Here is a 57,054-nt window from a genome sequence, read left to right on the forward strand (position 1 = left end):
TCATTTTAATTTTCAGGAGCTTTCATGACTGAGGAACATGTCGTTTTATTGGATGAGCAGGATAAGCCTTCCGGCACACTGGAAAAGTATGCGGCTCATACGCTTAATACGCCTTTGCATCTGGCTTTCTCCTGCTGGCTATTTAACGAAGATGGTCAGTTGCTGGTAACACGACGGTCGCTGAGCAAGAAAGCCTGGCCAGGCGTGTGGACGAATTCGGTTTGCGGTCATCCGCAACAAGGCGAAACCACCGAAGAGGCGATCATCCGCCGTTGTCGGTTCGAACTCGGCGTGGAAATTACCGATCTCACCCCCGTCTATCCGCACTTCAGCTATCGGGCGACAGATCCAAACGGTATTGTGGAAAATGAAGTCTGTCCGGTATTTGCCGCGCGGGCAACCAGTGTGTTACAGGTTAACAGCGAAGAGGTGATGGACTATCAGTGGAGCGAATTTAAAAGCGTATGGAAAAGCCTTCTCGCTACGCCGTGGGCATTTAGCCCGTGGATGGTCATGCAAGCGTCAGACGAACAAGCGCGTGAACGACTGCTCAATTACTGCCAGCGTTAAAGATTGCCTGATGGCGCTACGCCTGAACAAAGAGATGCCGGATGGCGGCTAATGCCCCATCCGGCAATTTACATCTTATTTCACCGGACGCATCGCCGGGAACAGAATAACGTCGCGAATCGTGTGGCTGTTAGTAAACAGCATCACCATACGGTCGATACCAATTCCCAGACCCGCTGTCGGCGGTAAACCGTGTTCCAGCGCCGTCACGTAGTCTTCGTCGTAGAACATGGCTTCGTCGTCGCCCGCCGCTTTTGCATTAACCTGATCCAGGAAACGCTGCGCCTGGTCTTCCGCATCGTTCAACTCGCTAAAGCCATTGCCGATTTCACGACCGCCGATAAAGAACTCGAAGCGGTCAGTGATTTCCGGGTTCACATCATTACGACGCGCCAGTGGAGACACTTCAGCCGGATATTCGGTGATGAAGGTCGGCTGAATCAGATGCGCTTCAGCGACTTCGTCAAAGATCTCGGTGACGATACGGCCCAGACCCCAGCTCTTCTCGACGTGAATGCCGATGCTTTCAGCAATCGCCTTCGCGGAATCGAAGTTGTCCAGATCAGCCATATCTGTTTCCGGACGATATTTCTTGATCGCTTCACGCATGGTCAGTTTTTCGAACGGCTTACCGAAGTCAAACACTTCATCACCGTACGGAACCTGGGTGGTGCCCAGAACATCCTGCGCCAGCGTACGGAACAGAGACTCAGTCAGCTCGATCAGGTCTTTGTAGTCCGCATACGCCATATAGAGTTCCATCATGGTGAACTCAGGATTATGGCGCACGGAGATGCCTTCGTTACGGAAGTTACGGTTAATTTCGAATACGCGTTCGAAGCCGCCAACCACCAGACGCTTGAGGTACAGTTCCGGCGCGATACGCAGGTACATGTCCAGATCCAGCGCGTTGTGATGGGTGATAAACGGACGGGCAGACGCGCCGCCTGGGATCACCTGCATCATCGGCGTTTCGACTTCCATAAAGCCGCGAGCAACCATAAACTGGCGAATACCAGCCAGGATCTTCGAACGGGTTTTGAAGGTGTTACGGGATTCATCGTTAGAGATGAGATCCAGATAACGCTGGCGATAGCGCGCTTCCTGGTCCTGCAGGCCGTGGAATTTATCCGGCAACGGACGCAGCGCTTTCGTCAGCAGGCGCAGTTCGGTGCAGTGGATAGACAGCTCGCCGGTTTTGGTTTTGAACAGCTTACCTTTCGCGCCGAGGATATCGCCAAGATCCCACTTCTTGAACTGCTCGTTGTAAACGCCTTCCGGCAGATCATCGCGCGCCACATACAGCTGAATGCGGCCGCCTACGTCTTGCAGGGTAACAAAAGAGGCTTTACCCATAATACGGCGAGTCATCATACGGCCCGCGACGGACACTTCAATATTCAGCGCTTCCAGTTCTTCAGCTTCTTTCGCGTCAAACTCTGCGTGCAGTTGGTCTGAGGTACGGTCACGACGGAAATCGTTCGGGAACAGGATACCCTGCTCACGCAGTGCAGCCAGCTTCTCGCGACGTGCCTTCATTTCATTGTTAAGATCGACTACCTCGTCAGCGCCCTGTGCGTTTTGTTCAGACATGTTGATTCCTCATAGCCCTGCTTTCAAACTTGCTTCGATAAATTGATCCAGACTACCGTCCAGTACCGCCTGTGTATTGCGGGTTTCCACCCCAGTACGCAGGTCTTTAATGCGGGAATCGTCCAGGACATAGGAACGAATCTGGCTTCCCCAGCCGATATCGGACTTAGTGTCTTCCATCGCCTGTTTTTCAGCGTTCTTTTTCTGCATCTCCAGTTCATAAAGCTTCGCTTTCATCTGCTTCATGGCCTGGTCTTTGTTTTTGTGCTGCGAACGGTCGTTCTGGCACTGCGTCACGATTCCGGTTGGAATATGGGTGATACGCACGGCGGATTCCGTACGGTTAACGTGCTGACCGCCTGCGCCAGACGCGCGATAGACGTCGATACGCAGATCCGCCGGGTTAATGTCGATATCGATATCGTCGTCCACTTCCGGGTACACAAACGCGGAGCTAAACGAGGTATGACGGCGACCGCCGGAGTCAAACGGGCTTTTACGCACCAGACGATGTACGCCGGTTTCAGTGCGCAGCCAGCCATAGGCATATTCGCCGGAGATTTTGATAGTCGCGGACTTAATACCGGCGACTTCCCCTTCCGATTCTTCAATGACTTCCGTCTTGAAGCCGCGCGCTTCCGCCCAACGCAGATACATACGCAGCAACATGCTGGCCCAGTCCTGCGCTTCAGTACCACCGGAACCGGCCTGAATATCGAGATAGCAATCGGCGCTATCGTACTCGCCGGAGAACATCCGGCGGAATTCCAACTGCGCCAGCTTCTCTTCCAGCGTATTCAGTTCCGCGACGGCTTCGTTAAACGTCTCTTCGTCGTCAGCTTCTACCGCCAGTTCCAGCAGCCCGGAAACGTCGTCCAGCCCCTGAGTCATTTGATCAAGCGTATCGACGATCGCTTCGAGCGATGAACGCTCTTTTCCCAGCGCCTGCGCGCGCTCAGGTTCGTTCCAGACATCCGGCTGTTCCAGCTCGGCGTTTACTTCTTCCAGACGCTCTTTCTTAGCATCGTAGTCAAAGATACCCCCTAAGAACGTTGGTGCGTTCCGTGAGGTCCTGAATGCGGTTATTCACCGGGTTAATTTCAAACATGGTCTGATTTCTTTTATTTGACTTGTCAAAATGCGGTTATAAGGGCGAAATATTAGCGGATTTCGCCCCTTAATTACAGCGAAAGTGTTGTTAAATCGCCCCGATCATAGCGGCCAAATATCATCGATAATAATCTGTAAACTACGGTTGCCGCGAAACTCGTTAATGTCCAGTTTATAAGCCAGTTCTACCTCCCGCACGCCGTTATCCGGCCAACAGGTCGTATCAATATTAAATGCGATGCCATCCAACAGCGGGCCGCCGCCGACAGGCTCCACCATCACCTTGAGGTGACGCTCGCCCACCAGACGCTGCTGTAGCAGACGGAAACGACCATCGAATAACGGTTCCGGGAACATTTGCCCCCACGGTCCGGCATCCCGCAACAGTTGCGCCACTTCCATAGACATCTCCGCCGCGCTTAATGGACCATCGGAGATCACCTCGCCTTGCAACAGGGCAGGATCGAGCCATTCCGTCACCAGCTCGCCAAACCGTTGCTGAAACTGCTCGAATTTATGCTCTTCCAGCGACAATCCCGCCGCCATCGCATGGCCGCCGAACTTGATCATCAGATCAGGGTAAAGGGTATCCAGCCGTTCCAGCGCATCGCGCATATGCAGCCCCTGAATCGATCGGCCTGAGCCTTTTAGCGTGCCATCGCCCGCAGGCGCAAAGGCGATCACCGGGCGGTGAAAACGCTCTTTAATGCGCGACGCCAGAATTCCGACCACGCCCTGGTGCCATTCAGGATGATACATCGCCAGACCGCCCGGAAGCGTTTCACTACTGCGCTCAAGCTTTTCGCACAGGATAAGCGCTTCCGCCTGCATCCCCTGCTCTATTTCTTTGCGCGTCTGGTTAAGCGCATCCAGCTCGCTGGCCAGAACACGCGCTTCGCCGAGGTTGTCGCACAACAGTAACGCCACGCCAACGGACATATCATCCAGCCTGCCGGCGGCATTCAGGCGAGGCCCCAACGCGAAGCCTAAATCACTGGCGGCAAGCTGCTGCGGATCGCGATTCGATATCTCCAGCAACGCTTTAATTCCCGGACGGCATTTCCCGGCACGAATACGACTTAGCCCTTGCCAGGTCAGAATACGGTTGTTAGCGTCCAGCGGCACAACGTCTGCTACCGTACCCAACGCCACTAAATCCAGCAGCTCCGCCAGATTCGGCGGCGCGATGTTGCGCTCGTCGAACCATCCTTTGTCGCGCAAAAATGTTCGCAACGCCAGCATCAGGTAAAACGCCACGCCGACGCCCGCCAGCGACTTAGACGGGAATTCGCAGTCGCGCAGATTGGGATTAATAATCGCTTCGGCATCCGGCAACGTGTCGCCTGGCAGGTGGTGATCGGTCACGATCACCGGAATCCCCAACGTCTTTGCATGCGCTACGCCGGCATGGGATGAAATGCCGTTGTCTACGGTGACGATAAGCTGCGCGCCGCGCGCCTTCGCCTGATCGACCACTTCCGGGCTTAAACCGTAGCCGTCTTCAAAGCGATTAGGCACCAGATAACTGATGTTGTCACATCCCAACGCACGCATTCCCAATACGCTTAGCGCAGTACTGGTCGCGCCGTCGGCGTCAAAATCGCCAACAACAATAATGCGGGTACCTTCGCGAAAGGCGTTGTAGAGGATCTCCACCGCGTTATCTATGCCGCTAAGCTGTTGCCAGGGCAGCATTCCTTTCACGCTGCGCTCCAGTTCGCGGGCGCTACGAACGCCCCGGCAGGCATATAGACGTCGTAGTAATGGAGGAAGATCGGCGGGGAGTTCCGCCGTCTCATCAGCCTCGCGCCGACGAAGTTGTCTCTGTTGTTTCACGCGTATTATTTACCACTGGTCTGTTTTTGATGCTCATCAAGAAACGCTTTCATCTCTTTCGGTCCCTGATAGCCAGGCACCACATAGCCGTTACTCAATACAATGGCTGGCGTACCGCTAACGCCCAACTGCACGCCCAACGCATAATGATCAGCAATGTTCACGTCACAGCTTGCCGGTTTCACGCCCTTACCTGCCATGGCGTCATCAAACGCTTTGTTTTTGTCTTTGGCGCACCAGATAGATTTCATATCCTGCTCCGCCTGGCTTTCCAGCCCCTGGCGCGGGAAGGCCAGATAACGAACCGTGATCCCCAGCGCGTTATAATCTTTCATCTCTTCATGTAGCTTATGACAATAGCCGCAGGTGATATCGGTAAAAACAGTAATGACATGTTTCTCATCCGGCGCTTTATAGACGATCATCTCTTTTTCCAGCGCATTTAGCTGGCTCATCAGCAGTTTGTTCGTCACGTTTACCGGATGCGCGCCGCTCACGTCATACATCGGCCCTTGAATAATATGTTTGCCGTCATCAGTGACGTACAGTACGCCGCTGTGAGTGAGGACGGTTTTCATCCCTGCCACTGGCGAGGCCTGAATTTCCGTACTCTGAACGCCCAGCTTAGCCAGCGACTGACGGATAGCCGCATCATCCGCATGGGCCACGCCTGAAAACGCCGCCGCCAGTAAAGTGAACATCATAAAACGCTTTTTCATAAACTATCCTTTCCTGTCAGCACTCATGCCCGCGGATGGTGCTGTTGATGAAGTTGACGCAAACGCTCCGTTGCGACATGCGTATAAATTTGTGTCGTCGAAAGATCGCTATGCCCAAGTAGCATTTGTACAACGCGCAAGTCGGCGCCGTGATTCAGCAAATGCGTGGCGAAAGCGTGACGTAAAACATGCGGCGATAGTTTTTCGCTATCGATTCCAGCCAGTACCGCATAATGTTTAATACGGTGCCAGAAGGTCTGCCGCGTCATCTGCTGCGCACGCTGACTGGGGAATAATACGTCAATCGATACGCCATTGAGTAACCAAGGACGCCCATGCTCCAGATACGTTTCCAGCCAATATACCGCCTCTTCGCCTAACGGCACCAACCGCTCTTTATTGCCTTTACCGATAACCCGCACCACGCCCTGCCGCAGACTGATATCGCTCATTGTCAGCCCCACCAGTTCCGACACGCGCAAACCGGTGGCATACAGCACTTCCAACATAGCTTTATCGCGCAACTCCAAAGGTTGATCAATAAGCGGCGCCTGCAAGAGCCGTTCAACCTGCGCCTCGCTAAGGTCTTTCGGTAAACGCTGCGGAAGCTTAGGCGAGGCCAACTGCGCGCTCGGATCATCCTCACGATACTTTTCACGGTACAGATGCTGGAAAAAGCGCCGCATAGCGCTTAACAGGCGTGCGGAACTGGTCGCTTTGTATCCGCCCTCCACCCGTTCAGCCAGCAGCGTTTGTAAATCATCAGCCTGCGCCGTCGCAAGCGTTTTTCCGCGATGATGCAACCACGCAACGACCATCGATAAGTCGCGACGATACGCGCTTAATGTATTTTCCGCCAGATTTCGTTCCAGCCACAGGGCATCCAGAAACTGCTCAATACGCGCTAAATCCTGTTCCATTCGCGCTCCCTACTTCACGCTGACTTTTGGTGCATTATGCCTCATTGTGCCGTGAATGCAGTGATTCTGTTACACTACCCGCAACGCTATAGCAGAATCGAGATGTAACGTAATGAACATGGGTCTTTTTTACGGTTCCAGCACGTGCTACACCGAGATGGCCGCAGAGAAAATTCGCGATATCCTCGGCCCGGAGCTGGTGACATTACATAACCTCAAGGATGACGCCCCCGCCTTAATGGAGCAGTACGACGTGCTCATTTTAGGCATCCCCACCTGGGATTTTGGCGAAATTCAGGAGGACTGGGAAGCCGTCTGGGAGCAACTGGACGATCTCAATCTGGAAGGCAAAATCGTTGCGCTTTACGGTATGGGCGACCAGCTCGGCTACGGCGAGTGGTTCCTGGATGCGCTGGGTATGTTGCATGACAAACTTGCCCTCAAAGGCGTTAAATTTGTCGGCTACTGGCCCACAGAAGGCTACGAATTTACCAGCAATAAACCGGTCATTGCGGATGGGCAACTGTTTGTCGGCCTGGCGCTGGATGAAACGAACCAGTACGATCTCAGCGATGAGCGTATACAGACCTGGTGTGAACAAATTCTCGGCGAAATGGCCGAACACTACGCCTGAAGCCTTACTCGCTGTATTTCCCTCTCGACGGAACCGCGTTTACGCCGTTCCGTTAGTGTTGGCCTGATATCGGCTGCTGTAACAGTATCCGACGCAACTCACGCCATTCCGCTTCTTCCATGCTATCCGCCGCCAGCCATAAATGCTGATGACGTCCAGACTCTGCGCGTAAACGCAACACCATCCCGCTCTTCAGTAACCAGGGCGGACGCAAGAGCGTCCAGTCCTGCCCCTGCCAGCGTAAGCGCCCGTCCATGAGTAGCTTGATCTCTCCCTGGCAGGTATTAATCCTGCGCTGGCTACGTACACAGTCAAACACGACCAGCGACAGTAGTATCATCCATAACGGGGTATAACTCAGCGGCCAGGGCATCAATAAAATCACCGCAGAAACCAGCCCATGAATGAGCAATGAGATCCACTGAGCGCGCCATGAGACGCGTAAATCAGATTGCCACAGGACCACGTTCCCGATTCCGTGTCTGAATGAGTCGGACCATCTGTTCCAGTTCAGCGTCAGCCGGTTTACCGTGATTCATTAACCAGTTAAATAAATCCGGGTCATCACTCTGCAACAAACGGACAAAAATACGCTTTTCTTCATCACTTAAACTATCGTACTCATGTTCAAAAAACGGCATGATGGAAATATCAAGTTCGCGCATACCGCGACGACATGCCCAGTGAATACGTGCTTTATTGTGAATATCCATGTTCTTCCTGCCTCGCGAAAATGAAGTACCGGGCTATTGTAACGTGTTTTTGGCGTTGTTTTACGGGAATCTCAGTAATCTGGAACGCGATCGCGAAATAAAAGGCTGGGAATCAATATGTTCATCCATTTTGGATACCGCCTCGCAAAACGATCAATCCGCTCTCAATGGGCTATTTAAAGCACTTGCAATGACCGATGGCTCTTTTACCATTAACCATTATTGTTGCAGCTAACCAGGACATTATTTATGGCTTTTATCTCCTTTCCACCGCGTCATCCTTCATCGTCAGCCCGCCTGCCGCTGACGCTGATCGCGCTTGACGACTGGGCGCTGTCGACCATTACCGGCGTAGACAGTGAAAAGTATATTCAGGGCCAGGTCACCGCTGACGTAAGCCAGATGACTGAGCAGCAACACCTTCTCGCCGCCCACTGCGATGCTAAAGGTAAGATGTGGAGCACTCTGCGCCTGTTCCGTGAGCGCGACGGTTTCGCCTGGATTGAACGCCGTAGCGTGCGTGAAGCACAATTAACGGAGCTGAAAAAGTACGCCGTATTTTCCAAAGTGGTCATCGCGCCGGATGACGAACGCGTATTGCTTGGCGTGGCCGGTTTTCAGGCCCGCGCGGCGCTGGCTAAAGTCTTTAGCGAACTGCCCAATAGCGAAAATCAGGTGGTCAGAGACGGCGCCTCCACGCTGCTATGGTTTGAACATCCTGCGGAACGATTCCTGCTTGTCACCGATGTCGCGACGGCCAACATGTTAACAGAGAAGTTGCATGGCGAAGCCGAACTGAATAACAGCCAACAGTGGCTGGCGTTGGATATTGAAGCAGGCATTCCGGTGATTGACGCGGCGAACAGCGGTCAGTTTATCCCCCAGGCGACTAACCTACAGGCGCTGGGCGGCATCAGCTTCAAGAAAGGCTGCTACACCGGACAGGAGATGGTCGCACGGGCAAAATTCCGCGGCGCCAATAAACGCGCGCTTTGGTTGCTGGCGGGCAAAGCCAGCCGGGTACCGGAAGCAGGAGAAGATCTGGAGCTACAGATGGGCGAGAACTGGCGTCGTACCGGCGCTATTCTGGCGGCGACGCAGTTGGACGATGGTCAGTTACTGGTTCAGGCCGTCATGAATAACGATTTAGAAGCCGAAAGCGTCTTCCGTGTTCGCGACGATGCCAACACCCTGCATATCGTCCCGCTGCCTTACTCGCTGGAAGAGTGATATCACGTTAAAAGCCGGATAGCCTGATAGCGCAACGCCATCAGGCTCGCACGTGCTGCTCTCGTAGGCCGGATAAGGTACGACAGCGCCGCCATCCGGCACGGGCATCCGGGAATTACGCCTGTCCCACATACAAATAGATAGCCAGGAAGTGGCACACGCTGCCGCCCAGCACAAAGCCATGCCAGATGGCGTGGTTATAAGGTATGCGTTTGCAAACATAGAAAATTACGCCCAGCGAGTAAACGACGCCACCTACCGCCAGCAGCGTCACGCCGCCTATCGCCAGCTTAATCGCCAACTGATAAACCACTATCAGCGACAGCCAGCCCATTGCCAGATACGTAACCAGTGAAAGCACTTTAAATCGGTGCGCAATCGTCAACTTGAAGAGGATACCGAATAGCGCCAGGCTCCAGATCACAATCATTAGTCCGCGCGCCAGCGGCGAATCCAGACCTACCAGCAGAAATGGCGTATAGGTTCCGGCAATGAGCAGATAGATAGCGCAGTGATCAAATTTCTTTAACCAGATTTTTGCCTGCTGATGAGGAATGGCATGATAAAGCGTTGAGGCAAGAAAAAGCAGGATCATGCTCCCGCCATATAAACTGTAGCTGGCGATAGCCGTCATACCCGCATTCGCCTCTACCGCCTGAACCAACAACAGCACCAGGCCGACAATACCAAATACCAATCCAATGCCGTGGCTAATACTGTTGGCGATTTCCTCAGCCAGCGAATATCCCTGCGTCATTAATGGTTTTTGCACCATAACTTACTCCGGAGAAACGTTCATAACGATGAACTGCGCCTCTAGCGTAACTGAGAATGGTTCCAGTGAACACATGTTAGCTAAAATAAATTTGCAAAATTAAATTTTGCTTATTATTCAATAAGTTAATTACAAAAACTCAACTAACACGCGTTCATATTTATCAAAGGCATTTAAAATCAATCACATAAAATTGCGTCTGGTTGGGATAGATTTCAGCAATGACCCGTTTCAGCTCATCAAGCGACATATTTTCCTGTTGCGCATGTTTTTCGTTCAGCGTATCCAGCGTCACAGTTGACGTTCCTGTCACTTCGATTGTGCAAAAATAGCCATCATCTTCGAACCGTCCCACGCGTAGCACATCGCCTGCTTTAAAGTGGGACTCGGAGGCATCACGAATAGTGATGGTTTTACGCCCTGCCAGAATGTCATTCTGGAAACGTTGAAAGAAAGTAATGTCGTTTGGCTGCATGTGGTTATCCCCTGAATATGGCCCCTTGAAGTGGATGTTACGATCTGAATGTGTTCTTGTCCCGACACGCGAGCATCCTGGAATTTTGCGTACGCTTTACATGCCATTTGGTGCAGAATGAATGATAACAGACTAAATAAATTGAGATTATGCAACAATGAGAAAACTCACCCTGCCAAAAGATTTTTTATGGGGCAGCGCGGTTGCTGCACACCAGGTTGAAGGCGGCTGGAATAAAGACGGTAAAGGCCCCAGCATCTGCGACGTGCTAACCGGCGGCGCACACGGCGTGCCACGCGAAATCACCCAGAATGTCGTTGCTGGCAAATACTATCCGAACCACGAGGCGGTGGATTTTTACGGACATTACAAAGAAGACATCCGTCTTTTCGCCGAAATGGGGTTCAAATGCTTCCGTACCTCTATTGCCTGGACGCGTATCTTCCCGAATGGCGACGAATCCCAGCCAAACGAGGCCGGTCTGAAATTCTACGACGACATGTTTGATGAGTTACTCAAATACAACATCGAACCGGTCATTACCCTTTCTCACTTTGAAATGCCATTACATCTGGTACAGCACTACGGCGGCTGGACCAATCGTAAGGTCGTTGATTTCTTTGTCCGTTTTGCTGAAGTCGTGTTTGAACGCTACAAACATAAGGTCAAATACTGGATGACCTTCAATGAAATCAACAATCAGCGAAACTGGCGCGCGCCGCTGTTTGGCTACTGCTGTTCCGGCGTGGTGTATACCGAGCATGAGAATCCAGAAGAAACCATGTATCAGGTCTTACATCATCAGTTTGTCGCCAGCGCGCTGGCGGTAAAAGCGGCACGTCGTATTAATCCACAGATGAAAGTGGGTTGTATGCTGGCGATGGTCGCGCTGTATCCTTTCTCCTGTAAACCAGAAGATGTGATGTTTGCTCAGGAATCGATGCGTGAACGCTACGTCTTTACCGATGTGCAGCTGCGCGGCTATTACCCGTCCTATGTGTTGAACGAGTGGGAGCGCCGCGGATTTAACATCAAAATGGAAGATGGCGATCTTGAAGTGCTGCGCGAAGGCACCTGCGATTATCTTGGTTTCAGTTATTACATGACCAACGCGGTCAAAGCCGAAGGCGGTAGCGGCGATGCGATTTCCGGTTTTGAAGGCAGCGTACCGAACCCCTATGTTAAAGCATCTGACTGGGGCTGGCAGATTGACCCGGTGGGCCTGCGTTATTCATTGTGTGAACTGTACGAACGCTATCAAAAGCCGCTGTTTATTGTCGAAAACGGTTTTGGTGCTTACGACAAAGTAGAAGAAGATGGCAGCATCAACGACGACTACCGAATTGACTACCTGCGCGCCCATATTGAAGAGATGAAAAAAGCGGTGACTTACGATGGTGTCGACCTGATGGGCTACACGCCGTGGGGCTGCATCGACTGCGTGTCGTTCACCACCGGTCAGTACAGCAAGCGCTACGGCTTCATCTACGTGAACAAGCACGATGACGGTACGGGCGATATGTCGCGTTCGCGTAAGAAAAGCTTCAACTGGTACAAAGAGGTGATTGCCAGCAACGGCGAGAAGCTTTAACCCCTGCACGTTACCCGCCAGTCGGCGGGTAACACTTTGAACGAGTCTTACCAGGTCTTACCTATTTTAAATTCCCAGCGTACATCTTCCATTTTGGTTGGCGACTTCGCTTCCTGCATTACCGGGAAGAAGGCTCCGGCACCAAACCATAATTTCAGTGAATCGACGGCAATATTAAATGACGGACCAACAACCCATTCGGTAGTTCCAGAATGGTTATTAATTACGCTGCCATTAGACAGTTTTTTCGTTCCAGAGGCATTATTGCTGTAGGCACTTTCCAGACCAAGATCCAGCGGTAAATCGCTAAACATATACCGCACCTGGGTATTCCACTGGAATTCGTTACCTCGTTTCACGTCCTGGTTACCGCGCTCAAATGGTCCCTGATAGACAAAACCCATATCCCCTTTAATGTTAGGAGTAAATAATTTTGTTAAAGTGAGTGTTACTCTTCCTCCCCAGGCGCTATTCCCAGGCAAATGATTATCTCCATCTTGCCCGGTGGGTAGTAATACTGCCCCACCTACCGTAACCCAAAACGGATCACCTCTTCGCTGGCTCATTAAAGCATAATTGACCCCCACCGATTGGTCGCCCATTCCCTCTATGTGCTCAGGAGACAGATTGTCTCGTTTGTTATTGATATAGGAACCCACAGTTGATAATTCTAGTCTGTCGGTCAAACCGTAACGAATCTTCAATAACCATATCTGGGAGTAAACATCCGGACTTCCGTGCCCCTCGATTTGATGATCTTTATCGCGAAATGAGCTATTCACGGCGGTTAATAACTTTCCTTCCGGCAATACTGAACCACCAGAAATAGCGGTATTAACTGGTGCACCTAATAGATTACTGGGATTATTTTCTCCGTTAGCTGCCATTGCATTCATTAATAGAAAATATGTCATTAATGGCAGAAATATAAATCGTTTCATTATTCCCTCCAGGTATAAAAAACAAAGCGCTAAGTTAATAAATATTTACGTTATTTATGTTTATTTTTAATTTATAATTTAAATTAATAACTTGATGAATTTAATATACGGAAATTTTTGTAACTATATTGAGAGGTAAATAACGATTCCGGAGAGAAACTATTTGTAACTACATGTAAATATACTGTGTTGTTTTGATTAAATAACAGCAAGGTAAAAATGACGCACAATGAATCATTAGGCTCTAAAAAAGCGGTAATTTAATTCTGGCTAATACACTGATACAAACGCCAGGTTGCCTGACAGGAGCCAACGATTTAGTGTAATATATTGAATTAGTAACACTTTGTAGCCTGAATAAGGCACTCACACTGCATCCGACATAAACAAAGCGCACTTTATTAACAAGCTGAAAAGGCGCCGAAGCGCCTTTAGAAAACAGTCGAATCAGTAAATTACTGGTAGTCGCTAATCGGTACGCAGGAGCAGAACAGGTTACGGTCGCCATAAACATCATCCAGACGTTTCACCGTCGGCCAGTATTTGTCTGCCACGCCTGCCGGGAATACGGCAACTTCACGGCTGTACGGATGCGCCCACTCGGCGACCAGCTCGCTCTGAATGTGCGGCGCGTTCACCAGCGGGTTATCTTCCAGCGGCCAGACACCCGCTTTCACCTGGTCAATCTCTGCGCGAATAGCCAGCATCGCATCGATAAAGCGATCCAGCTCAGCCTTACCTTCAGATTCCGTCGGCTCTACCATCAGCGTGCCCGCCACCGGGAACGACATGGTCGGCGCATGGAAACCGTAGTCGATCAGACGCTTGGCAATATCCAGCTCGCTGATGCCGGTTTCTTCTTTCAATGGGCGAATATCAAGAATACATTCGTGCGCCACACGGCCATCGCGACCAGTATACAGTACCGGATAGGCATCTTTCAGACGGCTGGCAATGTAGTTAGCGTTAAGAATCGCGACCTGACTTGCCTGCTTCAGGCCTTCTGCGCCCATCATGCGGATGTACATCCAGCTGATTGGCAGGATAGAGGCACTACCGAACGGCGCCGCAGAAACCGCGCCCTGACGGGTTAACATGCCTTCGATTTGCACCACGCTATGGCCCGGTACGAACGGTGCCAGATGCGCTTTCACGCCGATCGGTCCCATGCCTGGGCCACCGCCGCCGTGCGGAATGCAGAAAGTTTTATGCAGGTTAAGATGCGAAACGTCCGCGCCAATAAAGCCCGGTGAGGTAATGCCGACCTGAGCGTTCATGTTCGCGCCGTCAAGGTAAACCTGACCGCCGAACTGGTGCACAACTTCACACACCTCACGGATCGTTTCTTCATACACGCCGTGGGTGGACGGATAGGTCACCATGATGCAAGAAAGGTTCGCAGCATGTTGTTCTGCTTTTGCCCGCAGATCGTCCAGGTCGATGTTGCCGTTCTTATCACAGGCGACTACCACCACCTGCATTCCTGCCATATGTGCAGAAGCAGGGTTAGTGCCGTGAGCAGAGGCCGGAATCAGGCAGATATCGCGATGCCCTTCGTTGCGGCTTTCGTGATAGTGACGAATCGTCAGCAGCCCCGCGTATTCCCCCTGTGCGCCGGAGTTAGGCTGCATACAGACGGCGTCGTACCCGGTGAGTTTCACCAGCCAGTCAGAAAGCTGGCTAATCATCTGATGATATCCTTCCGCCTGTTCCGGCGGGCAGAACGGATGCAGTTCAGCGAATTCCGGCCAGGTGATAGGGATCATCTCGGCGGCGGCGTTCAGCTTCATGGTACAGGAACCCAGCGGGATCATCGCCTGATTCAGCGCCAGATCTTTACGCTCCAGCGAGTGCATATAGCGCATCATCTCGGTTTCGCTGTGGTAACGGTTAAATACCGGATGCGTCAGAGTCGCATCGTCACGCAGCATACTTTGCTGAATGGAACGGCTATCAAGCGCCACGTCTTTATCCAGTGTTTCAATGTTCAGACCGTGGCTGTCGCCCAGCAAAACATTGAACAACTGCGCCACATTCTCACGGGTGGTGGTTTCATCAAGGGTAATCCCCACCGCGTTATGAATATCGCTGCGCAGATTGATCTCTGCCGCTTCCGCACGCGCCAGTACCGCAGCTTTATCAGCTACTTCCACACACAGCGTGTCAAAGTAGTGCGCATGACGCAGCTTTAAGCCTTTCTGTTGCAGACCTGCCGCCAGAATATCGGTCAGGCGGTGGATACGATTCGCAATGCGTTTCAGTCCAACCGGTCCATGATAAACGGCATACAGACTGGCGATGTTAGCCAGCAGTACCTGCGAGGTACAAATGTTGGAGTTCGCTTTCTCACGGCGGATATGCTGCTCGCGAGTCTGCATCGCCATGCGCAGTGCGGTATTGCCCGCCGCATCTTTTGAGACGCCGATAATACGGCCTGGCATGGAGCGTTTAAATTCGTCTTTGGCGGCAAAGAACGCCGCATGCGGGCCACCGTACCCCATCGGTACGCCGAAGCGTTGCGCAGAGCCGAAAACAATGTCCGCGCCCTGTTTGCCCGGAGCCATCAGCAGCACCAGCGCCATAAAATCGGCGGCGACGCTGACCACAACTTTACGGGATTTCAGCTCAGTAATCAGTGCGCTGTAGTCGTGAATTTCGCCCGTGGTGCCTACCTGTTGTAACAGCACGCCAAACACATCCTGGTGATCCAGTGCTTTCGCCGCGTCATCCACAATGACGTCAAAGCCAAAGGTTTCGGCGCGAGTACGCACGACGTCCAGAGTTTGCGGATGGACATCAGAGGCGACAAAGAACCGGTTGGCATTTTTCAGTTTGCTGACGCGCTTTGCCATCGCCATCGCTTCAGCGGCGGCGGTCGCTTCATCCAGCAGCGAGGCGGAAGCCATGTCCAGCCCCGTCAGGTCCAGCGTCACCTGTTGGAAGTTGAGCAGCGCTTCCAGACGCCCCTGAGAGACTTCCGGTTGATACGGGGTATAAGCGGTGTACCAGCCTGGATTTTCCAGCATGTTGCGCAGGATAACCGGCGGTAGCTGCACGGCGGTGTAGCCCATGCCAATGTACGACGTGAAGCGCTTGTTACGCCCGGCGATGGCTTTTAATTCCGCCAGTGCGGCATATTCGGTTGCCGCCTCGCCAACCTGCGGCGGAGTCGCGAGCTGAATGTCTTTCGGCACAATCTGACCTGTCAGCGCGTTTAACGACTCGGCGCCAACCGCATTCAGCATCTCTTGTTGCTGTGCGGCGTCCGGTCCGATGTGGCGTTCAATGAAAGCGCCGCGGTTTTCAAGCTGGCTTAACGTCTGTGTCATGGGCGATGGTTCCTGAAACGTGCAGTGAATCGTGATTGTCTCTAACTCAATTGCCCGGTGGCGCTGACGCTTACCGGGCCTACGCGTGCGAAAACGAATACGCAAAATCATTCGCGTTGCAGTGAGTAGGCCGGATGAGCATTAGCGCCATCCGGCACAACATTATTCGTCTTCTAACAATGCCTCATACGCGGTGGCATCCAGCAGCGATTCAAGTTCGCTTTCATCGCTGGCTTTGATTTTAAAGATCCAGCCACCGGCATACGGTTCGCTGTTCACCAGCTCCGGGGAGTCGCTCAGCGCATCGTTTACCGCCACGATCTCGCCGCTTACCGGCGCATAAATGTCGGACGCCGCTTTTACGGACTCCGCCACGGCGCAGTCGTCGCCCGCGCTTACGGTCGCGCCGACTTCCGGCAGATCAACAAAAACCATATCGCCCAACAGCTCCTGAGCGTGTTCAGTAATGCCAACAGTGTAAGTGCCATCCGCTTCTTTACGCAGCCATTCGTGTTCTTTGCTGTATTTCAGTTCTGCGGGTACGTTGCTCATCAATTAATCTCCAAAAAAGGATGAATCACGCGACGGCTTTGCCGTTACGCACAAAAACAGGTTTAGTCACTTTTACCGGCATTTCACGGTTACGAATTTGTACAATCGCCGTCTCGCCGATGCCCGCCGGAACACGCGCCAGCGCAATGCTGTAGCCCAACGTTGGGGAAAACGTCCCGCTGGTGATAATGCCTTCTTGCTGATTGCCCTGCGCATCGGTAAAACGCACCGGCAGTTCATTACGCAATACGCCTTTCTCGGTCATCACCAGACCGACAAGCTGCTCATGGCCTTTTTCACGCTGCATCTCCAGCGCCTCACGGCCAATAAAGTCGCGGTCAGCAGGTTCCCAGGCGATAGTCCATCCCATATTAGCCGCCAGCGGAGAGATACCTTCATCCATCTCCTGACCGTACAGGTTCATGCCAGCTTCCAGACGCAGCGTGTCGCGCGCGCCAAGACCGCACGGCTTCACGCCCGCCTCCACCAGCGCACGCCAGAAATCCGCCGCTTTTTCATTCGGCATGGCGATTTCATAGCCCGCTTCGCCGGTATAACCGGTGGTGGCGATAAACAGATCGCCCGCCTGAACGCCGAAGAACGGCTTCATACCTTCTACTGCATGGCGCTGTTCGTCAGTAAACAGAGTCGCCGCTTTTTCCTGCGCATTCGGCCCCTGTACCGCAATCAGCGACAGGTCGTCACGAACGGTAATGTCGATGGCATAAGGTTCAGCGTGTTGGGTAATCCAGGAGAGGTCTTTTTCGCGGGTGGCGGAGTTAACAACGAGACGGAAGAAATCTTCAGTGAAGTAGTAGACGATAAGGTCATCAATCACGCCGCCCGATGCGTTAAGCATACCGGAGTAGAGGGCTTTACCCGTCTTCGTTAGCTTCGCGACGTCGTTTGCCAGCAGATAACGTAGAAACTCTCGTGTACGGCTACCATGAAGATCGACAATGGTCATATGCGATACATCAAACATCCCGGCATCGGTGCGCACAGCGTGGTGTTCATCAAGCTGAGAGCCGTAATGCAGGGGCATCATCCAGCCATGAAAATCGACCATGCGGGCGCCGCATAGCGTGTGTTGTTCGTACAAAGGCGTCTGTTGGGCCATCTTTTCCTCGTTGAATTAGCGGGGGGCTAACAACCATTTTCATGGGAAATCTTCGCCACGAAACCTGGCATCGACGCCCTTTTTCCTGCGCCGACGCAAACGTTCTCTTGCTCCTGAACTTACCACCGAACCAAGCGCTAAACCATAAGGATGAATTTACCATCACATTAGCTTATGACTAAAAAACGCTAAAATCCCATCAGCACAAAAAACCACTATTACGCTAAATAACCGTCATAAAAAGGAAGCTGATACGATTTATCACAACATAAATTAATATTAAATGCGGAAAAAATGTCGAAAATCGCGTTCGCTAAAAATAATGACATTAGAAAATATAATGCGAAATAGGCGGTGAAATTAGATTATTTCAAACGAGGAAAGCCCCCCGGCGCGATAGCCGGGAAAGCAAAGTGTGACGGGTTTCAAACTCTTGCTGGCGTGCAGTCAGACGCTTAACGAAGCCATTGCGGAAGGTCGTTTAGCCCCATTGCCTGGCGAAGCAGTTGGGGTTTGACGCCGGGGAGCGTATCCGCCAGTTTCAGCCCGATGTCGCGCAGCAATTTTTTTGCCGGATTTTCGCCGGCAAACAGGTCACGAAAACCTTGCATCCCGGCAAGCATCATCGCCGCGCTATGTTTACGGCTACGCTCATAACGACGGAGATAAAGATGTTGGCCAATGTCTTTGCCCTGGCGCTGAAGCCGGCGCAGATCGTCCACCAGTTCGGCCGCGTCCATAAAGCCGAGGTTGACGCCTTGCCCTGCCAGCGGATGGATGGTGTGCGCGGCATCGCCGACTAACGCCAGACGATGCGCGGCAAACTGGCGAGCATAGCGGCCCGTCAGCGGAAAAACCTGCCGTTCGCTTTCCAGGCGGCATAAGCCCAGCCGATTATCGAAGGCGATAGTCAACGCCTGGTTAAACGCCTCGTCGCCGCTCTGTTGCATACGCTCCGCATCCTGCGGAAAAAGCGACCAGACAATGGAACACAGATGCGGATCGCTTAACGGCAAAAACGCCAGAATACCTTCACCATGAAACACCTGGCGAGCAACCGCGCCGTGCGGCTCTTCGGTGCGGATAGTCGCTACCAGCGCATGGTGACGGTAGTCCCAGAAAGTTAAGGGAATATCCGCTTTGTTACGCAGCCAGGAGTTGGCGCCATCCGCGGCAATCACCAGACGCGCGGTTAACATCGCGCCGTCTTTTAAAGTCAGGAAGGCGTCGTTCTCCCCCCAGGCGACCTGCTGTAACTCCGCTGGCGCCATTAAGGTGATATCCGCCGCTTGCTGCGCTTTTTGCCACAATGCATAGTGAATGACGCTGTTTTCAACAATATGCCCCAGATGGCTATATCCCATGCTTGCGTCATCAAACGTAATACGGCCAAAGCTGTCTTTATCCCAGACTTCCATACCGTGGTAGCAACTTGCCCGTCGCGCCACAATGTTTGACCATACGCCAAGACGGGTAAGCAGTTTTTCGCTGGCGGCATTAATCGCCGACACCCGAAGCTGAGGCGGCGCATCGTTCGCCAACGGCTGGGGAACAACGTGATCCAGTACCGCAACGCGCAAACCGCTCCCCTGCAAGCCGCAGGCGACAGCCAGTCCCACCATGCCTCCGCCAACTATTGCTACATCAACACTTTGCACTATTTACTCCTGGAAACCGGAACAATCAAAACCGTAGGCCGGATAAGGCGAAGCCGCCATCCGGCATTTTTACGAACACGATGCCGGATGGCGGCGTAAACGCCTTATCCGGCCTACAGATCTGCTTAACGCGCAACCCAACCTAAGGTCCGCTGTGCCAGCGCATCGCGCGCAGGCGGTAATAATTCCATTGCCATTAAACCGATATTGCGCCCAATAACCAGCGGCGCCCAACGATTTGCAAACAGATGGACCAGACCGTTCGTTACGCCAATCGTCGTATCCCGGTCAACCTGACGCCGCTGCTGATAGCGCGATAACACGTGCCAGGCGCCAATATCTTCGCCCGCGTCCTGTGCCGCGACCAGCGTTTCCGCCAGGCTCATGACATCGCGCAGACCGAGATTAAACCCTTGTCCGGCGATAGGATGCAACGTTTGCGCCGCATTGCCGACCACGACAGTCCGGTGAGTAAACACTTTTGCCGCCGTAGTCAGGGCAAGCGGATACGCGCTGCGCTTACCCGCCTGAGTAATTCGCCCCAGCCGCCAGCCGAACGCGGCCTGCAACGCATGACAAAACTGCGCGTCGGACCAGCTCAGCACCTCATCGCGCTGGTCGAGCAGGTGACACCAAACCAGCGAACATCGGCCATGCGACATCGGCAACATCGCCAGCGGGCCCTTGGGGGTAAAACGTTCAAAGGCGCGTCCCTGATGCGGGATAGCGGTCGCGACATTCGCTATCACCGCTAACTGTTCGTAAGGCTCCTGATGCCAGTCAACGCCGCAGGCTGACGCGAGCGCGGAGTGGGTACCGTTAGCCGCCACCAGCACGCTGCCAGCTATCACATTGCCGTTTTCCAGAGTGACGTTAACTTGCTGTTGGGTACGCGACACGCTGGCTACGCGCTCCGGGCAGTGCAGCGTAACGCCTGGCGCTTTACGCAAGAGCGCAAACAGACGCAGCCCGATATCATGCAGCTCCGCAACGTGCCCCAACGCTGCCAGACTGTAGTCCTGCGCGTCGAGAGTCACAAATCCGGCATGGCCGCGATCGCTGACGTGTACGGTGTTGATTGCCGTTGCGCAATCGGAAATCGCCTGCCAGACGCCAATTCGCGCCAGTTGCTGACAAGTGCCCGCCGCCAGCGCAATCGCTCTGGCGTCAAAGCCGGGATGACCGTCGGCTTCAGGCGCTTTCGCTTCAATCAGGTGTACAGGCAACGTCCCATGACTGAACTGAGAGATGGCCAGCGCCAGCGTCGCGCCTGCCATGCCGCCGCCAACGATAATGACGCTCATTGCTGCCGCGCCGCCGCCATTAATGCCTCAATGTCATCCGCCTTCTTCACAACGCCAGCGGTCAGGTTTTCATTACCGGTTTCGGTAATGACAATGTCATCTTCAATTCGAACGCCAATGCCGCGATACGCTTCCGGCACGTCGGCATCCGGCGCGATATAGAGACCTGGCTCTACGGTCAGCACCATGCCCGGCTCCAGGATGCGGGAGCGATCCGGCCCATAAACGCCGACATCATGAACATCCAGCCCCAGCCAGTGGCTCAAGCCATGCATAAAAAAAGGACGATGCGCATTTTCGGCAATCAGTTGATCAACCTCTCCTTGCAAAATCCCCAGCTTCACCAGCCCGGTTATCATGATGCGCACGACTTCGCCGGTCACCTCCTGAATAGAGGTGCCAGGACGGAACAGTCGCAGGCTGGTCTCCAGCGATTCCAGAACGATGTCATAAATTTCACGCTGAGCTGGCGTGAATTTCCCGTTCACCGGGAAAGTACGCGTGATGTCGCCCGCGTAACCTTTATATTCACAGCCCGCGTCGATAAGCACTAAATCGCCGTCGCGCATTTCACTTTCGTTTTCAGTGTAATGCAGGATACAGCCATTTTCGCCGCTGCCGACAATGGTGTTATAGGAGGGATAGCGCGCGCCGTGGCGATTAAATTCGTGGTGAATTTCCCCCTCCAGCTGATACTCAAACATCCCCGGACGGCATTTTTCCATCGCGCGGATATGCGCCAGCGCGCTAATTTCCCCGGCGCGGCGCAGGACAGCAATCTCTTCCGGCGATTTGAACAGGCGCATCTCATGGACGATCGGTCGCCAGTCAGTCATGGTGGCCGGCGCGGTCAGATTCTGGCGGGAGCCTTTACGCAGCTTCTCCAGCGCAGCCAGAACAATCTCGTCGGCATACGCATATTCGCCCTGCGCGTGGTACACCACATCCAGACCATTAAGCAACTGAAAGAGTTGCTGGTTGATTTCGCTAAACGCCAGCGCCCGGTCAACGCCCAGTTTTTCCGGTGCGGCATCCTGTCCTAAACGGCGACCAAACCAGATTTCCGCAGTCAGGTCGCGAACGCGGTTGAACAAAACGCTGTGGTTGTGGGTGTCATCACTCTTAATCAGTACCAGCACGGCTTCCGGTTCGTTAAAACCGGTGAAATACCAGAAGTCGCTACTCTGGCGATACGGATATTCACTGTCTGCGCTGCGCGTCGCCTCCGGCGCGGCAAAGATCAGCGCGGCGCTGCCGGGCTGCATTTGCGCCAGTAATGCCTGGCGACGGCGTTGGTATTCCTGCTGAGTCATGACATGGCCTCCATTTCGTTTTTTCTTAGTGTAGCGTCGGTTTACGCACTTCCGGCGCGGTCGGCTGTTGGCGCGTGAAAGTGTCATGACATAACAGCGCCGCAACACGGACATATTCGATGATCTCTTCGAGCGACATCTCCAGCTCTTCCTGATCTTCGCTCTCATCATAACCAAGCTGCGCAATATTACGCAGGTCGTCAATCGCTTCACCCGTTTCGCCGGTGACTTTATCAAGTTTAGGCTGCGTTACGCCGAGGCCAAGCAAAAAGTGGTTAACCCACCCGGCTAAGGCATCTGCGCGATCGAATACGCTGACATCGTCGCCTTCAGGCAGATAAAGCTGAAAAAGAAAGCCGTCGTCTTCCAGCGCGTCGCTGGTCGCCGCGTGCATTTTGCGCAGCGCCTGAGCAAGCTCATGCCCGAAGGCCAGACCTTCGTTCGTCAGGTCGTGCAGCAGCGGCTGCCATGAGCTGTCGTTGTTGCCGCCGCAAATCATCCCGCTGATTAAACCATGCATTTCAGCCGGGGTCAGACCGGCCCCTTGTTGATTCAAAAACCGGTTCATTTCGTTGTAACCAGGCATTTCGTTCTGTATAGACATAAGCATTCGTCATCAAAGGGAGGATATTCATGATATGCTACCACTTTGGACCCTGGTGAACCAGAAAAGGGCTTGTATCTTCACACCAGGGTAGCTATAGTGTCGCCCCTTCGCGGACCCTGGGTCTGGAGACGAAGGCAGCGCAGTCAATCAGCAGGAAGGTGGCATGTCTGCACAACCCGTCGATATCCAAATATTTGGCCGTTCACTGCGAGTGAATTGCCCGCCTGACCAAAGGGATGCGTTGAATCAGGCTGCGGACGATCTGAATCAGCGGTTGCAAGATCTGAAAGTTCGCACTAGAGTCACAAATACTGAGCAGTTGGTTTTCATTGCCGCATTGAATATCAGCTATGAGTTAACTCAGGAAAAAGCGAAGACCCGCGATTACGCGGCGAGCATGGAACAACGTATTCGGATGCTACAACAGACCATCGAACAGGCGTTGCTTGATCAAGGTCGCATAACCGAAAAAACGGGCCAAAACTTTGAATAACACTTTTCGCTTTACTATGGTAAAGTGATTGTGAAAACAGAATTTCTCTGAGATGTTTGCAAGCGGGCCAGTCCCCTGAGCCGATATTTCATACCACAAGAATGTGGCGCTCCGCGGTTGGTGAGCATGCTCGGTTCGTCCGAGAAGCCTTAAAACTGTGACGACACATTCACCTTGAACCAAGGGTTCAAGGGTTACAGCCTGCGGCGGCATCTCGGAGATTCCCCTTCTGACTGGCGACAGCCATGACGCAACTTCCCGAACTCTCTTTATCACGACAAGAAATCCGCCGGATGATTCGGCAACGTCGCCGTGCGCTAACGCCAGAGCAGCAACGCCGTTTTGGTCAACAGGCCGCCGCCCGAATGCTCAGCTTTCCTCCCGTCGTGATGGCGCACACTGTCGCCGTGTTTCTCTCCTTTGATGGCGAACTCGACACCCAGCCGCTGATTGAACAGCTATGGCGAGCGGGCAAGCGCGTCTACCTTCCGGTTCTTCATCCCTTCAGCCCTGGCAACCTCCTGTTCCTGCACTATTATCCGCAGAGTGTGCTGGTGACCAACCGCTTAAAGATTCAGGAGCCACGGCTTGATGTCCGCGACGTATTGCCGCTGGCAAAGCTGGATGTGCTGGTAACGCCGTTAGTCGCGTTTGACGAAGACGGGCAGCGCCTGGGGATGGGCGGCGGATTTTATGACCGTACGTTGCAAAACTGGCAGCAGCATAAGATCCTACCTGTGGGCTACGCGCATGATTGCCAGTTAGTGGAAAAGTTGCCGGTTAAAGAGTGGGATATCCCGCTGCCTGCGGTGGTAACGCCATCCAAAATTTGGGAGTGGTAGCCGTGTTTTGCCGATTGACAGCGTCGCTTTTTTGACCTAAATTTCTCGGTGAAGGGTGAGGGAGGCGAACCTCCCTCCTGCGTACTCTCTGTTAATATGCTGGCGTAGCGATGATTAACAGGATCAGCAGCATGATGACGTATCTCATCATCGTCCCTTTCCTTTTTAGAGCCCCTGCCTCGGTAGGGGCTTTCCCGTTTCAGCGCTATGCTGAGCCCTTATCGTAAATTCCTTTTATTGCTGTACAACACGCAACGCTGCCTTTAATTACCAATTGCGGCAAGGCTCGAAAACAGAATGTATGCGTTACACAAAGAGATGTTGAGGCAGGGAAACCAGAGAAAGGATGGGCAGGTCATCTCCTGCCCATTTAGAGGAAATTAGTACAGCAGACGGGCGCGAATGGTGCCCGGAATCGCCTTCATCGCCAGCAGCGCTTTCTCCGCCACATCGCCATCGGCTTCTATATCAATCACCACATACCCCATTCGGGCGGAGGTTTGCAGATACTGCGCGGCAATGTTAACGCCCTGCTCGGCAAAGATCTGGTTAAGCGCGGTCAATACGCCCGGGCGGTTTTCGTGGATGTGCATCAGGCGACGACCGCCGTGCAGCGGCAGCGACACTTCCGGGAAGTTCACGGCGGAAAGCGTCGAGCCGTTATCCGAGTACTTAATCAGTTTTCCTGCGACTTCCAGACCGATGTTTTCTTGCGCCTCCTGCGTCGAGCCGCCGATATGCGGCGTCAGGATCACATTATCGAATTCGCACAGCGGAGAGGTAAACGGATCGCTATTAGTGGCCGGTTCCGTCGGGAAGACGTCGATAGCCGCCCCCGCCAGATGTTTCGTCGCCAGCGCGTCGCACAAAGCTGGGATATCCACCACCGTACCGCGCGCGGCGTTAATCAGCAGCGAACCCGGCTTCATCAGGGCAATCTCTTTTGCGCCCATCATGTTTTTGGTGGAGGCGTTTTCAGGTACGTGCAGACTGACCACATCGCTCATATTCAGCAATTCAGACAGGTGCTGCACCTGAGTTGCGTTACCAAGCGGCAGTTTATTTTCAATATCATAGAAATAGACATGCATCCCCAGCGATTCCGCCAGAATGCCCAACTGCGTTCCGATATGGCCGTAACCGATAATGCCAAGCTTTTTACCGCGCGCTTCGAACGATCCCGCCGCCAGTTTATTCCATACGCCGCGGTGCGCTTTGGCGTTCGCTTCCGGCACGCCGCGCAGCAGCAGCAACAGCTCGCCAATCACTAGCTCCGCCACGGAACGGGTATTCGAGAATGGCGCGTTAAAGACCGGAATACCGCGTTTTGCCGCCGCATTTAAATCCACCTGGTTGGTGCCGATGCAAAAACAGCCAATCGCCACTAGCTTCTCTGCGGCGTTAATCACTTCTTCTGTCAGATGAGTACGGGATCGCAGACCGATGAAGTGGGCATCGCGGATGGACGCTTTCAACTGTTCAGCGTCCAGCGCGCCCTTGTGATATTCAATGTTGGTGTAACCTGCCGCACGAAGGCTTTCCAGCGCCTTTTGATGCACCCCTTCAACCAGCAGAAATTTAATTTTATCTTTCTCCAGCGATACCTTTGCCATTTCCCCGATCCTGTCTTTTTTTGCCATCTGATGTTGTGTGTGGATTTGCATCCGTCCTTCAACATATCAAAAAAAATTATCACGGCAATATGAACGTTTGCGCCAGCGTCGTGAAGGAATCGCATACAGCGGGAAATAGCAGATGAAAATACCGGGAATAACTTTTTCTTTGGAGGGATCGGCAGGGCAAACGATTAAACGTGATACATGTCACCAAATTTGCCCTGACCGAATTTTTTACGCGGCAGGAAATACGCCTGGCGGGATCATTTTACGATGGTTTTCACCCCGTCCGGCGTGCCGATCAGTGCGACATCGGCGCCACGGTTGGCGAACAACCCTACGGTCACGACGCCCGGAATCGCGTTAATGGCGTTTTCCAGCGCGATGGGATCAAGGATTTCCATACCATAAACATCCAGAATCACGTTGCCGTTATCCGTGACCACGTTCTGACGGTACTCCGGACGCCCGCCCAGCTTCACCAGTTGACGAGCGACCGCACTGCGCGCCATCGGAATCACTTCGACCGGCAACGGGAATTTGCCAAGAATATCCACCTGTTTAGAGGCATCCGCAATACAGATAAATTTCTCCGCCACGGAAGCAATAATTTTCTCACGGGTTAATGCCGCGCCGCCGCCTTTGATCATCTGCATATGACCGTTGATTTCGTCCGCGCCATCGACATAGATACCCAGGCTATCCACTTCGTTGAGATCAAACACATGAATACCGAGGCCTTTGAGTTTTTCAGTCGAGGCGTCCGAGCTGGAGACCGCGCCTTCAATCTGGCCTTTCATTGTGCCCAGCGCATCAATAAAGTGTGCGGCCGTTGAGCCTGTACCAACGCCCACAATGGTGCCGGGCTGTACATACTGAAGTGCCGCCCATCCTACCGCTTTTTTCAGTTCATCCTGCGTCATAGATCGTTTCGCCTGTGGTGTGAAAATACAGCCGCATTATAGAACATTGTCGGGAAAAATCTCCGTGTCCGTACACAGGCTACGGATTTCATCTGTACCGACGGCAAATTTATGTCATAGTGCGGAAAAAAATAACAGGAGCATGACACAACAATGAAACGTCCGGACTACAGAACACTACAGGCGCTGGATGCCGTTATACGTGAACGAGGATTCGAGCGCGCCGCCCAGAAGCTGTGCATCACGCAATCCGCCGTCTCACAGCGCATAAAACAGCTTGAGAATATGTTCGGACAACCTTTGTTGGTGCGTACCGTTCCTCCTCGCCCCACGGAGCAAGGGCAAAAATTACTGGCTCTGCTGCGTCAGGTTGAACTGCAGGAAGAAGAGTGGCTGGGCGATGAACAAACCGGCTCTACGCCGCTGCTGCTGTCGCTGGCGGTTAACGCCGACAGTCTGGCGACCTGGCTGCTTCCGGCGCTGGCGCCGGTACTGGCGGACTCCCCTATCCGTCTCAATTTACAGGTGGAAGATGAAACGCGCACGCAAGAACGTCTGCGGCGCGGCGAGGTGGTGGGCGCGGTGAGTATTCAGCATCAGGCGCTACCCAGTTGCCTGGTGGACAAACTGGGCGCACTCGACTATCTGTTTGTCGCGTCAAAGCCGTTTGCCGAGCGCTATTTCCCCAATGGCGTTACCCGGTCGTCGCTGCTAAAAGCGCCCGCCGTCGCGTTCGACCATCTGGATGATATGCATCAGGCCTTTTTGCAACAGAATTTCGATCTACCGCCCGGCAGCGTGCCGTGCCATATCGTTAATTCATCCGAAGCATTTGTACAGCTTGCGCGTCAGGGCACGACCTGCTGCATGATCCCTCACCTGCAGATTGAGAAAGAGCTGGAAAGCGGCGAGTTGATCAACTTAACGCCTGGTTTGCTGCAGCGCCGGATGCTTTACTGGCACCGCTTTGCCCCGGAAAGCCGGATGATGCGCAAAGTGACCGACGCGCTGCTGGAGTACGGGCACAAGGTGCTGCGTCAGGATTAGCCTCTCTATGAATGCCGGATGGCGGCGTGAACGTCTTATCCGGCCTGCATGACCCATTATTCCCTCGTCACTTCTTTGAAGTTCATCACAAAATCATTGCGTTCAGGCGGCAAAAAACGACGCGCCATTGGCTATTTTTTGCTGGCGACAAGGCGATTCAAAACGCTCACCGTATTAGCAAATCTTCATTTCAATGCGTAATACGGAGCAAAAAATGAGAACACCGGGAGAAAACGCGGCCTGGAAGCGCCCAGGCCGGGCGAGATTACTGCGTGCTGGCGGCCGTTGTCGACGTCTGCCCTGTTCCAGGTTCAAGCTGGAAGACCACATCGACCTGATCGTCGAACTGAATGGTCGGCTGCTCGTAAGTTTCCTGCGCGGATACCGGCGCAGCATCTGCGGCTTTCATCATTCGCACCACCGGACTCGGCTGATAATTAGAGACATGGTAACGAACGCTGTAAACTGGCCCCAATTTACTGTTAAAACCGGCTGCCAGCGCTTGCGCCTGATGAATCGCGTCATCAATGGCGGCTTTGCGGGCCTTGTCTTTATAGGCGTCCGGTTGCGCCACGCCCAGCGATACCGAACGAATCTCGTTCAAACCCGCCTTCAGCGCGCCGTCCAGCAGCGAATTGAGTTTATCTAACTGACGCAGCGTCACCTCAACGGTTCGCACCGCGCGATACCCTTTCAGAATGCTTTTACCGTTTTGGTAATCATAATCTGGCTGCGTGCGCAGATTTGCCGCGCTAATGTCTTTTTTCGCAATCTGATTTTGCTCAAGGAAGGAAAGATATTGCGCCACGCGCTCATCGGCCTGCTTCTTCGCCGTCGCCGCGTCCTTCGCCGCGACGTTCACTTCAATCGCTAAGGTGGCGATATCAGGCACAGCATCGACGCTTGCCGTACCGGAAGTCACGATGTGCGGGCCTTCCGGCAATTCGCTTGCCTGCGCCGACATTGCACTTAAACCCACTAATGCCGCCAGGGCCATCACTTTGAACTTCACAGTCTCTCCTCCATATTGCAGTCATTGCCCTGATATACAGGGCGCATGCAGGCAAGCTTAGCGGATATCGGCCTGTTGTCCATCAGACAACGCTTAGTTGAAAAGCGCGTGCATATGCGCGACGCCTTCCCGCGCCAGTTGGAAGGCGATAAGCCACATCACCACCCCAACCAGAATGTTGATAATGAGTTGAGCTTTCGCCGTACGCAGTCGAGGCGCAAGCCAGGCCGCCAGTAGCGCTAACCCAAAAAACCATAAGAACGACGCGCTAATCGTGCCGAGGGCGAACCAGCGCTTTGGCTCCATAGCCAGTTGTCCGCCGAGACTGCCCAACACGACAAACGTATCCAGATAAACGTGCGGATTCAGCCACGTTACCGCCAGCATCGTAGCAATAATTTTCCAGCGCCCCTGCTTCATAACCTCGGCGCTGGCCAGCTCCAGATTACTGCTCATTGCCGTTTTCAGCGCGCCAAAACCGTACCATAACAAGAACGCGACCCCGCCCCATGTGACCAGCGCCAGCAGCCACGGCGACTGCATCAGCAACGCGCTGCCGCCAAAAATACCGGCGCTAATCAGGACTAAATCACTTAACGCGCAAAGCAGCGCTATCATGAGGTGGTACTGGCGACGAATTCCCTGATTCATCACAAACGCATTTTGCGGGCCAAGCGGAAGGATCATGGCGGCGCCAAGGGCAAACCCTTGAAAATAATAAGATATCACGTTAACTACCCTGAGCTGTTTTTCTTAAAGGCAGACTATAGCGCGGGAATATTATTAGCGGAAATTGATAGTTTTAATCACTAATAAGAAAAGCTAATGAAGAGACTGAATAACGGATGGCGGATACGCTTATCCGCTCAATAACCAGAGAATACTGGAGGCGGATAAACGCAGCACTGGCAGGCAGCACGGGAGGAAAATTACTCCGCGGCGTTATCTTTCACGCGTTTAAAATTGACGTCCATCTGCGGGTACGGGAAGCTAATACCAGCGGCGTCGAATTCACGTTTAATACGTTCCAGCACGTCCCAGTAGACATTTTGCAGGTCGCTGCTTTTACTCCAGACACGCACCACAAAATTAATTGATGAGGCGCCCAGCTCATTCAAACGCACCGTCATTTCGCGATCTTTTAAAATACGATCGTCGGACTCGATAATCGTCGTGAGCAGCTGTTTCACCTGATCGATATCCGAATCGTAGGCCACCCCAATAATGAATTCGTTGCGGCGAACCGGCTCACGAGAATAGTTGATGATATTTCCCGCGATAATTTTGCCATTCGGAATCACAATAATTTTGCCGTCTACCGCGCGCATTGTCGTGGAAAAGATTTGCACGTTAAGTACCGTACCGGCAACGCCGCCTAAATCGACATACTCACCGGCGCGGAACGGACGGAACATAACCAGCAATACCCCAGCCGCAAGGTTAGAAAGCGATCCCTGTAATGCCAGGCCAACGGCTAAACCAGCGGCGCCCAGTACGGCAATAACCGAGGCGGTTTGAACCCCCACGCGACCCAGAGCCGCAATCAGCGTAAAAGCGATAACCCCATAGCGCACCAGCGCAGAAAGAAAGTCGGCCACTGTCGCATCAATATGACGCGCACGCATCAGACGATTTACCGTATTGGAAATCACGCGCGCTACAATCAAGCCGATGATGATAATAGCGATAGCCGCAACAATATTCACAGCATAGCTGAGCAATAACGCCTGGTTGCGTACCAGCCAGGTGCCCGCACCATTTATGCTGTCGACAACATTCAAATCTTCCATTCAATATTCCTTGGTCATAGCAAAACAAGCAAATGAGATCATTCTCACGAAAAGAACTTTTTAAAGGTAAACAAAAACAGAGGAATATGCCATTTTTCGGCATCATCCCAAAACCAAAAAAGGCAGGTACATTGTGAGTTGGCCGGATGAAAGCGCTAACTAACGCCGCTCTCCGGAAATAACGATAAAAAAATGGCTTCCCAAGGGAAGCCATTTCAATCAGCAGACTATATTACAGAACGTCAATCGCGTTCAGTTCTTTAAATGCTTTTTCCAGACGAGCGATCATCGAAGTCTGGCCAGCACGCAGCCATACGCGCGGGTCATAGTATTTCTTGTTCGGCTGATCTTCGCCTTTCGGGTTGCCCAGCTGACCTTGCAGATACGCTTCGTTTTCTTTGTAGTAGTTCAGAACACCTTCCCAGGTTGCCCATTGGGTATCGGTATCGATGTTCATTTTCACTACGCCGTAGCTTACGGAGTCTTTGATTTCCTGAGCAGTAGAACCGGAACCGCCGTGGAAAACGAAGTTCAGGCTGTTGTGCGGCAGGTTGTGTTTCTTAGAAACATAGTCCTGAGAATCACGCAGAATGGTCGGGGTCAGAACCACGTTACCCGGCTTGTAAACGCCGTGTACGTTACCGAAGGAAGCGGCAATGGTGAAACGCGGGCTGATTTTGCTCAGCTCAGTGTACGCGTAATCAACGTCTTCCGGCTGGGTGTACAGGGCAGAAGCGTCCATGTGGCTGTTGTCCACGCCGTCTTCTTCACCACCGGTGCAACCCAGTTCGATTTCCAGAGTCATGCCAATTTTGGACATGCGCGCCAGGTATTTGGAGCAGATTTCGATGTTTTCGTGCAGAGACTCTTCAGACAGGTCAATCATGTGAGAAGAGAACAGCGGTTTACCGGTAGCCGCGAAGTGTTTTTCACCCGCATCCAGCAGACCGTCGATCCACGGCAGCAGTTTCTTCGCGCAGTGGTCAGTGTGCAGGATAACCGGCACGCCGTAGTGTTCAGCCATCTGGTGAACGTGATGCGCGCCAGAGATAGCGCCCAGGATTGCCGCGCCCTGAGGTACGTCAGTTTTCACGCCTTTACCCGCGATGAAGGACGCGCCGCCGTTGGAGAACTGAACGATGACCGGTGCTTTAACTTTTGCAGCGGTTTCCAGAACAGCGTTGATGGAATCAGTGCCCACGCAGTTAACTGCCGGCAGAGCAAAATTGTTTTCTTTTGCTACCTGGAACACTTTCTGTACGTCATCACCAGTGATCACGCCTGGTTTTACGAAATCAAAAATTTTAGACATGTTTCGTTGTCCTGTATCGTCGGGCTTTGGGAAAAAACACGGGCCGCCCTGAATGTCAGATCGGCGATAAATCAACGGGCAGGAATCCCTGCCCGTAACGATTACTTCTTAGCGCGCTCTTCGAGCATCGCTACGGCTGGCAGAACTTTACCTTCCACGAATTCGAGGAATGCGCCGCCGCCAGTAGAAATGTAGGAAATTTTGTCAGCAATGCCGAACAGGTCGATTGCCGCCAGAGTGTCGCCGCCGCCAGCGATGGAAAACGCTTCGCTATCAGCGATGGCATTCGCCACGATTTCAGTCCCTTTACGGAAGTTCGGGAACTCAAACACGCCAACCGGGCCGTTCCACAGAATGGTTTTGGCATTCTTGAGGATTTCAGCCAGCTGCTGAGCGGAAGCATCGCCGATATCCAGGATCTGCTCGTCTTCTTTCACGTCGTTAACGGATTTCAGAGTCGCCGGTGCGGTTTCGGAGAACTCGGTGGCAACGCGAACATCGGTCGGAACCGGGATATCGCAAGTGGTCAGCAGACGTTTTGCTTCGTCAACCAGGTCAGCTTCGTACAGGGATTTACCGACACTGTGGCCCTGAGCGGCAACGAAGGTGTTGGCGATACCGCCGCCGACAATCAGCTGGTCAGCGATTTTAGACAGGGAATCCAGAACGGTCAGTTTGGTAGATACTTTAGAACCACCAACGATAGCCACCATCGGACGAGCCGGTTCTTTCAGCGCTTTACCCAACGCATCCAGTTCAGCGGCCAGCAGCGGGCCTGCGCACGCAACATCAGCAAATTTGCCGATACCGTGGGTAGAAGCCTGCGCGCGGTGCGCAGTACCAAAGGCGTCCATCACGAATACGTCACACAGGGCGGCGTATTTTTTAGACAGCGCTTCGTCGTCTTTCTTTTCGCCTTTGTTAAAGCGAACGTTTTCCAGAACCACCAGCTCACCTTCGGCCACGTCAACGCCGTCCAGGTAATCTTTGACCAGGCGAACCGGGTTAGATAGTTTGTCTTTCAGATAGTTAACAACCGGCAGCAGAGAGAATTCTTCGTTGTACTCGCCTTCGGTAGGACGACCCAAGTGGGAAGTTACCATCACTTTCGCGCCCTGTTTCAGAGCCAGTTCGATGGTCGGCAGAGAGGCGCGGATACGCGCGTCGCTGGTCACTTTCCCTTCTTTAACAGGTACGTTCAGATCCGCACGGATAAAAACGCGTTTCCCGGCCAGATCCAGATCGGTCATCTTAATTACAGACATGGTGAATCCTCTCAATGATGCTTAAAGTTTTGTCGACGCTGACGCGTCGAGCCTGAAACCAACTGCGGCCATCGCTAACGTGGTGTCGAGCATCCGGTTAGCAAAGCCCCATTCATTATCGCACCAGACCAGCGTCTTGATCAGGTGGGCGCCACTGACCCGGGTTTGCGTGCCATCAACAATGGCGCTGTGCGGGTCGTGGTTAAAATCTATCGAGACCAACGGTGATTCCGTATAGTCAACTATACCATGAAATGCACCTTGTGCTGCTTTTTGCAGCAACTGGTTGACTTCACTGGCTTTTACTGGTTTTTTCACCGTTACGCTTAAATCGATCGCCGTCACATTAATGGTTGGAACGCGCACCGCAATCGCCTCAAAACGGTCGTTAAACTGCGGGAATATACGCGTAATGCCTGCCGCCAGTTTTGTATCTACCGGGATAATCGACTGGCTGGCCGCGCGCGTGCGCCGTAGATCGGAGTGATACGCGTCGATCACCTGCTGATCGTTCATCGCGGAGTGGATCGTCGTGACGGTACCAGACTCGATGCCGTAAGCATCATCCAACAATTTAATGACGGGAATTATGCAATTCGTGGTACAGGACGCGTTTGAGACAATACGATGTTCCGCACGCAGTTGGTTCTGGTTCACGCCAAAAACGACGGTGGCGTCAAGATCGTTGCTGCCCGGATGAGAAAAGAGCACTTTCTTCGCGCCAGCGGCAATATGCGCCTCGCCATGCTCCCGGTTGCCATATACGCCCGTACAATCCAACACGACATCCACGCCCAGTTCGCGCCACGGCAGATCCGCCAGCGTTCGTTCATGCAGAATACGAATCACATCGTCGCCGACAAAAAGCTGCTCGCGCTCGTGGCGAACCTCCCATGCAAAACGCCCGTGGCTGGTATCGTATTTCAACAAATGCGCCATGCCTGCGGCATCCGCCAGCTCGTTGATGGCCACCACGGTAATTTCCGCCCGACGTCCGGATTCATACAAAGCACGAACCACGTTACGCCCGATGCGACCAAAGCCATTAATCGCTATGCGTACGGTCATAGGTCTCCTGCAAGGCTATCCCGATTCAGATGAGGCTGACAGAGTAATGCAGCTCATCGTCGAGTAAAACCTCACCTGTCGCAAACTGCGACTGATTGGTTAATTGTCGAACATTTAATTAACTGAAACGCTTCAGCTAGAATAAGCGAAACGGGGAATAAAAGGAATGTTTGTCCAGTCGAAGAAGACAGTTATCTGACCTGCATCACATTTCATGGCCGCTTACGCTGCAATTTATTCCATATTTAAGAATCACCAGTTCATCCGTCAGATCTTTTCATCGTCGCGTCACAAATACTGATTTATATCAGAAAGCGCTGTCGCCAGCGTCTATATTATCAGCGCCACGTCCGAGTCTCGGAGTCCTGTAACGATGACTGTATCTCACCACAATGCCTCTACAGCGCGCTTTTACGCGCTTCGTCTGCTTCCCGGCCAGGAAGTGTTTTCCCAATTACACGCCTTTGTGCAACAGAACCAACTACATGCCGCCTGGATTGCAGGGTGTACCGGCAGTCTGGCCGATGTTGCGCTGCGTTATGCCGGGCAAGAGGCGACCACATCGCTCACCGGCACGTTTGAAGTTATCTCGCTAAACGGCACGCTTGAATTGACCGGCGAGCATCTGCATCTCGCGGTATCGGATCCCTACGGGGCCATGCTCGGCGGCCATATGATGCCAGAGTGTACCGTGCGTACCACGCTGGAACTGGTTATCGGCGAGCTGCCAGCGCTGACGTTCAGCCGTCAACCGTGCGCCATTTCCGGTTATGACGAACTGCATATTTCTTCCCGTTAATTGACGACTCTTTAAGAGGTACTTTATGGCGCGTCGCCCGTTTTCCAGCCAGTCTCTGGTGCTGATTGTCATCGCTATTGCCATCAATATGATTGGCGGACAGCTTATTAGCATGTTGAAGCTGCCTATTTTTCTCGACTCGATCGGCACCTTAATTAGCGCGGTACTGTTAGGACCGTTCATCGGCATGTTGACTGGGCTTCTGACCAACTTGCTGTGGGGGCTGCTTACCGATCCTATCGCTGCCGCGTTTGCCCCGGTAGCGATGGTTATCGGTCTGGTCGCCGGGTGGCTGGCGCGCGCAGGCTGGTTTCGTACCCTGCCCAAGGTGATCGTCAGCGGGGTCGTCATTACGTTGGCGGTGACGCTGGTCGCCGTACCGCTTCGTACCGCGCTTTTTGGCGGCGTTACCGGCAGCGGCGCTGATTTGTTCGTCGCCTGGATGCATTCAATGGGCCAAAACCTGGTGGAGTCAGTCGCGATTACCGTCATAGGCGCTAATCTGGTCGATAAAATTCTGACGGCGATCATCGTTTGGGTGCTGCTGCGTCAGCTACCGTTACGTACGACACGGCATTTTCCTGCGATGTCAGCCGTACGCTAAATGCATCCGTTTACCTCGTTAACCTTATGGGCGTTGGCGGCCTGCACCACGCTGCTACTCCCTGCGCAGACCGTGCTCCCGGTTTATAGCGCGGCGGCCTTCCTCTGTCTGCTGGCGCTGAAATCAACGCGGCGGCGGGCGAAGTATGTCGCCTGGCTGATGCTGTCTTTAGGGTTTGGGCTATGGCTGGTACATGGCGGTTGGCTAACGGAATGGATAAGCGGGCAGCCTCTCGATCCGCAGCGCTGGATATATGCCGTTACGCTATGGCTACGCCTGCTGGCGATCGTGTCGACGTCGCAGCTATGGATGCAGTATGTGCCGGTTCAGCGGTTTATTCGCGCCCTGTTCGCTTCACGTTTGCCGCCCGGCATCGCTTACCTGTTCGCTGGCCCGCTGCTGGTCGTCGAACAGCTCAAACGACAACTGACGATCGTTCATGAAGCCCAGCGCGCGCGTGGCGTACCGCTGGATGAAGGCTGGTATCAGCGGCTACGGGCAATGCCTGCGCTGATCATGCCGCTTACGCAAAATGCGCTTAACGATCTGACAATACGCGGCGCGGCGTTGGATATGCGGGGGTTTCGGCTTCATCGAGCCCGAACCACGCTGTGGGCGCCGAAAGATAGCATGTTACAACGGGTTGCGCGGTATGGCATGGTACTGCTAATAGTGGCGGAAGCGGGAGTATGGATATGGTTACGTTAGAGCAGTTTCGTTATCTTCCGTCCGATGCGACACGCCCGCCGGCATGTTTTGATTTCCACTATTCAACACCCGGAATAGTGGCGATAGTCGGCGATAACGGCAGCGGAAAAAGTACGCTGGCGCAACTGATGGCTGGCTGGTATCCGGATTATCTCCCCGGTGATATTGACGGCACAGGCTTACTGCTTGGCGTCCCTATCGGGCGGCTCCCGCTGGTAGAACAGTCGCCCACCATCCAGTTGGTGCAGCAATCGCCATATTTACAGCTTTCCGGCTGTACCTTTAGCGTAGAGGAAGAGGTGGCGTTTGGCCCGGAGAATCTCGGCCTCCATGAAGCGGAAATTCTACGGCGCATTGACGAGGCGCTGACTCTGACAAACTGCCAGTCGTTACGCCATCGCCATCCCGGCACGCTCTCCGGCGGCGAAACGCAGCGGGTAGTGATTGCCAGCGCGCTTGCCATGCAGCCCAGACTATTAGTTCTTGATGAAGCCTTCAGTCGACTGACCTCAGCGGCCACCGGGACACTGCTGGAACGGTTACAACAGTGGGCGCTGGAACGTCATTCTCTCATTGTGCTTTTTGAACGTAATCACTTTCCTTTTCTGACGCGATGCCAGCGGGTATGGCAATTGCGCGACGGAGCGCTAACCCCATTATGTTGACGTTAAATCAGGTCGCTTATCGCTGGCCGAATGCCGCAGCCGACTGTTTGCACGCTATCTCACTTGAACTTCGTGACGGCGAATGGCTGGCGTTGACCGGCGATAACGGCGCGGGAAAATCAACGCTGTTACGGATTATGGCCGGCCTGCTTTCCCCCACTTCCGGCTCGGTAACGCTTAATGGAGGGCCGATTGCGCAGCTTAAAAATCGTCAACGCGCCGCCGCTATCGGCGTACTCTTTCAGGAAGCGGAAAACCAGATTTTCCACAGCAATGTCGCGCAAGAGGTCGCTTTTGGGCTGAAACTACAACGCTTATCGGCAGAGGAAATTTCACGGCGCACGCAGGCCGCGCTGCGGTTATGCCAGCTAACGGACGTCGCCGAGGCGCACCCGCTTGATCTGCACGCCGCACAGCGCCGGATGGTGGCGGTCGCCAGTCTGGAGGCGATGGCGCCGCCTGTGTTATTGCTGGATGAACCCAGCCGGGATTTTGACTCCCACTGGCTAACCGTATTTGAACACTGGCTGGCGACATGCCGGGCACGGGGAACCAGCGTCGTGGCGATTAGCCATGACGCTGCGTTTACCCAGCGTCATTTTTCACGGGTGGTACGGCTGGAAAACGGCAGGTTGTCAAAGGGGGAATAAAAACGGGTCGCCGAAGCGACCCGTTTTATGCCGTATTAAGGATTACAGCAGCGCTTTCGCTTTGGCGATCACGTTGTCCACCGTGAAGCCAAACTCTTCAAACAGCAGCTCTGCCGGAGCAGACTCACCGAAGGTGGTCATCCCGACAATAGCGCCGTTCAGGCCGACGTATTTGAACCAGTAGTCAGCGATACCCGCTTCAATCGCCACACGCGCAGAGACCGCTTTCGGCAGCACGGATTCACGGTAGGCCGCATCCTGCTTGTCGAACGCGTCGGTGGACGGCATGGAAACCACGCGCGCCTTCACGCCTTCGGCAGTCAGTTTTTCGTAGGCGGCAACCGCCAGCTCAACCTCAGAACCGGTCGCAATGAAGATAATCTGCGGCTGGCCCGCACAATCTTTCAGTACGTAACCACCGCGGGCGATATTCGCCAGTTGCTCTTCAGTACGTTCCTGCTGCGCCAGGTTCTGACGGGAGAGGATCAGCGCGGTTGGGCCATCCTGACGCTCTACGCCATATTTCCACGCCACCGCGGATTCCACCTGGTCGCACGGACGCCATGTGGACATGTTCGGCGTTACGCGCAGGCTTGCCACCTGCTCGACCGGCTGGTGCGTCGGGCCATCTTCGCCCAGACCGATGGAGTCGTGGGTGTACACCATCACCTGACGTTGTTTCATCAACGCTGCCATACGCACTGCGTTACGGGCATATTCGACGAACATCAGGAAGGTGGAGGTGTACGGCAGGAAACCGCCGTGCAGGGCGATACCGTTGGCGATAGCGGTCATACCGAATTCGCGCACGCCGTAGTGAATGTAGTTACCTGCGGCATCTTCGTTGATAGCCTTAGAACCAGACCATAGGGTCAGGTTAGACGGTGCCAGGTCTGCAGAGCCGCCAAGGAATTCCGGCAACAGCGGACCGAAGGCTTCGATGGCATTCTGGGACGCTTTACGGCTGGCGATTTTGGATGGATTCGCCTGCAGTTTAGCGATGAACTCATTCGCTTTCGCATCGAAGTCAGCCGGCATGTCGCCTTTCATACGACGAGTGAATTCAGCAGCTTCCTGCGGGAAGGCTTTCTCATAAGCCGCGAATTTCTCATTCCATGCAGACTCTTTCGCCTGGCCAGCTTCTTTCGCATCCCACTGGGCGTAGATTTCAGACGGGATTTCGAACGGCGCGTATTTCCAGCCCAACTGTTCGCGGGTCAGCGCGATTTCCGCGTCGCCCAGCGGCGCGCCGTGGGAATCGTGGGTACCCTGTTTGTTCGGCGAACCAAAACCGATGATGGTTTTGCACATCAGCAGGGACGGTTTGTCAGTCACAGCGCGAGCTTCTTCCGTGGCGCGTTTAATGGCGTCGGCATCGTGACCGTCAATGCCACGGATAACGTGCCAGCCGTAGGCTTCAAAACGTTTCGCGGTGTCATCGGTGAACCAGCCTTCAACGTGACCGTCGATAGAGATACCGTTGTCATCATAGAACGCGATCAGTTTGCCCAGTTTCAGAGTACCAGCCAGAGAGCACACTTCGTGAGAAATGCCTTCCATCATGCAGCCGTCGCCCATAAAGACGTAGGTGAAGTGGTCAACGATGTCGTGGCCAGGACGGTTAAACTGCGCCGCCAGAGTCTTCTCGGCAATCGCCATCCCGACGGCGTTGGCAATACCCTGACCCAGCGGGCCAGTAGTGGTTTCAACACCAGCGGTGTAGCCCACTTCCGGGTGACCAGGGGTTTTTGAATGTAGCTGACGGAAATTCTGCAGTTCGGACATCGGCAGGTCATAGCCGGTGAGGTGCAGCAGGCTGTAAATCAGCATCGAACCATGGCCATTGGACAGCACAAAGCGGTCGCGGTCGGCCCAGGACGGGTTGGTCGGGTTGTGGTTCAGGAAATCACGCCACAGGACTTCGGCAATGTCAGCCATACCCATCGGGGCACCCGGGTGACCGGATTTGGCTTTCTGTACTGCGTCCATGCTCAGCGCACGAATAGCATTGGCAAGCTCTTTACGTGAGGACATTTTGACTCCAGATCGGATGTTGAAAGGCCATGCCCGTAACGACTTGACGACAGCGCGTTTTGGGCTACGCCGGAAAATTTGCCAACAATTTACCCCAAGCCGCGCGTCATGTACATGGAACATCCTTTTACCGCTTCAGAAATCTCCGGATCGTGCTCGCATGTTGCGCAATTAGCTAACTTGCCTGCCACGCTTTTCTTTATACTTAACCCAGGCGCTAATTCATCTGCAACGGGCGCATTTCAAAATAATATTAATTCGTATGGAAGAGAAAAATGAAAATTCGCGCTTTACTGCTTGCTTTGGGCATGGCGACGGTGCTGACCGGCTGCCAGAATATGGACTCTAATGGACTGCTTTCTTCGGGCGCTGAAGCTTTTCAGGCCTATACGTTAAGCGATGCGCAGGTAAAAGCGTTGAGCGATCAATCCTGTCAAGAGCTCGACAGCAAAGCGAAAATCGCGCCGGCGAGCAGCGAATACGCTAAACGACTGACAAAAATTGCCGCCGCACTGGGGGATAACATTAACGGCCAGCCGGTGAACTATAAGGTTTACGAGACGAAAGACGTCAACGCGTTTGCCATGGCGAACGGTTGTATTCGCGTCTACAGCGGACTGATGGATATGATGACCGACAACGAAGTTGAAGCCGTGATCGGTCATGAAATGGGCCATGTCGCGCTGGGTCATGTAAAGAAAGGGATGCAGGTCGCGCTGGGCACTAACGCCGTGCGCGTTGCGGCGGCATCGGCAGGAGGCGTTGTCGGCAGCCTGTCGCAATCACAGCTTGGCGATCTTGGCGAAAAACTGGTGAACTCGCAGTTCTCCCAGCGTCAGGAGTCCGAAGCGGATGATTATTCTTACGATCTGTTGCGCAAACGCGGTATCAGTCCGGCAGGACTCGCCACCAGCTTTGAGAAACTGGCAAAACTGGAAGCGGGTCGTCAAAGCTCGATGTTCGACGATCACCCGGCGTCCGCCGCACGCGCACAGCATGTGCGCGATCGTATGAGCGCGGACGGAATCAAATAACCCCCGAACAGCGCCATCCGGCAAAACAATTTACTCGCCCTTCTTCGCCGCCTGGATATAGAGCATTTCTAATGCCAGCGTCGCGGCCGCCAGAGCGGTGATCTCCGACTGATCGTAAGCCGGCGCGACTTCCACTACATCCATACCGACAATGTTCAGATCTTTCAGACCGCGTACCAGTTTAATGGCGCGATCGGAGGTCAAACCGCCGATCACCGGCGTACCGGTGCCAGGCGCAAACGCCGGGTCCAGACAGTCGATATCAAAGGTCAGATAGACCGGCATATCGCCGACGATCTGTTTCACCTGAGCGAGGATATCATCCACGCCGCGATCGTTGACCTGGCAGGCATCCAGCACGGTAAAGCCATTGTCTTTGTCAAACTCAGTACGAATACCGATCTGTACCGAATGATGCGGATCGATCAGGCCTTCTTTCGGCGCGGTGTAGAACATCGTGCCGTGATCGAATTCGCAGCCGTTAGCGTAGGTATCGGTATGCGCATCAAAATGTACCAGCGCCATTTTGCCAAAATGTTTCGCGTGGGCGCGCAGCAGCGGCAGCGTGACGAAGTGGTCGCCGCCGAAAGAGAGCATACGCTTGCCTGCAGACAGCAGTTTTTCAGCGTGCGCCTGTAATTTTTCGCTCATTTCACGGGCATCGCCAAACGCATACACCAAATCGCCGCAGTCCACGACGTTCAGGCGCTCGCGCATGTCAAAATTCCACGGGAAACGGTGATGTTCCCAGGCGAGGTTGGTCGACACCTGACGGATCGCCGCCGGGCCATGACGGCCGCCAGCGCGACCGGACGTTGCCATATCAAACGGTACGCCAGTGATCACCCAGTCGGCATCGCTGTCATACGGCTGGAAGTTCATTGGCAGACGTAAAAAACCAAACGCATTAGAAACCAGTGAGTTATCGTACTGATGACCTAAGGTGCTCATGGCAAAAACCTCTTCTTAGTCAATATAAAAAAACCCTCCCGCGTCGTTAGGCCCGACGAGGAAGGGTTTGAATTTGTTTACGGCTCAAAGTTTACTCTGACAGACCGCATTATTGAAGTCAGTTTAGCCAGGTACAGTAGACAACGCCCGAAAAAAATATATATCCAGCGCAAATCAGTAGGCTCATACGTCATCGCGGTCAGTTAAGAGGCCTTAGGGAGTTGCCGCTGTAAAAACTCAAGCACTACTGCGTAAAACAGCGGTGTTTTCCCCGGCGTCTGGAAAATGGCGTGACCGCTACCGGGAATGAGGGTCATCTCCGCCTGAGGCAGCAGCCGGTACAGCTCGGTAACTTCTTCAACGGTGAAAAATTCATCCCGGTCGCCGGCCAGTAATAGCACAGGAATGTGGATTTTTTTCACCTCTTCTTCCGTCAGCGATGTGGGCGTTGTCCACATTGGCCAGACACCTTTGAGGAACGTGCGCCAGTAGTCTTTTTGCTCTGGATGATGCATGCCCTGATAAAATTTAACCATCCCGGGCGCATCCGAAGCCATTTTATCCAGATCGCGATCCGTCAATTGCCCCTGAGGCATTCCTTTACCATAAAAAATTTCCATCCCCTGCATGTAATGGGCCGTAGCAAAGCGATGCGTTGCGCCGCCGACGATAGCAGCGTGCGCTAGATCCGGGTATCGGCTGGTTAATTTCAGAACGACCATGCCGCCATCGCTATACCCCATCACCAGCGGTTTTTCCAGCTTCAGCGCTTTAACAAAAGCCGCCATATCTTCCGCCATCAGATCATAGCTAAACGTTCCTTGCGGGTTATTGGTTAATCCATGTCCACGACTGTCCGGCATGATGACGCGAAAATATCGAGATGCCTCTTTCGCTAATCCCTGCCAACTTTTCGCCGTCAGACCACCACCGTGAATCAACAGCAGCGGAGGCCCCTCGCCCTCTTCAACGTAATGAATTTTGATACCATTCGCTTCCACAAATTTATCTTTGTCCATCGTTGTTGCTGAAGCATTTATTAAAAATATAATATTGATAATAAAAATAAATGCGAATTTAAAAATATGATTCATAACACCTCGCCAATCACTTTCCGTGTAAAAGACCATATTATTCAGATTGAACAAAAATAACATCAAAATCGATTTGTATCATTTTCACTTATTTACCGGGGAGACCCCGCATCCTCTTTTTACAGAACGTAAAAAGCCTTTCCGCGATTAGCCCCAACGCGAAAAGGCTCTGAAGTCAGAAAAGTGCCACCTTATTCATTCTGGCTGTAATTCAGGATGACTTGAAGGTCTCTTCCTGAATTGCATTTGGCGCTTTCTTTATTCCTTCGTCTGACAGGGCAAGCTTGACTAGCTAAATGCCGTGGCCGGAATTTTCACAATCGCTTTTTTAACCGGCGCAGGTTTACCACGCGTACAAAGCGGACGGTGGATCTGGTTGGGATAAAAAAGCGCGAAATCGCCAGGATTTAATGTAACGAACTGCTCATTAGCGACACATTCAGGAAAGATGATGTCATCAGGAAGATGCTCAAGCTCCTTTATCCTGGTATCAATTTTATTGGAATAGCCAATCTCCTCATAACCGCTTAGTAAAATCTGAACATCGATATATTTTTTATGAAATTCAGCTTTGCAGTTTAACGAAGAGTGTGTTTCTCCTTCGCTTATCATAAGAAATGACTCCGGGAAAGAAAGTTCATATCTACCAGCAGGCTGATCTTCAGCTATCTTCACCGCTTCGATGATAAGTTTTTTAATAATGTGGTTAACGTAAGGTAATAAAGTAAGCTGCTCTATATTTCCATATAGCATACTATAGTTATCCTAAATAATGGTCGTGATTATAATTATCAGCCAATCAGGTACTGGTAAATACCTTCAGCCACAGGAATACCTTCTTTTAAACATTTTTCTTTATAGGCGATTTGCGGATCGTTTGGCGCCAGCACTTTATCAACACCGGGCATCGGTTTTACAGCCCTTAGCTCATTGACCATTGTGCTCATTATTGAGGAAAACAGCGGATTGCCCAACATCTGCGGATCAATAACGATAACCAGACTCGCTAACTTGCGCATCTTGTCATAGTCGCCATACATCCGAACAATATGGTTGCTAAAGTTTGCCCCCATCAGAACGCCCGTGAGCGCATCAATCGCCAGGGCAATACCAGAACCTTTGTGTCCGCCAAAGGGCAGCAGATTTTCAATTTTATGCGGATCGGTAGTGATATGTCCCTCTTTATCCAGCGCCAGGCCATGACCTATTGGTTTCCCGGTTTCTTTGGCGTGCAGAATTTTACCAAACGCAATGGCGCTGGTCGCCATATCGACGATCATCGGATGGCTGTCTTTAACGGGGAAGCCGAAGGCGATTGGGTTAGTCCCCAGAAAGCGCTCCGCGCCGCCATACGGCGCAACGCAGGTATCCGTTTGCGTCATGGCGATAGCCACCATTCCCTGGCTTGTCGCCTGCTCAATGAACCACGAGAGCGCGCCGCAGTGGGACGTATTTTTGACGCTGACGAAGCCCAGTCCCGTCTCTCTTGCCAGACTAATAGCGTGGTCTGTCGCCTTTATCAGCGCGCAGTGTCCCATTCCATCATCAGAGTCCAGAATAGCGACAGAAGGCGAAATCTGTTCAATGCTGAATGTTGCTTTTGGATTGAGCCCGCCTGCGTTCAGGCGGGTACAATAGTGCTCTACGCGAATAACGCCGTGGGAGTGAACGCCGGTAATATCGGCATGAACCAAAACGTCGGCTACCTGCTGCGCCGTTTGCGCGTCAAGACCCGCCTGGGTGAGTTTATTAAACGCCAGCGCTTTCAATTCATTTTCTTTGACTAATATTGTTGACATAACTATCCCGCTATTAAAATTTGATAACGCCTTTAACCAATTTTTTGTTTTCTACCACGTTCTTCTGGTACTGGTTGCCGAACGTATAGAAATCGAATTCCTGGTTTTTCATCATTGTTTCGCTAATAGCGCCCTGAGCCATTAGCTCAATGACACATTCGAAGTCTTCCCGCGTCGCGTTACGGCTGCTCAATAGCGTGGTCTCTTTTTTATGGAAGGTCGGATCGTCAATGACGAGCTCGCCGATATACAGCCCGATGAAGACGATTTTTCCGCCGTGACGAATCAGATCGACAGCGCGGCTCATGGAGGATTTATTGCCGGTGGCATCAAGCACAGTGCCGGCTAATTCACCGGAGAAACAGGCTTTCAGCGCATCAATATAGTCGTCTGACGACGGATCGAGCGTTGCAACGCCTACCTTTTCGGCGACCAGACGACGGCGTTCGGCGTCAATATCAGCTACCGCGACGCGAGCGCCTTTGGCTTTTGCTATCGCGGCGGCGGCCAGCCCAATCGGCCCGGCGCCGACCACCAAAATGTTTTGCTGCGGCTTCACGTCAGCGCGGCGTACTGCATGGGCGCTGATGGCGAAACACTCAACCAGCGCGCCCGCGCTGTCGGTGAGGTTATCCGACAGTTCAACCAGATTTTGTTCACGAACGGCCAGATATTCGCTAAAGCCGCCGTCCTGGTGAACACCATACAGCGAGACGTTCTCACAGCAGTTGGTTTTTCCTTCCCGGCAGGCTGCGCAAGCGCCGCAAGGAATACAGGGAATAACGCTATAGCGTTGGCCGACCTTCGCCGTGCTGCACGATTTACCTAACATTTCAGCCACGCCGCAAATTTCATGACCCAGCACGCGCGGATAGGCAAAAAAGGGCTGGCGACCGGCAAACGCATGGATATCGGTGCCGCAAATACCAACCGCTTTAATTTTTAACAGTACTTCATCGTCTTTTAAATGAGGAATATCCCTTTCAATGTATTCGATATTTCCCGGATTATTACAGATAAGCGTTTTCATACTTAACCCTTTGAAGATAAACGGTGAATGGTGGCCGTGACGCCATGTAATTCAATATGGTTAAAGGCCTGCTGAATGTTGTTTAAAAAGTCTGCGTTGTCGCTGGCCAGCGTTCCAAAGATGCTATTTATCTGCAGCAAAGACAGCGCTTGTTCCCATCGCGTGTTTTTATTTTTAATAGCCGCATTGAAGGTATCATTGAGCGGGTCGGCCACGCTCTGCCCCTGAGAGAGCGTATTAATGACGTAATGGAGCCAGCCCGCAATCAGCGTCGCCAACGCCCTGCCCTTAACGCCGCGCGCCTGGAGCGTCAGATAAGGATCGACGGCCCGCTGAGGCAGCTTCTGAGAACCGTCCATCGCAATCTGTCCGGTCTTATGTTTAATGTTCGGGTTGCTGAATCGCTCAATGAGCAACTGCGCATATTGATGTACATCTACCGCCAAATTCGGGCGCAGCGATTTTGCCTGCTCTTCCGTCATTAAATGATGTACGGCGGTTTTAAAAGCGTCGTCTTCCATGCACTGATAGATAAACTCATATCCGGCCAGGCTGCCGTTATAGGCGAGAAACGAATGGCTGCCATTCAGCATACGAAGTTTCATTTCTTCATAGGGAAGCACGTCCGAGACGAACATCGCCCCTGCTTTATCCCAGTCAGGACGACCGGCAACGAAATTATCTTCGATAACCCACTGACGGAAATCCTCGCATACGATGCCGCAGGGATCGGCAAAACCGATCTGGTCTTTAATCATGTCAAATTGCTCTGGCGTCATTGCCGGCACGATGCGATCGACCATGGTGCCAGGAAAGGTGACATGCTTCGCTATCCAGGCCGCCAGTTGCGGATCGAGATTATCGGCAAACGTAACGATCGCCGTTTTGGTCAAATGACCGTTTTCCGGAATGTTATCGCACGACAGTACACTAAACGGGGGAAGCCCTTGCTGGCGGCGTATCCGTAGCGCTTCGACGATCAGTCCGAGTGCTGACCGGGGATGTTCAGGATCGGCAAGATCGTGTTTGATGAGCGGATGGCTGAGATCGAGCGTTCTGGACCGCGGATCGGTGCAGTAACCTTTTTCCGTTATCGTCAACGAAACAATTTTCACCTGCGGCTCAGTCAGCTTCTCGATCGCCGCCTGAATACCTGACTTCGGCGTATGCAACGCGCCGGTGATGGTACGAACCAGGCGACTATTGATGGCGCTGGCTGACGTTTCCACCACTGAAAACAGCCCCTGTTGCGCATTTAGCGCATCCACCAGCTCCGCATCGCCGAACAGATTTAGTTCAAAAATCCCCCAGCGGTTGCCGGTTATCTCATTCGTGAGATCGTTATAAACAGCCTGGTGACCACGGTGAAAGGCGCCAAATCCAATATGTACGATGTTGGCTTCCATCCCCTGACGTGGATAAGTTGTTTTGAATTGGTGCCTTGCGGCGTCTAACTGACGAGCTATGGTGTCCATAAATTTTTCCCACTCCTTTTTTGTTTACCAATTCTGCTTAAACAGCATACCAAAATCCATAAATATGATCACACTCATGGCACCATATTCTTCCCCCCGGTATGCTGACTAATAACCAATTAATAAAAACAACTTATTTATCAATTACTTATAAAATGCGCTTATCAGGATAAATTTTACGATTCACAAAAGCGTGATTTTGATTAGAAAAATCGGCCACGAATTGGCATACCACCCATACAACCCGCAATCATTAAACCCCATTAAAAACAATATCTTATTGAATAACACCCCGCTGCAAGCGTATATGCCACACATGATTGGTTCAATAATTACCCGAAATACAGCAAACCAAACCTGATAATTTGTCTAGTGAATTAATGAACTCAATTTATTATCAGCATCAACATTAACCTAAGAACATCAGTTACGGTTTTGATCATCCGGGTCGCTGCTAAAGCGATGATGAGTGAGCCGCCTTTAGACGTAATTGGCAAATTAATCAATTGATTTAAAACAGGAAAAAATTGATGAAGACGCGGATTAGGCACGTTGAAACAAAGCTTTCAAAGCCCCTCTGGCCGAGGTCTTAGTTGACGTGAAACATGGCATAATAGCCATTTCGAACTGGTAACCACGACGATTACGCTGGAAGACGGTTCAACTGGCACCGGATATACCTATACCGGCGGAAAGGGAGGGTATGCAATTAAAGCGATGATCGACCACGATCTTGCCCCGGTACTGTCAGGGAAAGAGGCGCTGCGATTGACGATATCTATGACTTTATGGAATAGCATATTCACTATGTGGGTTGCGGAGGCATCGCGTCGTTTGCGATGGATATCCCTCTTTGGGATTTGAAAGGCAAACGTGAAAAACTGCCGCTGTGGAAAATGGCTGGCTGAAGGCGGCGCGTCTGTCGACGAATGGCGGTCTTTCGGTATGCTCGCTCGGTATGCAGGAATTACACGTCAGACTGGTTTCCGCATTCGAGACTGGCTGACTGGAAGTTCACAGCTTCCCGATCGATCAATATACCAAACATCCGCTGGTGGGCGACAATTATCGCGCCGTGGCACCGGACACCTACGGCATTGGCGTAGAGTTTGACTGGGATAAGCTGAGCGTTTACGAAGCCTGATTCCCTCTCTCCGGGCTTGTTTTTGGCGGCAGGCCCGGTTAATCGCTGACAAAAATGTCATCCGCCTGAAAATAGCCGTCAGGTGGCGAAGAAAAAATCATCAAAATCTTCCAGCGAATCATCCTGTTGGAAGATTTTTACCAGCTCATTTTTACTGTTTTCAAGATGGGTCCACGAAGCCTGTCTGGCCTGCTCAGCATCGCGTTTTTGCAATGCAAGGAAGATACTACGGTGATCTTCCACCCATTTCATTCTTAACTCTTTCTTATGTAAATACTTATAGTTTAACTGCTTCCAGCGCGGATTTTCGGTCCTGACAGCCCGCCACAGCTCGGCAGATTGTTTCATTAATACACGATTTTGCGTGGATTCCGCGATGATATTGTGGAACTGGCGATCCAGTTCTTCAAATGTGTCGCTGTCGCCGCCAATCTGCTTTTCCTGCTGCTCAATAATACGTTTAAGCTGCTTAAGTTCATTAAATCTGATTTGCGTAGCGGCAAAACCGGTGATGTTACTTTCGATGACCTGCCGGGCCTGTAGCAATTCAAAGGGGCCAATGTCTGAGTAAGGCAAGAGCGCTTTTTGATTGATTTTTTCCAGACTATCAATAAAGTAAGTGCCTGCGCCTTGCTTAACCTCTACCACTCCCTTCAGCTCAAGCATAATAATCGCCTCACGAATCGTCGTGCGGCTGGTTTGAAAACGCTCGCTGAGTTCTCTCTCCGCCGGAAGTCGCTCGCCAGCTTTAAATACCCCTGAATAGAGTAGTTCTTCTATTTGCAGCCCTATATCAAAATAGCGCCGCTTGGTTAAAATTTGTTCCATGCACATACCTATGTAGACAGCAATTGCTCCACTTGAGGGTAGTGTAAACAAATCCTAATGTTTATGGTAAACAATTTCCCTGCCAGAGAGTGGTCGTTTCTTTCCCGCAACCTACGGCTATGCGCGTCACACAGTCCTTCCTCACCAGACTCGGCAGGAAAGGTGCTGATTCCCATAACGCATATTTGACGTTTGATGCCGGGTTTATTTGCGGCAGGGCGGCGGCGCATACCCGTTGTTGTCCGCCGGGAAAGCCTGCGAGGAACAAGGCGGTAGCGTATTTGTTGCTTTACCCTGCAATGCAAAGGCGGCAAAGCCGATGACGCCGATGTTGCGTACATCGCCCTGCGCGGAGTGGGCCGCATAAGCGTCAGCTATGTCGGCGAACTGGAATGCCGCCTCAGTGTGTTTATCTTTGCGAAACCCTTTAATCGCCAGTGAATCGCCGGCGTTAACAATATAGCCATGATGATTCAGCGAGCCTGCTTTTCCGTTCAACACGTCCAGGCCATCAACCGTTGCGACGATTTCGTAATTGGTATCATGACTGTAATTACGGATATATAACTGATAGTTCATCCCTGATCTTGCAGGAATACTATATTGCCATTGTCCCATTGATGCGTTGTAGCGACGAGTAATTGGAATCGAATTAAAATTAGCGTCGCGCACAGCATATTCAAGATCGCTGATACGTATACTATAAACTTTATCGTAACCTGACGGATATTGAGTGGAGTAATTTATTACCACCATTTCGGCAGGTTCTCGATCGGCACGTTCTACCGAAACGCTTTGTACCGATGAATGCACGTCGCCGCCCCAGGCGGTGCCGACGTCGGATGAAGAGCCATTATTAGATTGCATTCCGCTGGAACAGCCGCCTAACAGCAAAAACAAGCCAACAATGACGGCATTAAATTTAAATTTGCTCATACTCACACCCCTTTTTAATTATTAGGGGGATTGTAGGCCCATAAGATTACATAGAGAAGCGACGCGCTGATAATTAAGAATTTATAAAATATAAAAGGGTCGATTTAAATAATTAAATCGACCCACAAGTGGAATACTCTTAATTACTCATCTTCAAGATAAGTATAACCGTACAGTCCCGCTTCAAATTCCTCAAGGAACTGCTGCTGCAACGCATCGTCCAGATCCGTCTGTTTTACCTGGTCGCGGAAATGCGTTAACAACGTTTTTGGATCCAGTTGCACATATTGCAGCGTATCCGCAACGGTATCGCCTTCGTCCGACAGTTCAACCTCGACGCTACCATCCGGGAAGACAAACACGTCAACCGCTTCAGTATCGCCAAACAGGTTGTGCATGTTACCGAGGATCTCCTGATAGGCGCCGACCATAAAGAAGCCGAGCATCGGCGGATTCTCTGGATCGTATTCCGGCATCGGCATCGTCGTGGCGATACCGTCGCCATCGATATAGTGGTCAATAGCGCCATCGGAATCACAGGTTATATCCAGCAGCACGGCACGACGTTCCGGTACCTGATCTAACCCTTCCAGCGGCAGCACCGGGAAGAGCTGATCGATTCCCCACGCGTCCGGCATTGACTGGAACAGCGAGAAGTTGACGTACATTTTGTCCGCCATCCGCTCTTGCAGTTCGTCGATAATCGGACGATGCGCACGGTTTTGCGGGTCCAGTTGCTTCTGCACTTCATGGCACATGCTGAGATAAAGTTGCTCCGCCCAGGCGCGCTCCTGCAAACTAAACGCGCCGGAAGAGTAGCCGATATGAATATCGTGCAGATCCATTTGGCTATCATGCAGCCATTCACGCAGCGAGCGGCGAGTGCCAGGCTTATGCATCTCCTGCCAGGTTTCCCACAGATTTTGCAGCGCGCGCGGCGCATCTTCAGCAGGGGCAGTCGGATCCGTGTATTCGTTACGCTCCACGCCGATAATGTTAGAGACCAGTACCGTATGGTGCGCAGTGACGGCGCGGCCAGACTCGGTAATCACCGTCGGATGCGGTAAACCATGCTCTTCGCAGGCATCGCCAATCGCCCAGATGATGTTATTGGCATATTCGTTCAGGCCATAGTTCACCGAACAGTCGGACTGCGAGCGGGTACCTTCATAATCCACGCCCAGACCGCCGCCCACGTCGAAGCACTGGATATTCACGCCCAGCTTATGCAGCTCAACATAGAAACGCGCGGACTCGCGCACGCCGGTCGCGATATCGCGAATGTTCGCCATCTGCGATCCCAGGTGGAAGTGCAACAGTTGCAGACTGTCCAGACGCCCGGCGTCACGCAGGGTCTCCACCAGTTGCAGCACCTGCGTCGCCGCCAGGCCGAATTTTGATTTTTCGCCGCCGGAGGATTGCCACTTACCGGACCCCTGAGAGGCCAGACGCGCACGCACGCCCAGACGAGGAACCACGTTCAGGCGCTCAGCTTCTTCCAGCACAATCGCGATTTCAGACATCTTTTCGATGACCAGATAAACCTTATGGCCCATCTTCTCGCCAATCAACGCCAGCCGAATGTATTCACGGTCTTTATAACCATTACAGACGATCACGCTACGGGTCATGCCGGCATGCGCCAGCACCGCCATCAATTCCGCTTTTGACCCCGCTTCCAGCCCCAACGGTTCACCGGAATGGATAAGGGACTCGATCACGCGGCGATGCTGATTGACCTTAATCGGATAAACGAGGAAGTAGTCGCCGTTATAACCGTAAGATTCACGCGCACGCTTAAACGCCGCGTTAATTGAACGCAAACGGTGTTGCAGGATCTGCGGGAAGCAGAACAGCGCCGGCAGACGCTGACCTTGCGCTTCGCGCGCTTTCACCAGTTTGGCAAGATCGACACGCGCTTCCGGTACGTCGGGATCGGGGCATACGCTAATATGGCCCAGCTCGTTGACGTCGTAGTAGTTATTGCCCCACCAGGCAATATTGTAAGTGCGCAGCATCTTGCTGGCTTCCTGGGAGCTCATTGCAACCTCCTGCATGGAGCGTAGTACACCCTGTTCGCCTGCTGACGAAGGCGAACCCATAGACATGTCGTCAGACATAGCGAACCTCAATTTTTATTAGCAAGTGTAAAACAGTTGACTACTATCGCAATCCGAAGACGCGATAGCAACCCATAGACAAGCGGATTTTCCAGCAGATAGCGCTGATGCTCCGCCTGCGCGACCGGTTTCTTTTTCATATCATTGTAAACACGTAACCGAACTCACAGATAACGGTTCGGCGAAACCACGAGAAAACTCTTGCGTTAACAAGAGCGCCCTTGTTCAGTCTTCAGCGCCATTGCCGGCTCTGGAATCCTGAGAAGCGCCGAGATGGGTATAACATCGGCAGGTATGCAAAGCAGAGATGCAGATTGCGGGGGACATGCGCGCACCAGAACGATGCGACAGATTCAGCAGAATACAACGGTTCATTATCTCGTATCACCTCCACGGCCGCCTCGTAAGACGAACCCACAAGCCAAAGCAACGTTTTAACCCGGCTGGAAGTGGCGACACGAAGAAAACGTCGTGTGCTTTTGTATGAGCCGCGCGTCGCGTTTTATACCCAGAACGCAGAAAAAAAGCAAAGCATAAATGCGCATAATGTCAGCATTATCAGAAACGTTTATCGCCTGATTTTGACCGACATTGCGACGGCCTTCAAAAAAAGCTGGAAATTGGGCGAAGAAGTGACCTAAAATAGCCGTCCAGATGTTAATCCATCCATACTGATTAACACTCAGACTGCCAGTGTCAGCGACCTTCAGACTCATGGTAGAATCTTCTGTCATGACTATTCCGCACAACAGTTTGAGCTAACTAAATTCTCCTTAGGTGAAATTAAATATGGCAAAACACCTTTTTACGTCTGAGTCCGTATCAGAAGGGCATCCTGACAAAATCGCAGACCAAATCTCTGATGCCGTGTTGGACGCTATCCTGCAACAGGATCCGAAAGCACGCGTCGCCTGTGAAACCTACGTTAAAACCGGCATGGTTTTAGTTGGCGGTGAGATCACCACCAGCGCCTGGGTCGATATCGAAGAGATTACCCGTAATACGGTGCGCGAAATTGGCTATGTGCATTCCGACATGGGCTTTGACGCCAACTCTTGCGCGGTACTGAGCGCAATTGGCAAACAGTCTCCGGATATCAACCAGGGCGTTGACCGCGCAGACCCGCTGGAACAAGGCGCGGGCGACCAGGGCCTGATGTTTGGCTACGCGACAAATGAAACCGACGTACTGATGCCTGCGCCAATCACCTACGCGCACCGTCTGGTACAGCGTCAGGCTGAAGTGCGTAAAAATGGCACCCTGCCATGGTTGCGTCCGGATGCAAAAAGCCAGGTCACTTTCCAGTATGACGACGGCAAAATCGTCGGTATCGACGCCGTGGTTCTCTCTACGCAGCACGCAGAAGATATCGACCAAAAATCGCTGCAAGAAGCGGTGATGGAAGAGATCATCAAACCCATTCTGCCGTCTGAATGGTTAAATACGTCCACTAAGTTTTTTATCAACCCAACCGGTCGTTTTGTTATCGGCGGCCCGATGGGCGATTGTGGTCTGACCGGTCGTAAGATCATTGTTGATACCTACGGCGGTATGGCGCGTCACGGCGGCGGCGCCTTCTCCGGTAAAGATCCGTCTAAAGTTGACCGTTCTGCAGCTTACGCTGCGCGTTATGTCGCGAAAAACATCGTGGCGGCAGGTCTGGCGGATCGCTGTGAAATCCAGGTCTCCTACGCTATCGGCGTAGCGGAGCCGACGTCCATCATGGTGGAAACGTTCGGTACTGAAAAAGTGCCTGCTGAACAGTTGATTCTGCTGGTGCGCGAATTCTTCGACCTGCGCCCGTACGGCTTGATTCAGATGCTGGATCTGCTGCACCCGATCTACAAAGAAACTGCGGCTTACGGCCACTTCGGTCGCGAAAACTTCCCATGGGAAAAAACCGACAAAGCGCAACTGCTGCGCGATGCTGCCGGTCTGAAATAATCGCCCGCGCCTGACGCTGTTTTTCAGTCAGGTAAACCATACCGTACTTATCAAGGCCAGCGCCCTGCTGGCCTTTATCATTGCTGATACACGCAACGTTATCAGATATTCCAGCGTGAATTTATACTGACCTTTTTGTGATGCGCAGCACAATCCACCCTCCCCTTTCGTTTCTTCGACTACACTTTTTATCATTCAGTTTCAGTCATCATGAAAGCGGTTACATTCATTTTCATTAAGAACTGACCGCCTCACTATCGGTATGCTAATTCTGCGATGAAAATATTACATAATTTTTCAACTTTGTCTGAATACCAGGCGATTGATATGGTTATAAGATTATTAAAACTATTATTTTTCAGATAATTAAATAATCACCGAGATAAATAGCAGTGTAAACGATTACACCATTGTGATTAGCCTCACATCTTTTTACGGCGTACTCACCTACTCTTAACATCGATAAAATTGCTAACCCAACCGGAGGGCATAATGCCTGACAATAAAAAACAAGGGCGTTCCAACAAGGCCATGACATTTTTTGTCTGCTTTCTTGCAGCCCTGGCAGGATTACTTTTTGGCCTGGATATCGGCGTTATCGCCGGTGCTTTACCCTTCATTACCGACGAGTTTCAGATTACCGCACACACTCAGGAATGGGTGGTCAGCTCCATGATGTTTGGCGCGGCCGTCGGCGCTGTCGGCAGCGGCTGGCTCTCCTTTAAGCTGGGCCGTAAAAAAAGCCTGATGATCGGCGCTATCCTGTTCGTCGCCGGTTCGCTGTTCTCCGCTGCGGCGCCTAACGTTGAAGTCCTGATTATTTCTCGCGTGCTGCTGGGTCTGGCCGTCGGCGTCGCTTCCTACACTGCACCGTTGTACCTGTCCGAGATCGCGCCGGAAAAAATTCGCGGCAGTATGATCTCAATGTACCAACTCATGATCACCATCGGGATTCTGGGCGCTTATCTGTCAGATACCGCGTTCAGCTACAGCGGCGCATGGCGCTGGATGCTCGGCGTGATCATCATCCCGGCCATTCTGCTGTTGATCGGCGTCTTCTTCTTGCCGGACAGCCCGCGCTGGTTTGCGGCGAAACGCCGTTTCCATGATGCTGAACGCGTCCTGTTGCGCCTGCGTGACACCAGTGCGGAAGCAAAACGTGAGCTCGATGAAATTCGCGAAAGTTTGCAGGTTAAACAGAGCGGTTGGGCGCTGTTCAAAGAGAACAGCAACTTCCGCCGCGCCGTGTTTCTTGGCATTTTGTTGCAGGTCATGCAGCAATTTACCGGGATGAACGTCATCATGTATTACGCGCCGAAAATCTTCGAACTGGCGGGATACACGAATACCACGGAGCAGATGTGGGGCACCGTTATTGTTGGTCTGACTAACGTGCTGGCAACCTTCATCGCTATCGGCCTGGTTGACCGCTGGGGCCGCAAGCCGACCCTGACGCTGGGCTTCCTGGTCATGGCGATTGGTATGGGGATTCTGGGTACGATGATGCACATCGGCATCCATTCGCCGTCTGCGCAATACTTCGCTATCGCTATGCTGCTGATGTTCATCATTGGATTTGCGATGAGCGCTGGTCCGCTGATTTGGGTACTGTGCTCCGAAATCCAGCCGCTGAAAGGCCGCGATTTCGGCATCACCTGCTCCACCGCGACCAACTGGATCGCCAATATGATCGTCGGCGCAACGTTCCTGACCATGCTGAACAATCTGGGTAACGCCAACACCTTCTGGGTCTACGCTGGCCTGAACGTGCTGTTTATCCTGCTGACCCTGTGGCTGGTGCCGGAAACCAAACACGTTTCGCTGGAACACATTGAACGTAACCTGATGAAAGGTCGTAAACTGCGCGAAATCGGCGCCCACGACTAATCCCTCCACGCTTCCTCCTGCCACAGGAGGAAGCGTTTTTCTTGCAGTCCCTCTTCCGTCGCACTATTCTCTGCCGCTATGAAAACCCCTCGTCTCCCTATCGCTATCCAGCAGGCCGTGATGCGCCGTCTGCGGGAAAATCTCGCCCAGGCGAACCTCAAGCTCGATAGACATTATCCGGAGCCGAAACTGGTGTATACGCAACGCGGCACCTCGGCGGGCACAGCCTGGCTGGAGAGCTACGAAATCCGCCTCAACCCGGTGTTACTGCTGGAAAACATCGACACCTTTATAGCAGAGGTCGTGCCGCATGAACTGGCGCATCTGTTGGTGTGGAAGCACTTCGGACGCAAGGCTCCGCATGGCAAGGAATGGAAGTGGATGATGGAAAGCGTGCTGGGCGTTCCGGCCAGACGTACTCATCAATTTGCGCTGCAATCCGTACGGCGCAACACCTTTCCCTACCATTGCCAATGCCAGCAACATCAACTCACCGTCCGCCGTCATAATCGGGTAGTACGCGGCGAAGCGGTTTATCGTTGCGTTCACTGCGGCGAACCACTGGTCGCCGGGTAGTTTCCCGAAACGTCCGGGAGCTTTCCTGAGCGGACTGATTGCATACAGACACAACTTTCGTTACGTTGCGGGCTCGTTTTGCTATGGAGTGTGCAATGTACCGTAATTTTTCTTTTGCCGCTGCGTTGCTGGCCGCAGCGTTTTCAGGCCTGGCCCTGGCCGATGGCATTAACAATTTTTCTCAGGCCAAAGCGGCGAGCGTCAAAGTCAATGCTGACGCGCCCGGCAGCTTTTACTGCGGGTGCCAAATCCGCTGGCAGGGTAAAAAAGGCGTCGTAGACCTGGAGTCCTGCGGCTATAAGGTGCGTAAAAACGAGAATCGCGCCAGACGCATTGAGTGGGAGCACGTTGTCCCCGCCTGGCAATTCGGTCATCAGCGCCAGTGCTGGCAGGACGGCGGGCGAAAAAACTGCGCTAA

Annotated in this window: 57 protein-coding genes and 1 other RNA gene (1 of these 58 only partly in view); 20 read left to right on the plus strand and 38 right to left on the minus strand. The window is 52.7% G+C overall.

Annotation, left to right across the window (positions count from 1 at the left end):
- The first annotated feature begins 24 nt into the window (after positions 1-24).
- Complete coding sequence (gene idi, locus ACFK9X_RS19660) at positions 25-570, plus strand: isopentenyl-diphosphate Delta-isomerase (protein ID WP_000133994.1); 546 nt, start codon at positions 25-27, stop codon at positions 568-570.
- Positions 571-645: 75 nt separating this feature from the next.
- Here the strand turns inward: idi and lysS are convergent, their stop codons facing one another.
- The 5 genes from lysS to xerD all read right to left on the minus strand — a co-directional run bounded on the left by lysS (position 646) and on the right by xerD (position 6,748).
- Positions 646-2,163 carry a lysine--tRNA ligase gene (gene lysS / locus ACFK9X_RS19665; RefSeq protein WP_151117449.1) on the minus strand — a complete coding sequence of 506 codons (1,518 nt, stop codon included), beginning with the start codon at positions 2,161-2,163 and terminating at the stop codon, positions 646-648.
- 9 nt (positions 2,164-2,172) lie between these two features.
- Positions 2,173-3,271, minus strand: a protein-coding gene (prfB, locus tag ACFK9X_RS19670) for a peptide chain release factor 2 (RefSeq protein WP_010989230.1) whose coding sequence is annotated in 2 segments (ribosomal slippage) — positions 2,173-3,195 and positions 3,197-3,271 — 1,098 coding nt in all. Because the reading frame shifts where the segments join, the coding sequence is not laid out codon by codon here.
- A 104-nt stretch (positions 3,272-3,375) separates the two neighbouring features.
- Entirely contained in the window at positions 3,376-5,109 is a 1,734-nt protein-coding gene (recJ, locus tag ACFK9X_RS19675; RefSeq protein WP_151117452.1) for a single-stranded-DNA-specific exonuclease RecJ, read from the minus strand.
- Positions 5,110-5,114: 5 nt separating this feature from the next.
- Positions 5,115-5,828 carry a bifunctional protein-disulfide isomerase/oxidoreductase DsbC gene (gene dsbC, locus ACFK9X_RS19680; protein ID WP_000745614.1) on the minus strand — a complete coding sequence of 238 codons (714 nt, stop codon included), beginning with the start codon at positions 5,826-5,828 and terminating at the stop codon, positions 5,115-5,117.
- A 23-nt stretch (positions 5,829-5,851) separates the two neighbouring features.
- Entirely contained in the window at positions 5,852-6,748 is an 897-nt protein-coding gene (gene xerD, locus ACFK9X_RS19685) for a site-specific tyrosine recombinase XerD (RefSeq protein ID WP_000434302.1), read from the minus strand.
- Between the two features lie 112 nt (positions 6,749-6,860).
- Between xerD and fldB the strand changes: the two genes are divergently transcribed.
- Positions 6,861-7,382 carry a flavodoxin FldB gene (gene fldB / locus ACFK9X_RS19690; protein WP_001055885.1) on the plus strand — a complete coding sequence of 174 codons (522 nt, stop codon included), beginning with the start codon at positions 6,861-6,863 and terminating at the stop codon, positions 7,380-7,382.
- 52 nt (positions 7,383-7,434) lie between these two features.
- Here the strand turns inward: fldB and ACFK9X_RS19695 are convergent, their stop codons facing one another.
- Complete coding sequence (locus ACFK9X_RS19695; RefSeq protein ID WP_000244761.1) at positions 7,435-7,848, minus strand: protein YgfX; 414 nt, start codon at positions 7,846-7,848, stop codon at positions 7,435-7,437.
- Positions 7,829-8,095: an FAD assembly factor SdhE gene (sdhE, locus tag ACFK9X_RS19700; protein ID WP_000351186.1), complete on the minus strand. Its 267-nt coding sequence runs from the start codon at positions 8,093-8,095 to the stop codon at positions 7,829-7,831. Before sdhE ends, ACFK9X_RS19695 begins: the two co-directional genes overlap by 20 nt.
- 249 nt (positions 8,096-8,344) lie before the next feature.
- Between sdhE and ygfZ the strand changes: the two genes are divergently transcribed.
- Positions 8,345-9,325: a tRNA-modifying protein YgfZ gene (ygfZ, locus tag ACFK9X_RS19705; RefSeq protein WP_151117454.1), complete on the plus strand. Its 981-nt coding sequence runs from the start codon at positions 8,345-8,347 to the stop codon at positions 9,323-9,325.
- Positions 9,326-9,440: 115 nt separating this feature from the next.
- Here ygfZ and ACFK9X_RS19710 read toward each other — a convergent pair whose 3' ends face one another.
- Both ACFK9X_RS19710 and yqfB read right to left on the minus strand, forming a co-directional pair.
- Positions 9,441-10,100, minus strand: a complete 660-nt coding sequence (locus tag ACFK9X_RS19710) for a hemolysin III family protein (protein WP_053444817.1) — start codon at positions 10,098-10,100, stop codon at positions 9,441-9,443.
- 163 nt (positions 10,101-10,263) lie between these two features.
- Positions 10,264-10,575: a N(4)-acetylcytidine aminohydrolase gene (gene yqfB, locus ACFK9X_RS19715; RefSeq protein WP_001182976.1), complete on the minus strand. Its 312-nt coding sequence runs from the start codon at positions 10,573-10,575 to the stop codon at positions 10,264-10,266.
- Between the two features lie 157 nt (positions 10,576-10,732).
- Here yqfB and bglA point away from each other — a divergent pair, with 157 nt between their 5' ends.
- Positions 10,733-12,166 carry a 6-phospho-beta-glucosidase BglA gene (bglA, locus tag ACFK9X_RS19720; RefSeq protein ID WP_151117458.1) on the plus strand — a complete coding sequence of 478 codons (1,434 nt, stop codon included), beginning with the start codon at positions 10,733-10,735 and terminating at the stop codon, positions 12,164-12,166.
- 47 nt (positions 12,167-12,213) lie between these two features.
- Here bglA and ACFK9X_RS19725 read toward each other — a convergent pair whose 3' ends face one another.
- The 8 genes from ACFK9X_RS19725 to ACFK9X_RS19760 all read right to left on the minus strand — a co-directional run bounded on the left by ACFK9X_RS19725 (position 12,214) and on the right by ACFK9X_RS19760 (position 22,987).
- A complete protein-coding gene (locus tag ACFK9X_RS19725; protein WP_000819375.1) occupies positions 12,214-13,107 on the minus strand; it encodes a transporter in 894 nt (297 codons plus the stop codon).
- A gap of 455 nt (positions 13,108-13,562) precedes the next feature.
- Positions 13,563-16,436: an aminomethyl-transferring glycine dehydrogenase gene (gene gcvP, locus ACFK9X_RS19730; protein WP_151117461.1), complete on the minus strand. Its 2,874-nt coding sequence runs from the start codon at positions 16,434-16,436 to the stop codon at positions 13,563-13,565.
- A 162-nt stretch (positions 16,437-16,598) separates the two neighbouring features.
- On the minus strand, positions 16,599-16,988 hold the full coding sequence (gene gcvH / locus ACFK9X_RS19735; RefSeq protein ID WP_001295377.1) for a glycine cleavage system protein GcvH: 390 nt from the start codon (positions 16,986-16,988) through the stop codon (positions 16,599-16,601).
- A 25-nt stretch (positions 16,989-17,013) separates the two neighbouring features.
- Positions 17,014-18,108: a glycine cleavage system aminomethyltransferase GcvT gene (gene gcvT, locus ACFK9X_RS19740; RefSeq protein WP_000068733.1), complete on the minus strand. Its 1,095-nt coding sequence runs from the start codon at positions 18,106-18,108 to the stop codon at positions 17,014-17,016.
- Between the two features lie 455 nt (positions 18,109-18,563).
- Positions 18,564-19,766 carry an FAD-dependent 2-octaprenylphenol hydroxylase gene (gene ubiI / locus ACFK9X_RS19745; RefSeq protein WP_052931769.1) on the minus strand — a complete coding sequence of 401 codons (1,203 nt, stop codon included), beginning with the start codon at positions 19,764-19,766 and terminating at the stop codon, positions 18,564-18,566.
- Between the two features lie 125 nt (positions 19,767-19,891).
- A complete protein-coding gene (ubiH, locus tag ACFK9X_RS19750) occupies positions 19,892-21,070 on the minus strand; it encodes a 2-octaprenyl-6-methoxyphenyl hydroxylase (protein WP_151117463.1) in 1,179 nt (392 codons plus the stop codon).
- Positions 21,067-22,383, minus strand: coding sequence for a Xaa-Pro aminopeptidase (gene pepP, locus ACFK9X_RS19755; RefSeq protein WP_000193681.1), 1,317 nt, complete (start codon positions 22,381-22,383; stop codon positions 21,067-21,069). The genes ubiH and pepP overlap by 4 nt, the downstream gene beginning before the upstream one ends.
- Positions 22,384-22,408: 25 nt before the next feature.
- A complete protein-coding gene (locus ACFK9X_RS19760) occupies positions 22,409-22,987 on the minus strand; it encodes a YecA family protein (protein WP_000027236.1) in 579 nt (192 codons plus the stop codon).
- A gap of 166 nt (positions 22,988-23,153) precedes the next feature.
- Between ACFK9X_RS19760 and zapA the strand changes: the two genes are divergently transcribed.
- The 3 genes from zapA to ACFK9X_RS19775 all read left to right on the plus strand — a co-directional run bounded on the left by zapA (position 23,154) and on the right by ACFK9X_RS19775 (position 24,325).
- Positions 23,154-23,483, plus strand: a complete 330-nt coding sequence (gene zapA / locus ACFK9X_RS19765) for a cell division protein ZapA (protein ID WP_001276011.1) — start codon at positions 23,154-23,156, stop codon at positions 23,481-23,483.
- Positions 23,484-23,524: 41 nt separating this feature from the next.
- Positions 23,525-23,708, plus strand: a non-coding RNA gene (gene ssrS / locus ACFK9X_RS19770) — 6S RNA.
- A 20-nt stretch (positions 23,709-23,728) separates the two neighbouring features.
- Positions 23,729-24,325, plus strand: a complete 597-nt coding sequence (locus tag ACFK9X_RS19775; protein ID WP_001520956.1) for a 5-formyltetrahydrofolate cyclo-ligase — start codon at positions 23,729-23,731, stop codon at positions 24,323-24,325.
- 380 nt (positions 24,326-24,705) lie between these two features.
- Here the strand turns inward: ACFK9X_RS19775 and serA are convergent, their stop codons facing one another.
- The gene (gene serA, locus ACFK9X_RS19780; RefSeq protein ID WP_001151627.1) at positions 24,706-25,938 is read right to left on the minus strand and encodes a phosphoglycerate dehydrogenase; all 1,233 of its coding nucleotides are present in this window, start codon (positions 25,936-25,938) and stop codon (positions 24,706-24,708) included.
- A 266-nt stretch (positions 25,939-26,204) separates the two neighbouring features.
- Positions 26,205-26,864 carry a ribose-5-phosphate isomerase RpiA gene (gene rpiA, locus ACFK9X_RS19785; RefSeq protein WP_000189741.1) on the minus strand — a complete coding sequence of 220 codons (660 nt, stop codon included), beginning with the start codon at positions 26,862-26,864 and terminating at the stop codon, positions 26,205-26,207.
- Positions 26,865-27,017: 153 nt separating this feature from the next.
- Here rpiA and argP point away from each other — a divergent pair, with 153 nt between their 5' ends.
- The gene (gene argP / locus ACFK9X_RS19790; RefSeq protein WP_151117466.1) at positions 27,018-27,911 is read left to right on the plus strand and encodes a DNA-binding transcriptional regulator ArgP; all 894 of its coding nucleotides are present in this window, start codon (positions 27,018-27,020) and stop codon (positions 27,909-27,911) included.
- Positions 27,912-28,176: 265 nt separating this feature from the next.
- On the opposite strand, the gene ACFK9X_RS19795 is transcribed toward argP, so the two are convergent.
- From ACFK9X_RS19795 to epd, 6 genes are all read right to left on the minus strand, one after another.
- Positions 28,177-28,923: an oxidative stress defense protein gene (locus ACFK9X_RS19795; RefSeq protein WP_000669854.1), complete on the minus strand. Its 747-nt coding sequence runs from the start codon at positions 28,921-28,923 to the stop codon at positions 28,177-28,179.
- 93 nt (positions 28,924-29,016) lie between these two features.
- Complete coding sequence (gene argO, locus ACFK9X_RS19800) at positions 29,017-29,652, minus strand: arginine exporter ArgO (RefSeq protein ID WP_151117469.1); 636 nt, start codon at positions 29,650-29,652, stop codon at positions 29,017-29,019.
- Positions 29,653-29,852: 200 nt separating this feature from the next.
- Positions 29,853-30,713, minus strand: a complete 861-nt coding sequence (locus ACFK9X_RS19805; protein ID WP_000389833.1) for a small-conductance mechanosensitive channel MscS — start codon at positions 30,711-30,713, stop codon at positions 29,853-29,855.
- Between the two features lie 232 nt (positions 30,714-30,945).
- Positions 30,946-32,025 carry a class II fructose-bisphosphate aldolase gene (gene fbaA, locus ACFK9X_RS19810; protein WP_000034386.1) on the minus strand — a complete coding sequence of 360 codons (1,080 nt, stop codon included), beginning with the start codon at positions 32,023-32,025 and terminating at the stop codon, positions 30,946-30,948.
- Between the two features lie 101 nt (positions 32,026-32,126).
- Positions 32,127-33,290, minus strand: coding sequence for a phosphoglycerate kinase (gene pgk / locus ACFK9X_RS19815; protein ID WP_000111274.1), 1,164 nt, complete (start codon positions 33,288-33,290; stop codon positions 32,127-32,129).
- Between the two features lie 21 nt (positions 33,291-33,311).
- Positions 33,312-34,358, minus strand: coding sequence for an erythrose-4-phosphate dehydrogenase (gene epd / locus ACFK9X_RS19820; RefSeq protein WP_000218338.1), 1,047 nt, complete (start codon positions 34,356-34,358; stop codon positions 33,312-33,314).
- Between the two features lie 373 nt (positions 34,359-34,731).
- Between epd and ACFK9X_RS19825 the strand changes: the two genes are divergently transcribed.
- Genes ACFK9X_RS19825 through ACFK9X_RS19845 form a run of 5 tightly spaced genes read left to right on the plus strand, consistent with a single transcriptional unit; the run spans position 34,732 to position 37,784 of the window.
- Positions 34,732-35,157 carry a PPC domain-containing DNA-binding protein gene (locus ACFK9X_RS19825; protein WP_151117471.1) on the plus strand — a complete coding sequence of 142 codons (426 nt, stop codon included), beginning with the start codon at positions 34,732-34,734 and terminating at the stop codon, positions 35,155-35,157.
- A 25-nt stretch (positions 35,158-35,182) separates the two neighbouring features.
- Positions 35,183-35,761 (plus strand): ECF transporter S component, encoded by a 579-nt coding sequence (locus ACFK9X_RS19830; protein ID WP_000124001.1) that lies wholly within the window; start codon positions 35,183-35,185, stop codon positions 35,759-35,761.
- Positions 35,762-36,469 carry an energy-coupling factor transporter transmembrane component T gene (locus ACFK9X_RS19835; RefSeq protein ID WP_151117474.1) on the plus strand — a complete coding sequence of 236 codons (708 nt, stop codon included), beginning with the start codon at positions 35,762-35,764 and terminating at the stop codon, positions 36,467-36,469.
- The gene (locus ACFK9X_RS19840; protein WP_001517914.1) at positions 36,457-37,134 is read left to right on the plus strand and encodes an ABC transporter ATP-binding protein; all 678 of its coding nucleotides are present in this window, start codon (positions 36,457-36,459) and stop codon (positions 37,132-37,134) included. The genes ACFK9X_RS19835 and ACFK9X_RS19840 overlap by 13 nt, the downstream gene beginning before the upstream one ends.
- The gene (locus ACFK9X_RS19845) at positions 37,128-37,784 is read left to right on the plus strand and encodes an ABC transporter ATP-binding protein (protein ID WP_023244889.1); all 657 of its coding nucleotides are present in this window, start codon (positions 37,128-37,130) and stop codon (positions 37,782-37,784) included. Before ACFK9X_RS19840 ends, ACFK9X_RS19845 begins: the two co-directional genes overlap by 7 nt.
- Positions 37,785-37,826: 42 nt before the next feature.
- Here ACFK9X_RS19845 and tkt read toward each other — a convergent pair whose 3' ends face one another.
- Positions 37,827-39,818 (minus strand): transketolase, encoded by a 1,992-nt coding sequence (gene tkt / locus ACFK9X_RS19850; protein ID WP_000098651.1) that lies wholly within the window; start codon positions 39,816-39,818, stop codon positions 37,827-37,829.
- A gap of 275 nt (positions 39,819-40,093) precedes the next feature.
- Between tkt and ACFK9X_RS19855 the strand changes: the two genes are divergently transcribed.
- On the plus strand, positions 40,094-40,852 hold the full coding sequence (locus ACFK9X_RS19855; RefSeq protein ID WP_000701825.1) for a M48 family metallopeptidase: 759 nt from the start codon (positions 40,094-40,096) through the stop codon (positions 40,850-40,852).
- A 30-nt stretch (positions 40,853-40,882) separates the two neighbouring features.
- Here ACFK9X_RS19855 and speB read toward each other — a convergent pair whose 3' ends face one another.
- The 6 genes from speB to ACFK9X_RS19885 form a co-directional block, all read right to left on the minus strand.
- Positions 40,883-41,803: an agmatinase gene (gene speB, locus ACFK9X_RS19860; protein ID WP_000105550.1), complete on the minus strand. Its 921-nt coding sequence runs from the start codon at positions 41,801-41,803 to the stop codon at positions 40,883-40,885.
- A 203-nt stretch (positions 41,804-42,006) separates the two neighbouring features.
- On the minus strand, positions 42,007-42,963 hold the full coding sequence (locus tag ACFK9X_RS19865; protein ID WP_151117480.1) for an alpha/beta fold hydrolase: 957 nt from the start codon (positions 42,961-42,963) through the stop codon (positions 42,007-42,009).
- A 222-nt stretch (positions 42,964-43,185) separates the two neighbouring features.
- Positions 43,186-43,650, minus strand: coding sequence for a YhcH/YjgK/YiaL family protein (locus tag ACFK9X_RS19870; RefSeq protein ID WP_151117483.1), 465 nt, complete (start codon positions 43,648-43,650; stop codon positions 43,186-43,188).
- Positions 43,651-43,688: 38 nt separating this feature from the next.
- Positions 43,689-44,696 carry an Ldh family oxidoreductase gene (locus tag ACFK9X_RS19875; RefSeq protein WP_000104231.1) on the minus strand — a complete coding sequence of 336 codons (1,008 nt, stop codon included), beginning with the start codon at positions 44,694-44,696 and terminating at the stop codon, positions 43,689-43,691.
- Between the two features lie 13 nt (positions 44,697-44,709).
- A complete protein-coding gene (locus ACFK9X_RS19880; protein ID WP_000853911.1) occupies positions 44,710-45,726 on the minus strand; it encodes a zinc-binding alcohol dehydrogenase family protein in 1,017 nt (338 codons plus the stop codon).
- Between the two features lie 2 nt (positions 45,727-45,728).
- Positions 45,729-47,201, minus strand: a complete 1,473-nt coding sequence (locus ACFK9X_RS19885) for a mannitol dehydrogenase family protein (protein WP_023244891.1) — start codon at positions 47,199-47,201, stop codon at positions 45,729-45,731.
- Positions 47,202-47,849: 648 nt separating this feature from the next.
- Here ACFK9X_RS19885 and ACFK9X_RS19890 point away from each other — a divergent pair.
- Together ACFK9X_RS19890 and ACFK9X_RS19895 are read left to right on the plus strand one after the other, a co-directional pair.
- Complete coding sequence (locus tag ACFK9X_RS19890) at positions 47,850-48,065, plus strand: hypothetical protein (protein WP_269944953.1); 216 nt, start codon at positions 47,850-47,852, stop codon at positions 48,063-48,065.
- Entirely contained in the window at positions 48,041-48,109 is a 69-nt protein-coding gene (locus ACFK9X_RS19895) for a hypothetical protein (RefSeq protein ID WP_272919750.1), read from the plus strand. Before ACFK9X_RS19890 ends, ACFK9X_RS19895 begins: the two co-directional genes overlap by 25 nt.
- A 314-nt stretch (positions 48,110-48,423) precedes the next feature.
- Here ACFK9X_RS19895 and ACFK9X_RS19900 read toward each other — a convergent pair whose 3' ends face one another.
- The 6 genes from ACFK9X_RS19900 to ACFK9X_RS19925 form a co-directional block, all read right to left on the minus strand.
- Positions 48,424-49,224, minus strand: a complete 801-nt coding sequence (locus ACFK9X_RS19900; protein ID WP_151117484.1) for a FadR/GntR family transcriptional regulator — start codon at positions 49,222-49,224, stop codon at positions 48,424-48,426.
- 153 nt (positions 49,225-49,377) lie between these two features.
- Positions 49,378-50,109, minus strand: coding sequence for a hypothetical protein (locus ACFK9X_RS19905; RefSeq protein ID WP_000032795.1), 732 nt, complete (start codon positions 50,107-50,109; stop codon positions 49,378-49,380).
- Between the two features lie 143 nt (positions 50,110-50,252).
- Positions 50,253-52,229, minus strand: a complete 1,977-nt coding sequence (speA, locus tag ACFK9X_RS19910; protein ID WP_151117486.1) for a biosynthetic arginine decarboxylase — start codon at positions 52,227-52,229, stop codon at positions 50,253-50,255.
- Between the two features lie 8 nt (positions 52,230-52,237).
- Positions 52,238-52,369 carry an acid stress response protein YqgB gene (yqgB, locus tag ACFK9X_RS19915; RefSeq protein ID WP_000729109.1) on the minus strand — a complete coding sequence of 44 codons (132 nt, stop codon included), beginning with the start codon at positions 52,367-52,369 and terminating at the stop codon, positions 52,238-52,240.
- Positions 52,370-52,454: 85 nt separating this feature from the next.
- Positions 52,455-52,604: a hypothetical protein gene (locus ACFK9X_RS19920; protein ID WP_001751809.1), complete on the minus strand. Its 150-nt coding sequence runs from the start codon at positions 52,602-52,604 to the stop codon at positions 52,455-52,457.
- Positions 52,605-52,663: 59 nt separating this feature from the next.
- A complete protein-coding gene (locus tag ACFK9X_RS19925; protein WP_001576358.1) occupies positions 52,664-52,963 on the minus strand; it encodes a hypothetical protein in 300 nt (99 codons plus the stop codon).
- Between the two features lie 55 nt (positions 52,964-53,018).
- Here ACFK9X_RS19925 and metK point away from each other — a divergent pair, with 55 nt between their 5' ends.
- From metK to endA, 4 genes are all read left to right on the plus strand, one after another.
- Positions 53,019-54,173 (plus strand): methionine adenosyltransferase, encoded by a 1,155-nt coding sequence (gene metK / locus ACFK9X_RS19930; RefSeq protein ID WP_001062140.1) that lies wholly within the window; start codon positions 53,019-53,021, stop codon positions 54,171-54,173.
- Between the two features lie 492 nt (positions 54,174-54,665).
- Positions 54,666-56,060: a galactose/proton symporter gene (galP, locus tag ACFK9X_RS19935; protein WP_001113171.1), complete on the plus strand. Its 1,395-nt coding sequence runs from the start codon at positions 54,666-54,668 to the stop codon at positions 56,058-56,060.
- Positions 56,061-56,138: 78 nt separating this feature from the next.
- Positions 56,139-56,636 carry a SprT family zinc-dependent metalloprotease gene (locus ACFK9X_RS19940; protein WP_000856775.1) on the plus strand — a complete coding sequence of 166 codons (498 nt, stop codon included), beginning with the start codon at positions 56,139-56,141 and terminating at the stop codon, positions 56,634-56,636.
- A gap of 95 nt (positions 56,637-56,731) precedes the next feature.
- Positions 56,732-57,054: the 5' portion of a deoxyribonuclease I gene (gene endA, locus ACFK9X_RS19945; RefSeq protein ID WP_151117489.1), read on the plus strand. Its footprint extends 385 nt past the window's final position; the window shows 323 of its 708 coding nt (coding positions 1-323); the start codon lies at positions 56,732-56,734; its stop codon lies off the right edge, out of view.

The sequence above is a fragment of the Salmonella sp. WC3 genome, assembly GCF_042932255.1.
GTDB lineage: Bacteria > Pseudomonadota > Gammaproteobacteria > Enterobacterales > Enterobacteriaceae > Salmonella > Salmonella enterica.

What these genes read in the sequence shown, in the direction of transcription:
- idi (WP_000133994.1), top strand. Translation starts at nt 25, where the DNA reads ATGACTGAGGAACATGTCGTTTTATTGGATGAGCAGGATAAGCCTTCC.
- lysS (WP_151117449.1), bottom strand. Translation starts at nt 2,163, where the DNA reads ATGTCTGAACAAAACGCACAGGGCGCTGACGAGGTAGTCGATCTTAAC.
- dsbC (WP_000745614.1), bottom strand. Translation starts at nt 5,828, where the DNA reads ATGAAAAAGCGTTTTATGATGTTCACTTTACTGGCGGCGGCGTTTTCA.
- xerD (WP_000434302.1), bottom strand. Translation starts at nt 6,748, where the DNA reads ATGGAACAGGATTTAGCGCGTATTGAGCAGTTTCTGGATGCCCTGTGG.
- fldB (WP_001055885.1), top strand. Translation starts at nt 6,861, where the DNA reads ATGAACATGGGTCTTTTTTACGGTTCCAGCACGTGCTACACCGAGATG.
- sdhE (WP_000351186.1), bottom strand. Translation starts at nt 8,095, where the DNA reads ATGGATATTCACAATAAAGCACGTATTCACTGGGCATGTCGTCGCGGT.
- ygfZ (WP_151117454.1), top strand. Translation starts at nt 8,345, where the DNA reads ATGGCTTTTATCTCCTTTCCACCGCGTCATCCTTCATCGTCAGCCCGC.
- ACFK9X_RS19710 (WP_053444817.1), bottom strand. Translation starts at nt 10,100, where the DNA reads ATGGTGCAAAAACCATTAATGACGCAGGGATATTCGCTGGCTGAGGAA.
- yqfB (WP_001182976.1), bottom strand. Translation starts at nt 10,575, where the DNA reads ATGCAGCCAAACGACATTACTTTCTTTCAACGTTTCCAGAATGACATT.
- bglA (WP_151117458.1), top strand. Translation starts at nt 10,733, where the DNA reads ATGAGAAAACTCACCCTGCCAAAAGATTTTTTATGGGGCAGCGCGGTT.
- ACFK9X_RS19725 (WP_000819375.1), bottom strand. Translation starts at nt 13,107, where the DNA reads ATGAAACGATTTATATTTCTGCCATTAATGACATATTTTCTATTAATG.
- gcvP (WP_151117461.1), bottom strand. Translation starts at nt 16,436, where the DNA reads ATGACACAGACGTTAAGCCAGCTTGAAAACCGCGGCGCTTTCATTGAA.
- gcvH (WP_001295377.1), bottom strand. Translation starts at nt 16,988, where the DNA reads ATGAGCAACGTACCCGCAGAACTGAAATACAGCAAAGAACACGAATGG.
- gcvT (WP_000068733.1), bottom strand. Translation starts at nt 18,108, where the DNA reads ATGGCCCAACAGACGCCTTTGTACGAACAACACACGCTATGCGGCGCC.
- ubiH (WP_151117463.1), bottom strand. Translation starts at nt 21,070, where the DNA reads ATGAGCGTCATTATCGTTGGCGGCGGCATGGCAGGCGCGACGCTGGCG.
- pepP (WP_000193681.1), bottom strand. Translation starts at nt 22,383, where the DNA reads ATGACTCAGCAGGAATACCAACGCCGTCGCCAGGCATTACTGGCGCAA.
- ACFK9X_RS19760 (WP_000027236.1), bottom strand. Translation starts at nt 22,987, where the DNA reads ATGTCTATACAGAACGAAATGCCTGGTTACAACGAAATGAACCGGTTT.
- zapA (WP_001276011.1), top strand. Translation starts at nt 23,154, where the DNA reads ATGTCTGCACAACCCGTCGATATCCAAATATTTGGCCGTTCACTGCGA.
- ACFK9X_RS19775 (WP_001520956.1), top strand. Translation starts at nt 23,729, where the DNA reads ATGACGCAACTTCCCGAACTCTCTTTATCACGACAAGAAATCCGCCGG.
- serA (WP_001151627.1), bottom strand. Translation starts at nt 25,938, where the DNA reads ATGGCAAAGGTATCGCTGGAGAAAGATAAAATTAAATTTCTGCTGGTT.
- rpiA (WP_000189741.1), bottom strand. Translation starts at nt 26,864, where the DNA reads ATGACGCAGGATGAACTGAAAAAAGCGGTAGGATGGGCGGCACTTCAG.
- argP (WP_151117466.1), top strand. Translation starts at nt 27,018, where the DNA reads ATGAAACGTCCGGACTACAGAACACTACAGGCGCTGGATGCCGTTATA.
- ACFK9X_RS19805 (WP_000389833.1), bottom strand. Translation starts at nt 30,713, where the DNA reads ATGGAAGATTTGAATGTTGTCGACAGCATAAATGGTGCGGGCACCTGG.
- fbaA (WP_000034386.1), bottom strand. Translation starts at nt 32,025, where the DNA reads ATGTCTAAAATTTTTGATTTCGTAAAACCAGGCGTGATCACTGGTGAT.
- pgk (WP_000111274.1), bottom strand. Translation starts at nt 33,290, where the DNA reads ATGTCTGTAATTAAGATGACCGATCTGGATCTGGCCGGGAAACGCGTT.
- epd (WP_000218338.1), bottom strand. Translation starts at nt 34,358, where the DNA reads ATGACCGTACGCATAGCGATTAATGGCTTTGGTCGCATCGGGCGTAAC.
- ACFK9X_RS19825 (WP_151117471.1), top strand. Translation starts at nt 34,732, where the DNA reads ATGACTGTATCTCACCACAATGCCTCTACAGCGCGCTTTTACGCGCTT.
- ACFK9X_RS19830 (WP_000124001.1), top strand. Translation starts at nt 35,183, where the DNA reads ATGGCGCGTCGCCCGTTTTCCAGCCAGTCTCTGGTGCTGATTGTCATC.
- ACFK9X_RS19835 (WP_151117474.1), top strand. Translation starts at nt 35,762, where the DNA reads ATGCATCCGTTTACCTCGTTAACCTTATGGGCGTTGGCGGCCTGCACC.
- ACFK9X_RS19840 (WP_001517914.1), top strand. Translation starts at nt 36,457, where the DNA reads ATGGTTACGTTAGAGCAGTTTCGTTATCTTCCGTCCGATGCGACACGC.
- ACFK9X_RS19845 (WP_023244889.1), top strand. Translation starts at nt 37,128, where the DNA reads ATGTTGACGTTAAATCAGGTCGCTTATCGCTGGCCGAATGCCGCAGCC.
- tkt (WP_000098651.1), bottom strand. Translation starts at nt 39,818, where the DNA reads ATGTCCTCACGTAAAGAGCTTGCCAATGCTATTCGTGCGCTGAGCATG.
- ACFK9X_RS19855 (WP_000701825.1), top strand. Translation starts at nt 40,094, where the DNA reads ATGAAAATTCGCGCTTTACTGCTTGCTTTGGGCATGGCGACGGTGCTG.
- speB (WP_000105550.1), bottom strand. Translation starts at nt 41,803, where the DNA reads ATGAGCACCTTAGGTCATCAGTACGATAACTCACTGGTTTCTAATGCG.
- ACFK9X_RS19870 (WP_151117483.1), bottom strand. Translation starts at nt 43,650, where the DNA reads ATGCTATATGGAAATATAGAGCAGCTTACTTTATTACCTTACGTTAAC.
- ACFK9X_RS19875 (WP_000104231.1), bottom strand. Translation starts at nt 44,696, where the DNA reads ATGTCAACAATATTAGTCAAAGAAAATGAATTGAAAGCGCTGGCGTTT.
- ACFK9X_RS19880 (WP_000853911.1), bottom strand. Translation starts at nt 45,726, where the DNA reads ATGAAAACGCTTATCTGTAATAATCCGGGAAATATCGAATACATTGAA.
- ACFK9X_RS19885 (WP_023244891.1), bottom strand. Translation starts at nt 47,201, where the DNA reads ATGGACACCATAGCTCGTCAGTTAGACGCCGCAAGGCACCAATTCAAA.
- ACFK9X_RS19905 (WP_000032795.1), bottom strand. Translation starts at nt 50,109, where the DNA reads ATGAGCAAATTTAAATTTAATGCCGTCATTGTTGGCTTGTTTTTGCTG.
- speA (WP_151117486.1), bottom strand. Translation starts at nt 52,229, where the DNA reads ATGTCTGACGACATGTCTATGGGTTCGCCTTCGTCAGCAGGCGAACAG.
- yqgB (WP_000729109.1), bottom strand. Translation starts at nt 52,369, where the DNA reads ATGAAAAAGAAACCGGTCGCGCAGGCGGAGCATCAGCGCTATCTGCTG.
- ACFK9X_RS19920 (WP_001751809.1), bottom strand. Translation starts at nt 52,604, where the DNA reads ATGAACCGTTGTATTCTGCTGAATCTGTCGCATCGTTCTGGTGCGCGC.
- ACFK9X_RS19925 (WP_001576358.1), bottom strand. Translation starts at nt 52,963, where the DNA reads ATGACAGAAGATTCTACCATGAGTCTGAAGGTCGCTGACACTGGCAGT.
- metK (WP_001062140.1), top strand. Translation starts at nt 53,019, where the DNA reads ATGGCAAAACACCTTTTTACGTCTGAGTCCGTATCAGAAGGGCATCCT.
- galP (WP_001113171.1), top strand. Translation starts at nt 54,666, where the DNA reads ATGCCTGACAATAAAAAACAAGGGCGTTCCAACAAGGCCATGACATTT.
- ACFK9X_RS19940 (WP_000856775.1), top strand. Translation starts at nt 56,139, where the DNA reads ATGAAAACCCCTCGTCTCCCTATCGCTATCCAGCAGGCCGTGATGCGC.